Source organism: Paracoccus nototheniae (genome assembly GCF_004335005.1).
Lineage (GTDB): Bacteria > Pseudomonadota > Alphaproteobacteria > Rhodobacterales > Rhodobacteraceae > Paracoccus > Paracoccus nototheniae.
In genome coordinates this window covers 1-57316 of sequence record NZ_RQRT01000005.1, presented here as the reverse complement: position 1 = coordinate 57316, position 57316 = coordinate 1, and the positions used below count along the sequence as shown (strand labels likewise).

Genomic DNA, 57316 nt, shown 5'->3' with positions numbered 1-57316 from the left:
GCTGACGGTCGCCTATACGACGCTGGACGATCCCGATAACGGCCAGTCCATCCCGTCCGAGCTGCTGCGCCGCGCCGCCCAGCATGGCGCCACGCGGGTCATCGCGACCGAGCCCGGCGAATGGCGCCTGATCCGCGCCTTGGCCGATCTGCCGCTGCCCGTCACCCAGCTGCCCGACGACCGCTTTCTGGCCAGCCACGCGGAATTTCAGGACTGGGCCAAGGATCGCAAGGAATTGCGGATGGAATGGTTCTATCGCGACATGCGCCGCAAGACAGGGTTGCTGATGGAGGGCGATCAGCCTGCGGGCGGCCAATGGAACTTTGACCACGACAACCGCAAGCCCGCCCGCGCCGATCTGTTGCGCCAGGCCCCGCCACGCTTCGATCCCGACCCGGTGACGACCGAGGTTCTGGATCTGGTCGCGGCCCGCTTCCCCGACAATTTCGGACGCTTGCGCCCCTTTGCCTATGCCACCGACCGCGCGGGCGCGCTGCAGGTGCTGGACCATTTCATCGCCCATTCGCTGGACGATTTCGGCCCGACGCAGGATGCGATGCTGCAGGACGATCCGTTCCTGCATCATTCGGTCCTGTCGCCCTATCTCAATGCCGGCCTGCTGTCCCCGCGCGAGGTCTGCGATGCCGCCGCCAAGGCTTATGCGGCGGGCCAGGTTCGGCTCAACTCAGCCGAAGGGTTCATCCGCCAGATCATCGGCTGGCGCGAATTCATGCGCGGCATCTACTTCCTCGAAGGCCCCGAATATACCTCGCGCAACGCGCTGAACCATCACCGGAATTTGCCGCCGCTGTACTGGGGGGCGCCCACCGCGATGAACTGCCTGTCCCACGCGGTGGCCCAGACCCGCGACCACGCCTATGCCCATCATATCCAGCGCCTGATGGTGACCGGCAATTTCGCCCTGCTGGCCGGAATCGACCCCCATCAGGTCCATGAATGGTATCTCGAGGTCTATATCGACGCCTATGAATGGGTCGAGGCGCCCAATGTCATCGGGATGAGCCAGTTCGCCGATGGCGGTGTGGTGGGCAGCAAGCCTTATGTCAGTTCCGGCAATTACATCAACAAGATGTCCGATTACTGCAAGGGCTGCGCCTATAAGGTGGCCGACAAGACCGGCGACAAGGCCTGCCCGTTCAACCTGCTCTATTGGGATTTTCTGGCCCGCCACCGCGATCGCTTTGCCACGAACCCGCGGATCGGACGCATCTATGGGACATGGGACCGGATGGACCCCGACCGGCAGTCCCTGATCCGCGAACAGGCGGCGGCATTTCTGGCCCGGCTTGACGCAGGCGATCCGGTCTGAGGACGCGCGCCTTGACGCCGCGCTCGCCGCCCCCGATGCTGCCCCGAACATTGGGGGATCCGTCCATGAGCTGCGCCTGCGGTCACCACCACCCTGCCCCGGCCATCACCGGCGGCCAGCCCGCCCCCCTCTCGCGGCCGATGATCGCGCTGCAGGGCCGCCTGATCTGCCATGACATGGGCCAGATGATGACGGCGCTGGATCTGTTGCCCGATCATCAGGCCCTCAGCCGCGCCGAGCCGGGCTGCCTGCGCTTCGACATCGCGCAATCCGAAGACCCGCTGATCTGGACCCTGTCCGAGATCTTCACGGACGCCGATGCCTTCGCCGCCCATCAGACCCGCACCGCCGACAGCACATGGGGACAGGCCAGCACCGGCCTGACCCGCGATTTCCACCGCCATGACCTGCATCCCGCCATCCGCCCCGAGACCGCATCCGATCACGACGCCCTCGACCGGCTGCTGACCCTGACCTTCGGCACGCGGGCCGAGGCCGACCTCGTCCACAATCTGCGCCGCGCGGGCGATCTGGCGGTCTCGCTGATCGCGCATGCCGATGGCCTGCCGGTGGGTCATATCGCCCTGTCACCCTTGCAGGCCGATCGCCCCGCCTATGCGCTGGCGCCGCTGGCCGTCCATCCCGCGCTGCAGGGCCGGGGCCTTGGCCGCGCGCTGATCGCCTGCGCACTGCAAGCCGCAGGCGACCGCCCCGTGGTGGTCCTCGGCGATCCCGCCTATTACAGCCGCAGCGGCTTTACCCCGGCCAGCCTCACCTCGCCCCATCAAGGCCCCGCCCTGCAAATCCACGGCCAGCTGCCCCGCCACACGACCATCACCCACGCCCCCGCCTTCTCGCGCCTCCTAAGCCTTTCTTCTTCATAAAAATATCCCGGGGGAATCGCGGAACGCGATGGGGGCAGCGCCCCCCTTCCGCCCTCTCCACCAGGCCCGAACCTTGCACCCTACCCCGTCAGGCTCCACATCTGGGGCCAGACCACTGAAAAGGACCGATCATGGCAGGCCATATGGCATTCGACGCGACCGACCCCGCGGCAGCTCACGCGCAGGGTAATTTCGGAACCCTTCCCGAATGGGATCTAAGCGATCTTTATCCCGCACCCGACAGCCCCGAGCTTGCCGCCGATCTGGACCGGCTTGAGGTGCTGGTGCAGGGTTTCGCCTCGGATTATCAGGGCCGGCTGGCCGCCCTGACGCCCTCGCAGATGCTGGAGGCGATCGAAACCTATCAGCAGATCGACATTCTGGCCGGGCGCATCATGTCCTATGCGGGCCTGCGCTATTACCAGAACACTACCGATCCGGTCCGCGCCAAGCAGATGGGCGATCTGCAGGCAAAGATCACCGACATGACCACGCCGCTGGTCTTTTTCAGCCTCGAATTCAACCGCATCCCTGATGAGGGATATGCGACCGTCTTCACCGCACCCGACGGGCCCGCCCGTTACAAGCCCGTGTTCGACCGGATGCGCGCGATGCGCCCGCACCAGCTGTCGGACGAGCTGGAACAGTTCCTGCACGACAATTCCGTCGTCGGCGCCGCCGCCTGGAACCGCCTCTTCGACGAAACGACCGCCGCCATGACCTTCGAGGTCGAGGGCGAGACCATGGGGCTGGAGGCGACGCTGAACCTGCTCAGCGATCACGACCGCAGCCGCCGCGAGGCGGGCGCCCGCGCGCTGGCCAAGGTCTTTTCGGCGCAGGTCGGCCTGTTCGCGCGCATCCACAACACGCTGGCCAAGGAAAAGGCCATCGAGGACAAATGGCGCAAGATGCCGACCCCCCAGCATGGCCGCCATCTGTCCAACCATGTCGAACCCGAGGTGGTCGAGGCGCTGCGCAATGCCGTGACCGCCGCCTATCCCCGCCTGTCGCACCGCTATTATGCGCTGAAGGCGAAATGGCTGGGTCTGGACCGGCTGCAGGTCTGGGACCGCAACGCCCCCCTGCCGACCGAGACCCCGCGCACCATCGGCTGGCCCGAGGCCCGCGCCACCGTGACCGAGGCCTATGCCGGCTTCTCGCCCCGTCTGGCCCAACTGGCCGAGCCGTTCTTCGACAAGGGCTGGATCGATGCGGGCGTCAAGCCCGGCAAGGCGCCCGGCGCTTTCGCCCATCCGACGGTCACCACCGCGCATCCCTATATCCTGCTGAATTATCTGGGCAAACCGCGCGACGTGATGACGCTGGCACATGAGCTGGGCCACGGCGTCCATCAGCGTCTGGCCGCCGGACAGGGCGAGCTGCTGGCCTCCACCCCGCTGACGCTGGCCGAGACCGCCTCGGTCTTTGGCGAGATGCTGACCTTTCGCGCGCTGCTGGCCAGGACCACCGATCCGGCGCAGAAAAAGGCGCTGTTGGCCGGCAAGGTCGAGGATATGATCAACACCGTCGTCCGCCAGATCGCGTTCTATGACTTCGAATGCCGACTGCACGCCGCCCGCGCCGCCGGAGAGCTGACCCCCGACGACATCAACGCCCTGTGGATGTCCGTCCAGCATGAAAGTCTGGGGCCGGTCTTCGATTACCTGCCGGGATACGAGACCTTCTGGACCTATGTGCCCCATTTCGTGCATTCGCCCTTTTACGTCTATGCCTATGCCTTTGGCGACGGGCTGGTGAACGCGCTTTACGCGGCCTACGAGGACGGGCTGCCGGGGTTCGAGGACAAGTATTTCGACCTGCTGTCGGCGGGCGGTTCCAAGCATCACAGCGAGTTGCTGGCACCCTTCGGCCTCGACGCCTCGGACCCGGCCTTCTGGGACAAGGGCCTGTCGATGATCGAAGGCTTCATCGACCAACTGGAGGCGCTGGAGGCGTGATCGCTCTGGCCCCTCTGGGCCGGGACGCTTTCGGGCGCGTCAGCCATCTGGCCGTCGCGCCCGATCAGGAGCCGTTCTGTGGCAGCATCGCCAGCCATTTTGCCGCCGACGAGCCGTCCTGCGATTTCCATGTCGTCACGCGCGATGACCGGCCAGTGGGATTTTTCAAGATCGACCGCGACTACGCCGCCCGGATGGATCTGGCACCGCCGGACCATCTGGGCCTGCGGGGCATGATGATCGACCGGGCCGAACAGGGGCGCGGCACCGGTCGCGCGGCGATGTCCTTGCTGCGCGGCTATCTTTCGGCATATTATCCGGGCTGGGCGGGGTGCGCGCTGACGGTCAATGCGATCAACCCGGGCGCGCGGGCGATCTATCTGGCGGGCGGGTTTCGCGATGACGGGGTATGTTATCATGGCGGGCGTTTGGGGCCTCAGCATCTCTGGTACTGGATCTGATGGCCCACGGGGGCTGCCGCCCCCGTACCCCCGCGGATATTTGAGGACCAATGCAGAGGCGAGGCCCGTCTGCAAAACGGAGCGATCTGTTCGCAATGCGCGACTTTTCGGCGCCCCGGTGCGGAGGCGATTTTTGCGGGAACCGATGGCATTGGATTGCGTTGCGTCGTCAGATGGTTATCCAACAAGGAGACGTGACCGTGCAGAAGAAGCTTTTGGGCCTGAGCGCCGTTCTGGCAATGATGACTCTGGCCGCCTGCGAGACGGTGCAGGGTGCCGGACGCGATATTTCCACGGCCGGTGCCGTGGTTCAGCAGGAAAGCGCCGAGGTTCAGTCCGGGATGTGATCCCGATCTGACCGGTCTGGAAAAGCCCCTCTGCAGCGCGCTGCCGGGGGGCTTTTTCTTGGCCGACGGGCTGATAGGGCCACCGTGATTGCATCCCGGGCGTGGCGGTGAGATCATTCGGGCGCGGCGCGGGATGAGGGGAAGATGATGCGGTTCCTGGTGATGATCTTGCTGATGGTGCCGCTGCCGGCGGCGGCCTTCACGGCGCGAAACGGCATGGAGGTCGCGCAGGCGGGGCCGTCGGGCATGGCGGTGATGTTCCGCACTGCCCGCGAGGATACGGATTACTGGTGCGCGGCAGGCGATTATGCGCAACGGGCGCTAAACCAGCCGGTCGGCACCCGGCTGTGGCGCGCCAGTCCGAAGCCGCGCGGCAGCGGTCAGGGCCTTCTGTTCACCCTGGACCCTGCGCAGAAGGCCGAGGGTGCGGGACTGTCCCAGTTCGGCAAGGGCCCGCGGGATGGCAGCATGTCCATCGGGCAGGCTGTTTCGGCACATTGTCAGGTGATCGTGCCCTTGTGGCGGGACTGAACCGAAAAGACGGGTGACGGATTCTTAATCCGTCTGCGCCATGATGGCGTCATGTCACCCGAGATGCGCCCCGACCCAAGCCTTGCCGCCATTGCCCGGACGCCGCGCGATGTTTGCGGCAGGATGATGCGAGGCGACAGACGGCGCCCCCCATCCGTCCCGTCAGCTGTCCATCTTCAGCGCCTGAATAAAGGCCGTCTGTGGAATTTCCACCTTGCCGAACTGGCGCATCTTTTTCTTGCCGGCCTTTTGCTTTTCCAGCAGCTTTTTCTTGCGGGTCGCATCGCCGCCATAGCATTTGGCGGTCACGTCCTTGCGCATAGCCGACAGGGTTTCCCGCGCGATCACCCGGCTGCCGATGGCGGCCTGAATCGGGATCTTGAACATGTGCCGGGGGATCAGGTCTTTCAGCTTTTCGACCATCACCCGGCCCCGGTTCTCGGCCCGGTCGCGATGGACCATGATCGACAGCGCATCGACCGGCTCGTCATTCACAAGAATCGACATCTTAACCAGAAAATCCTCGCGGTATTCGCTGATCTGATAATCGAAACTGGCATAGCCCTTGGTGACCGATTTCAGACGGTCATAGAAATCGAACACCACCTCGGCCAGCGGCAGGTCATAGACGACCATCGCGCGCGCACCCGCATAGGTCAGGTCCATCTGAATGCCGCGGCGGTCCTGACACAGCTTCAGCACATCGCCCAGATACTCGTCCGGGACCATGATCGTGGCCTTGATCCGCGGCTCTTCGATATGATCGACCAGCGTCAGGTCTGGCATATCGGCGGGGTTGTGCAATTCGCGCACTTCGCCATCGCGCATGTGCAGACGGAAGACGACCGAGGGCGCGGTGGTGATCAGGTCCAGATCATATTCGCGTTCCAGCCGGTCGCGGATCACCTCGAGATGCAGCAGCCCCAGAAAGCCGCAGCGGAAGCCGAAGCCAAGCGCGGCCGAGGTCTCCATCTCGTAGCTGAAGCTGGCATCGTTCAGGGCCAGCTTCTCGATCGCGTCGCGCAATGGGTCGAAATCATTGGCATCGACCGGGAAGAGGCCGCAAAACACCACCGGCTGCGCAGGCTTGAAACCGGGCAGCGCCGTGGTACAGGGCTTGCGTTCATGGGTGATCGTATCACCCACGCGGGTGTCGCGGACCTGCTTGATCGAGCCGGTAAAGACCCCGATCTCGCCCGGGCCCATTTCGGCGATGTCGCGCATGGCGGGGGTCAGCACGGCCAGATTGTCGATGCGATGAGTGGCCCCGGTCTGCATCATCTTGATCTGATCGCCCTTGCGGATCACCCCGTCCATGACGCGGATCATCACGACGACGCCCAGATAGGCGTCATACCAGCTGTCGACCAGCATCGCCTTGAGCGGTGCGTCGCGGTCGCCCTTGGGGGCGGGAAGACGGGTGACGATGGCCTCCAGCACGTCGGGAATGCCCAGGCCCGTCTTGGCGCTGATCGGGATGGCGTCGGCGGCATCGATGCCGATCACATCCTCGATCTGGGCCTTGACGCGGTCGGGTTCGGCGGCGGGCAGGTCGATCTTGTTCAGGACCGGCACGATCTCGTGGCCCGCATCGATGGCCTGATAGACATTGGCCAGCGTCTGCGCCTCGACGCCTTGCGTCGCATCCACGACCAGCAACGAGCCTTCGACGGCGCGCATGCTGCGGCTGACCTCATAGGCGAAATCGACATGGCCGGGCGTGTCGATCAGGTTCAGGATATAGGTCTGACCATCCTTCGCCGGATAGGCGATCCGGACGGTGTTGGCCTTGATGGTGATCCCCCTCTCGCGCTCGATATCCATGCTGTCCAGCATCTGGGCCTTCATGTCGCGATCCGCGACAGTGCCCGTGGACTGGATCAGCCGGTCGGCCAAGGTGGATTTTCCGTGGTCGATATGCGCCACGATCGAGAAATTGCGGATGAGGGAAAGCTCGGTCATGGCCGGGCTATACAGGGGCGCAGGCGCCGCGAAAAGAGGGTTTCGCGGCGCCTGCGCGTTTCACCGCAGGATGGCGGTTCAGCTGGTGGCGGGCGCGCCTGCCGCCTGCAGCATCAGCCGCGCGACTTCCGCGGACGAGGCCGGGTTCTGGCCGGTGACCAGCTGGCCGTCGGCGATGGCAAAGGGCTGCCAGTCGGGGCCCTTTTCGTGGCGCCCGCCCTGCGCCTTCAGCTGATCCTCCAGCAGGAAGGGCACGGTGCTGGTCAGGCCCACGGCCTCTTCCTCGCTGTTGGTAAAGCCCGCGACGCGGTGGCCTTCGACCAGCGGCTTGCCCGAGGGCAGGCGCGCGGCCAGAAGACCCGCCGGGCCATGGCAGACCGCGCCGATGACGGCGCCTTTTTCCCAGGCCTTGGACAACAGATCGCCAAGCGGGGCCGATTGCGGCAGATCCCACATGGTGCCATGGCCACCGGGCAGGAAGACAATGTCGCAGCCCGACACATCCACATCCGCCACTTTCGAGGTATGGGCCAGACGGTTCATCGCAGGCTCGTCGGCCCAAAAGCGGCGGACCTCGTCGGTCATCGCGTCATCGGCCTCGGACGAGGGGTCGGCGGGGGGCTTGCCGCCTTCGATGCTGGCCAGTTCTATCTGCCAGCCCGCATCGGACAGGATCCAATAGGGGGCGGCCAGTTCTTCCCAGTAAAAGCCGGTGGGTTTGCCGGTCTCGCCCAGCTTGGCATGCGAGGTAAGAATGATCAGGGCCTTGGGCATGGAATGCCTCCTTGCGGTCGGGTGAATGCAAAACGCGCGCCCGGTGGGACGCGTGCCTGTTGCCGCTTAATGATCGCGGACCGCCCAAGGTTCCATCGCCGCGGGACGCAGGCCTTGCGCGGGGTGCTGGCCTTAGCGGGGCCCGGGCCGGATCAGCCCGTCCACCGGGGGGCGGGGTCGATGGCGACCGGCCTCTCGCCACATGGCATAGACGCCGGCCAGCGCGATCAGCCCCGACCCCGCCAGCATCGGCAGGTCGGGCCGTTCGCCAAAGACCACCGCCGCGACCAGCAGCGCAAAGCCAAGCCGCGCATAGCGGAAGGGCGCGACCACCGACGCCTCGCCCAAGCGCGAGGCCGCGACCAGCGCGGCATAGCCCAGCACCCCGAACAGGATCGTTCCAGCCAGCAGCATCAGCTGCGCCCCGTCGGGCAGGACCGCGCCCTGCCCCGTCGCGATCCCCAGACCCAGACCCGCCACCGCGATCGCCGCATAGGCCGAGGCCGACAGCTGATCCGAGGGCACGCCCGCCGGAATGCGCCGCGTCGCCAGATCGCGCAGGGTAAGCCCCGCCACGCCCAGCACCGCCCACAGCATCGCGGGCTGAAACGCCGCCGTGCCGGGCCGCAGGATCAGCAGCACCCCCGCAAACCCCACCGCGACCGAGGCCCATCGCCGCCAGCCGACCTGTTCGCCCAGAAACAGCGCGGCCCCCAACACCAGCGTCAGCGGCAGCACCTGCAGAATGGCAGAGGTCGTGGACAGATCCCCGGTCGCCAGCGCGGTCAGAAAGCTGAGCGCGCCGGTGACCTCGCCCAGATTGCGCAGCGCGACCATCGGATGGGCCAGCGACCGCGTCCACAGATGCTGACCGCGCAGCCGCAGCCGCGCCCAGAACACCAGTGCCGATACGACGCCGACGATCACCAGCATCTGCCAGACCGGCATGGTCCGGGTCAGGATCTTCAAAAACGCATCCTCGATCGCGAACAGCGCCATCGAGCCGGTCATGAACAGCGCGGCACGGCCATTGTCGGACAATCCTGAAAGGGTCATGGCACGGCTCCTTCGGCGATGATGGGGCGGCCTGCCCGATCGGGTTCTGTCAGACATCCCGCCGCCCGTGATCCCCTTGATCGCAGGCGCGGTCCGCCTCATGATGACGACCAGCAGTGCCAAGGAGGCCCGATGATCCTGAGCGTTCCCGACATGAGCTGCGCGCATTGCCAAAGCGCCATCCAGACTGCCATTGCCGGGGCCGGAGGTCGGGCGCAAGTGGATCTTGCCAACCGACAGGTCGCGGTGACGGGCCTGGACATCGCACAGGCACAGGCCGCACTGGCCGCCGTGGGTTTTGCGGCCCGACCCCTGCCCAAGGCGCCCGGTCCCCCGTGACCTGCGCAAATCTGAACTGAATCGTCTTGCGTGCCGCAAGCGTGATTGAGCGGTCGTCGCATTCCTGATATATCTGCGACGACCGGCCAAGGGCAGCGACAGACTGCCCGCACCGCCGTTCAGGCAATCGAGGAGACAGCCATGCTCAACCGTTTCGTGATCGCAGCCGCGGCGATCGTCATGACCACGCCGCTGGCGATGGCCGGGCCAGTCGACAGTGCCTGCGTGCGGTCGGACCGCGCGCGCGGCAATGCGCCGTTGTGTGGCTGCATTCAGCAGGTCGCCAATCAGACCCTGTCGCGGTCCGACCAGCGCCGCGCCGCACAGTTCTTCCGCGACCCGCATCGCGCGCAAGAGGTTCGCACCTCGAAAACCGATGCCGATAACGCCTTCTGGCGCCGGTACCGCAATTTCGCGGCGCAATCCGAACGGCTCTGCCGCTAAGCCTCAGCCAAGCCGCGCCAGAACCTCATCGGTCAGCGCGGCCATCTCGGCAGTGGCCGGGCCCTTGGGACGCTCGATCGCGCCAAGGCCCAGCCCCAGAGTCTCGGCATAGACGACGCGGTTCGATATTTGCGTGGCGGCGACCATGGCGCCCAGTTCGGCGGCTTTGTCGGCGACCTCGGCCGACAGCCGCGTGTGGGGGCGGGTGCGGTTCAGAACGACCAGCAGATCGGCCTTTTCGCGACGCGCCAGATCCAGCACGCCCTCGGTCGCCCACAGATCGACATGGCTGGCAGCCACCGGCACCAGCACCAGATCGGCCACCCGCAAGGCCGGACGCAGGTCGCTGTCGATCTTGGGCGGCGTGTCGATGATGACGTAATCGAACCGCTTTTTCAGCTTGTCCGATTCGTAGCTGGCCCCCCAGGCCGACGAGGTCGAGAAATCCAGCGCCTCATCCTCTCCGCGCAGGGCCATGCGTTCCATGAACCAGCGGCCCATGCTGCCCTGCGGATCGGTATCGACCAGCGCCACCGAAAAGCCCCGCGCCTGCAGGCAGACCGCAAGGTTCACCGCCAGCGTCGTCTTGCCCGAGCCGCCCTTTTGCTGCGCCACGGTGATGATCCGCCCTGCCATCCGGTCCTCCGTCCGTTTTGCCAAGCCTAGTCAGCCGCCGGAGCGAATGCACGGGGTTTCTGCAAGCGCAGCATGGCCGGGTCGGACGGTCAGGGATAGACCGACTGAACCTCGTACATCACCGGCTCAAAGCTGCGGCACATCTCGTGGATCTGACGGTTGCGGCGACGCATTTCGGGGTCGCGCAGCATCGCCTGATAGTCGCGGCGGTCGCGCCATTGCGAATAGGTGGCGATGCGGGTCTGCGCATCGTTCAGATGGATGGCGCCGCCCAGACAACCGGGGCGCGCGCTGATTACCTGCGCCCAGGCATCGGACAGCAGATCCAGCACGTCATGCGCGCTGCCGGGCGTGACCTCGAAGGTGGTAATGACGGTCTGGCCGTCGAAATCGGCAGTGATCCGGGGCATGGCGGGGCTCCTCCCAAAAGCGTGGCTGTGCGGGGTCAGTTTAGGGCGGTGGGGCTGTGGCGCAACGCATCAGATCCCATTGCGGCGCGATTGCAGAACGCGCAATGTGCGCGCAACCCGATGAAAGGCCCGATGAAAGGGCCCCGTGAAAGGATCGCCCATGATACCGGTTTTCGATGGCCATAACGATTTCCTGCAGCGTCTGGTGGCGGCGGGGCGTGACGCCGCGCAGCTGTGGCGGCAAGGCGACGGGACCGGCCATCTGGATCTGCCGCGCCTGCAGGCGGGGGGCATGGTGGGCGGGTTCTTCGCGATATGGATCCCCTCGCCCTCGGGGCTGAATGACGACGCGGCGGTTCACATGATGGAAAACCCGCCCTTTGCCCTGCCGCTGCCCGCCCAGATCACCTCGGACGCCGCCCTGCCGCATGCCTTCGCGCAAGCCTCGGCCCTGTTGGCGCTGCAGCGGACCGGCACGCTGCAGGTTGTGCGCGATGCCGAGCAACTGCGCACCTGTCTGGCCGAGGGCAAAATTGCCGCGATCCTGCATATGGAGGGGGCCGAGGCGATCCCCGACATGGACGCGCTGCACCTGTGGTACGGGGCCGGGCTGCGATCGCTTGGGCCGGTCTGGTCGCGGCCGACCCGCTATGGGCATGGGGTGCCCTTCGCCTATCCCGCAGGCCCCGATACCGGCGCGGGGCTGACCGAGGCGGGGCATGCGCTGGTGGCGGAATGCAATGCGCTTGGGATCATGCTGGACCTGTCGCATCTGAACGAGGCCGGGTTCAACGATGTCGCCCGCCTGTCGGACGCGCCGCTGGTCGCCAGCCACAGCGCGGTCCATGCGATATGTCCCAGCAGCCGCAACCTGACCGACCGGCAGCTGCGCCAGATTGCCGACAGCGGCGGGCTGGTGGGGCTGAACTTTGCCTCCAGCTTTCTGCGCCCGGATGGGCGGCGGCTGCCTTTGGATGATCTGGGGGTGATGATCCGGCATCTGGATCACCTGTTGGGCATTCTGGGCGAAGACGGCGTGGCGCTTGGGTCCGATTTCGACGGAGCGCTGATGCCGCGGGATCTGGCGGATGCCGCCGGTCTGCCGAACCTGATCGCGGCGATGCAGACGGCGGGCTATGGCCCCGATCTGATCCGCAAAATCGCCTGCGACAACTGGGTGAACGTGCTGGAGCGCAGCTGGAAAGGCTGACTGTCAGGCCGGGCGCCGGGACAACCCGGCGCCGTCGGCGTCACTCCGTCTCGTCTTCCCCGGCGGGGCTTGTACCCGTCTGCGCCATCGCGATCATCTGAGCCAGTTCCGGGTCCGAGTTCGGATCGGCCAGGGCAAATCGCTGCGTCAGGCTGTCGGTGGCCAGTTCCACCCCGCTGATCACCTGCGCGCCGGGCGCAGCGGGGCCATAGGTCTGGCCATTGACCGCGAAATAGACCGCACCGGAATTGCCGGTGCGCAGCAGCGGCGCCTGTTCCAGCGGCGGCAGGGCAAAGCGTTCGCCCGCATCCATGATCTTTTCCAACAGCACCGTTCCATCCGCCGAGGTGACCCGGACCCAGGCCGGACGCACCGACAACAGCTCCAGTGCCGGGGCATCGGGGGCCAGCGTGCGCACGCCCGCATCGGCCTGCGCGACGGGCTGTTCCGCCCCCGCGTCGGTGGCTGCCGGACCCTGCGCCTGTTGCGTCACGCCATTCTGCGGTTGCGGAACCTGCGTGACGCCACCGGCTGCGGCGATCACATCCTCGATCGTCGCGGCGCTGTCCAGAAGGCCGGGATCAATGGCGGCGATGGGGCCGTCGCGCGCGGTCAGGACCGGCGCCTCGAGGATCTGGGGCCGGTAAAGCCGGTCCAGCGCCTCGGGTTGCGGCAGGTTGCGGGCCATGTCGCTGTCCTGCGCACCCTCGATGGCGGGGCCGGACAGGCCTGCGCCCTGTGTGGGGTCCAGTTCGGCCACCACGGCGGGCACATCGTCGCCCGGGGTCAGCGTCACGCGCTGCACCTCTTGCAGCAGCGCCCAGCTGCCATAGCCCAGCCCCCCGATCAAGGCGATCAGCACGGCGATGGCGCCGATGGCGCGCGGCTCGATTTCGGACCAGAAACTGCGTTCCTGCGGAATGAACAGCGCGCGCGGATTGGCCAGCGCCTCGGCCGGGTCCGAGGGACGACGCCCGGGCTTGGGCCCCGCCGCCGAGGGCGCCATGCCATGGGTCGGCTGAAACCCCGATTCCTGACAAAAGCGGCGAAAAACCCAATCGGGATCCATGCCCAGATAACGCGCATAGGACCGCACATAGCCCGCAATGAAACTGGGCGTATCGAATGCGGAGATGTCGCAATTCTCGATTGCCGCGACATAAGAGGCACGAATGCGCAATTCGCGTTGAACGTCCAGAAGGGACTTGCCCAACGTGGCCCGTTCACCGCGCATCAGATCACCCAAACGGGTGTCATCATCGAGGAACTGAAGCGTATCCTCCACCTGCGCGGCCTCCTCTGCCGGGTCATGTGCCCGCAGCCTGCTCATTCCGTGTGCCTCACCGCCCGTTATATGATGCCCGCGAATCGCAGACTATCAATACTTCTTTAACGAGAGGTTATCACGCAGGCGAGAGCAGTTCACGGCCCGATTGGGCTATGCGCTCAATTCCGCGCGATTCAGCGCACAGTGCGACCACAACGCATCCATCGCCCGCACCAGATGATCAATCTGACGCGGATCATGCACCGGAGAGGGCGTAAAACGCAACCGTTCAGTTCCGCGCGGAACCGTCGGAAAGTTGATCGGCTGGACATAGATGCCATAGTCGCGCAGCAGCATGTCCGACAGCGCCTTGCAATGCACCGGGTGGCCGACATGGACCGGCACGATATGGCTGCCATGATCGATGATCGGCATGCCAAGCGATTTCAGCCGCATCTTCAGGATACGGGCATGCAGCTGCTGTTCATCGCGCAGTTTCTGGCCGTCCGCCGTCTTCAGCAGCGCGATCGACGCCGCCGCCCCTGCCGCCACCGCAGGCGGCAGCGAGGTGGTGAAGATGAAGCCCGGCGCATAGGACCGAATTGCGTCGCACATCCGTTCGCTGGCCGCGATATAGCCGCCGAACACGCCGAACGCCTTGCCAAGCGTGCCGTTGATGATGTCGATGCGGCCCGACAAACCGTCACGTTCGGCCACACCGCCCCCGCGCGGACCATACATGCCGACCGCGTGAACCTCGTCCAGATAGGTCAGCGCGCCGAATTCCTGCGCCAGATCGCAGAACGCCGCGATCGGCCCGAAATCGCCATCCATCGAATAGATCGATTCAAAGGCGATCAGCTTGGGCGCATCGGGATCGTCGGCCTCCAGCAGCGTGCGCAGATGGGCCAGATCATTGTGACGGAAGATGCGCTTGGCGCCGCCATTGCGCTTGATCCCCTCGATCATCGAGGCATGATTCAGCTCGTCCGAATAGATGATCAGGCCGGGAAACAGCTTGGGCAGCGTCGACAGGGTCGCGTCATTGGCGATATAGGCGCTGGAAAACACCAGTGCCGCCTGTTTGTCGTGCAGATCGGCCAGCTCGGATTCCAGCCGCTTGTGATAGACGGTGGTGCCGCTGATGTTGCGCGTGCCCCCCGATCCCGCGCCGGTGGCGTCCAACGCCTCGTGCATCGCGGCCAGGACCACAGGATGCTGGCCCATGCCCAAATAATCGTTGCCGCACCAGACGGTGATTTCTTGCCGTTCGCCGTCGGGACGGTTCCAGACGGCCTGCGGAAACTTGCCCTTCGACCGCTCGATATCGATGAAGGTGCGATAGCGCCCCTCATCGTGAAGGCGGGAAATGGCATGATCCAAGGCGACGTCATATTTCATTGCGGGCGATCCCTTGCGGAGCTGGCTGGGTGCGATCATTCTTCGACCGCGCGCTGTTTGCCTTGATAGAGATCAAAGCGCGAAGAAAACAGGTCGAAAACGTCGCAATTCGACGAAAGGCGCAGAGATGGACCCGAAATTCCTGACACAAAAGGTAGAAATCATGGGCGATGACGCAAGGCTTCAGGACATCCTGACGCATCTGGATCAGGGGCTGGAACCGGCGCTGGACCGGCTGTCGGTCTTTCTGGCGATCCCCTCGATCTCGACCGATCCGGCCCATGCGGGCGATGTGCGCACCGCCGCTAACTGGCTGGCGACCGAGCTGGAGGCTCTGGGCTTTACCGTCCAGATCCACGACACGCCCGGCCATCCGATGGTCACCGCGCGCAGCCAGCCGGGCGGGGCGCGGCCGCTGCTGTTCTATGGCCATTACGATGTGCAGCCCGTCGATCCGCTGGATCTGTGGGACCGCCCGCCCTTTGCCCCCGCGATCGAGGAAACGCCCACGGGCCGGGTCATCCGCGCCCGCGGCGCCTCGGATGACAAGGGCCAGCTGATGACCTTTGTCGAGGCGTTCCGCGCCTGGAAGGCGGTCCACGGCACCCTGCCCTCGGATCTGATCCTGCTGTTCGAAGGCGAAGAGGAATCCGGCTCGCCCTCGCTGCGGCCCTTCCTGCGCGCCCATGCGGATGACCTGCGCGCCTCGCTGGCGGTGATTTGCGATACCGGGCGCCATGCCGACGGGCGCCCGGCGATCACCACCCAGCTGCGCGGGCTGGTCGGGCAAGAGGTGGTGATCCATGCCGCCGACCGCGACCTGCATTCGGGCAGCTTCGGGGGAATGGCCGCCAATCCGATCATGGTGCTGGCGCAGGCCCTGGCCGCCCTCAAGGATGACAAGGGCCGCGTCACCCTGCCCGGCTTTTACGATGGCGTTCCCGATCTGGACCCGCAGCTGGCCGCCGACTGGCAGGCGCTGAACTTTGACGCCGCCGATTTTCTGGGCCGCGTCGGCCTGACCACCCCCATCGGAGAGGCTGGCCGCACGGCGCTGGAGATGATGTGGAACCGCCCCACCGCCGAAATCAACGGCATCGCCGGTGGCTATGCGGGCGACGGGTTCAAGACCGTGCTGCCGGCCGAGGCCCGCGCCAAGGTCAGCTTCCGCCTGACCGGCACGCAGGATCCCGCGCAGATCCGCGCCGCCTTTCAGGACCATGTCCGCCGCTTTCTGCCCGCCGATTGCACGGCCAGCTTCCATGACCACGGCGCCAGCCCCGCCAGCGTGATGGACATCTCGGACCCCGCCTTCGCGCAGGCCAAAGCCGCCCTGACCGAGGAATGGGGACAAGAGGCTGCCTATATCGGCGCCGGCGGCTCGATCCCCATCGCTGGCGATTTCAAGGACATCCTCGGCATGGATTCGATGCTGATCGGCTTTGCCCGCGACGACGACCGCATCCATTCCCCGAACGAGAAATACGATGTCGAAAGCTTTGCCAAGGGCGCCCGCTCCTGGGCCCGCATCCTGACCGCCCTGCGGTAACGAAACGGGGCGGCGCTCAAACGGCCCGCCCCTTCTTCTTCATAAAAATATCCCGGGGGTCCGGGGGCTGGCCCCCGGCTTTCTCAGCCCCCGGCGTCTTCAGCCCTCAGCCGTCTCCGTCGCCGCACAATAGCTCTGGCTCGACGTCCAGGCCGCGATATCGGCGCGCTTCTTGGCGCTGCGCATCGGTGCCCAATCGCGGGCCACGCCGCGCCATCCACCTTCGGCACGGGCGACGGCATTGTCGCGCCCGACCTGATGGGACATGATCTTGACCGAACAGGCCATATTGTCGGCGCCGTCACGAATATTGCCGGTGCAGCCGTAATGACGCCATGTCGCGGGGGCGATCTGCATCAGCCCGATCCAGCGCCCGCCACCGCCCGCCGCCTGCGGGTTGAAGGTGCTTTCATGCCGCGCGACGGATGACAGCAGCCCCGCCCAAAAGGCCTTGCGCCCGGTCTGGGTCAGGGCGCGATAATTGGGGCAGTATTCGTTGATGTCATGGGGCACGCGGGACATGATCGTCACGCCCTCGCGGTCCAGCGCGTCCAGCGTGGCGCGGGTCCATTCCTCGGATCCGCTGCGCTCTCCCCACCGCATCGGGGGCACCTGCGCCAGCGCCATCTCCTGCGCCTCGACTTCGGCCTTGGAGGGGCCGGCGGGCGTGGTGGAACAGGCGGCCAGCAGGGCCAACACGGTTAGGGACAGCGCTGCGCGCATCGGGACCTCATCAGGCGGTTTCGTCAACAACCGGCTTTAGCGGTTGCGCGGAATGCCACAAGGCGCGGGATTCCGCTCGGCGGGAACCTGCCGTGGCGTATCGCGCAAATGGTCGGAAATCCGCCGACGGGGCGCCCAGTCCCCTTGCCCGGGCTGCCACCAACCGCCTTCACCCCCTCGGCTGCCGATTCCGGCGCCAGCATGGGATGTCTGCGCGCCGACCCGTGACAATGCCCGGGCGTTGCCCTAAAACCGCCGCCAGACCGTTTTGCCGCCAAACGAGGCCCGCCATGCTTGACCTGACCCTGACCCCGCCCACCCCCAAGGTGATCCAAGGCGCCACCGGTGACTGGGAACTGGTGATCGGGCTGGAGGTTCACGCGCAGGTCGCCTCGAATGCCAAGCTGTTCTCCGGCGCCTCGACCCGGTTCGGATCAGAGCCGAACAGCAATGTGGCCTTCGTCGATGCCGCGATGCCGGGAATGCTGCCGGTGATCAACGAGTTCTGCGTCGCGCAGGCGGTGCGCACCGGGCTGGGGCTGAAGGCGGCGATCAACCTGCGCAGCGCCTTTGACCGCAAGAATTACTTCTATCCCGACCTGCCGCAGGGCTATCAGATCAGCCAGCTTTATCACCCCATCGTGGGCGAGGGCGAGGTGATCGTGGACATGGCCCCCGGCGTGGGCCGCCGCGTGCGGATCGAACGCATCCATCTGGAACAGGACGCGGGCAAGTCGATCCATGACATGGACCCGACCATGTCATTCGTGGACCTCAACCGCACCGGCGTCGCGCTGATGGAGATCGTCAGCCGCCCCGACATCCGCGGCCCCGAAGAGGCCGCCGCCTATGTCGTCAAGCTGCGCCAGATCCTGCGCTATCTGGGCACCTGCGACGGCAACATGCAGAACGGCAATCTGCGCGCCGATGTGAACGTGTCGGTCTGCAAGCCCGGCGATTACGAACGCTTTATCGAAACGGGCGATTTCGGCCATCTGGGCACGCGCTGCGAGATCAAGAACATGAACTCGATGCGCTTCATTCAGGCCGCGATCGATGTCGAGGCCCGGCGCCAGATCGCCATTCTGGAGGATGGCGGCCAGATCGTGCAGGAAACGCGTCTGTACGATCCCGACAAGGGCGAAACCCGGTCCATGCGCAGCAAGGAAGAGGCGCATGATTATCGCTACTTCCCCGATCCCGACCTGCTGCCGCTGGAGATCGAGCAGGCATGGGTGGACGATATCGCGGCCTCGATGCCCGAGCTGCCCGACACCAAAAAGGCCCGTTTCGTGCGCGATATGGGCCTGTCGGAATATGACGCGGGCGTGCTGACCGCCGAGGTCGAGAATGCCGATTACTTCGAGGCCGTCGCCGGTGGCCGCGAGGGCAAGACCGCCGCGAACTGGGTCATAAACGAGCTGTTCGGCCGCCTGAACAAGGAGGGGCTGACGATCGCGACCTCGCCCGTGTCGGCGGTGCAACTGGGGGGCGTGATCGACCTGATCGCCTCGGGCGCGATTTCGGGCAAGATCGCCAAGGATCTGTTCGAGATCCTCTGGGCCGAGGGCGGCGATCCGGCGGCCATCGTCGAGGCGCGCGGCATGAAGCAGGTCACCGATCTGGGCGCCATCGAGGCGGTCGTCGACAAGATCATCGCCGAAAACCCCGCACAGGTCGAAAAGGCCCGCGCCAATCCCAAACTGGCGGGCTGGTTCGTGGGCCAGGTGCTGAAAGCCACCGGCGGCAAGGCCAATCCGGCGGCAGTGAACGAACTGGTCGCCCGCAAGTTGGCGCCGTAATCCTGATCTGCGGCGGGCCTTTCGGTCCGCCCTGCCCCATCCCCCGTCATGCCCCCCGTTCAGGATAGCCCGATGCGCTTTGAATATACCGTGATCCCCGCGCCGAACCGGGGCGAGAAATCCCGCGATGCCAAGACCCCGACGGATCGCTTTGCGCTGACCCTGACGGCGGAACTGAACCGTATGGCCACCGAGGGCTGGGAATATCTGCGCGCCGATGTGCTGCCAAGCGAGGAACGCAGCGGCCTGACCGGGCGCACGACGCTGTATCACAACATGCTGGTCTTTCGGCGCCCCCTGGTCATCGATCCCGAGGTCAAGCGCCTGCCGCAGCCCGAGGCCGCATCGGACCAACCCCTCTCCGCGCCGACCGCGGCCGATCGGCCCTGATCAGGCCGCCACGCTCAACTGTTGGGGTGTAAAGGGCAGGATCTGCACCCGATCCTTGTCAAAGATGCAGAAGCTGCCGGGCGGAACCTCTTTCCAATCGGCCTGATCGGTCTCCAACGGCTCAGAGACCACGGCCCAGCCTTGCCGCGACACCGACCAGCGGTGATACAGCGAGGGCGCCTGATCGTCGCTGCTGTACCGCAGCGCATAAAGCCGCTGCCCGTCCGAAAGCGCACAGGCCGCCCGGACATGCGGTGCGCAGCCCCGTTGCCGCGCCAGCGCCCCCAGCTTGCCCAAGGCGCGTTCCATCGCGCCCTGCGGATCGCTGTCCAACCCCTCGCCCAGTGCGATCAGGAACAGCGCCTCGCTGTCGGTGGCGCCTTTGCGGTGCGGGTAATATTCGTCGGGGATCAGCACATCGGCATGGCGGCGAAAGCCGTCATAGCCGCCGAACTGACCGTTATGCATGAACGACCAGCGCCCGGCGGCAAAAGGATGACAATTGTTCCGGCTGGTCGCCGTCCCGGTCGAGGCGCGCACATGCGCCATGAACAGCCCCGAACGCACCTGCCCCACCAGCGACCGCAGATTGGGGTCCGACCAGGCGGGCATCACATCGCGATAAAGGCCCGGTTCAGGCCGCTCGCCGTACCAGGCGATGCCAAAACCGTCGGCATTCACCGGCGTATGACAACGCATCGCGCCCTGACTTTGCCGGATCAGCGAATGCGCCGGACGACTGACGATGTCTTCCAGATAGATCGGCTGGCCCAGATAGGCGGCCCAACGGCACATGCCCTGCCCCTTCACGACTGCTTCATGACAGCCCTAGCACGAAAGGATGAAGGCTTCATCTATTCCGTGGCAGGGGCTGCCTCTTCCACGATCACGAGGTCGCGTTCGCTGGCGCCCTTGGCATGGGCGAGCGCCGCCTGGTACTCGCTGCTGTGATAACAGGCAACCGCCGCATCAAGCGAGGGGAATCGCGCGACCACATGGCGGGCGCGATCCGCGCCTTCCAGCACATGATAGCGCCCGGCGCGGGCCAGAAACACCCCGCCATGCGCGGCGATGGCGGGCCCGGCGCCTTGGGCATAGCGCCCATAGGCTTCGGGGTCGGTGACGGTCACATGGGCAATCCAAAGGGCGGTCATGCGCTTTCCTCGATCAGTTTGCGGGCATCGGCAATGGCGGTGTCGGCGGCATCCAGGTTGGGCGCGCCACCCTGGGCGCGGTCGGGACGGCCCCCGCCGCCCTTGCCGCCCAATGCTGCGGTCGCGGCCTGCACCAGCGCCACGGCGCTGAGCCGGGCGGTCAGATCCGGGGTCACCCCCGCCGCGACGGTGGCCTTGCCATCCGCCTGCGCCAGCACCAGCACGACGCCGCTGCCCAGTTGGGCCTTCATCTCGTCGACCAGCGCGCCCAGTTCCTTGCCCCCGACGCCCTCGACGGTGCGGCTGAGGAATTTGATGCCCGCGATCTCCTCAGCGGCATCGCCGCCGCCCATCGCCATCTGACGTTTCAGCTGCGCGACCTCATTGGCCAGCGCCTTGCGTTCGTCGGCCAGCGCACGGACGCGATTGACCACGTCGGCGGCCTGCGATTTCAGGATGCCCGCGATCTCGGTCAGGCGCCGGTCGGCGTCGCGCAGATGATCCAGCGCTGCCTGACCGGTCAGCGCCTCGATCCGCCGCACCCCGGCGCTGGAGGCGCTGTCGCCCAAAAGCGCAAAGGCCCCCATATCGCCGGTCCGCGCCACATGCGTGCCGCCGCACAGCTCCAGCGAATAGGTCGCGCCATCCGCGCCCTTGCCGCTGCCCGGCAGGCCACCCATCGACACGACGCGCACCTCGTCGCCGTATTTCTCGCCAAACAGCGCCTGAGCGCCAAGCGCGCGGGCATCGTCGGGCGTCATGATCCGAGTCTCGACCGGCGTGTTCTGACGAATAAAGCCGTTCACCTCGGCCTCGACCTGCGCCAGCTGGTCCGCCGAGACGGCGTGATTGTGGCTGAAATCGAACCGCAGCCTGTCGGGCGCGTTCAGGCTGCCGCGCTGTGCGACATGATCGCCAAGCGCGCGCCGCAGCGCCTCGTGCAGAAGATGCGTGGCCGAATGATTGGCCCGGATCGCACCCCGGCGGTCGTGATCGACCGTCAAGGTCGCGCCTTGCCCGCGCTGGATCAGGCCCATCGTGACCTCGGCCTGATGGATGAACACCCCGGCGACCTTTTTCGTGTCGGTCACCCGTGCTGCGCCGGTTTCGGTGCGGATCAGCCCGGTATCGCCCACCTGCCCGCCGCTTTCGGCGTAAAAGGGCGACTGGTTGACCACGATGGCCAGCGTCGAACCCTCGCCCGCCTCGGGTGCGTCAGCGCCGTCGATGACCAGCGCCAGCACCTGCCCCTCGGCCTCTTCGGTGTCATAGCCCAGAAATTCGGTGACCCCGTGCTGTTCGGCCAGCTCGTACCAGATCGTCGCATCCGCCGCCTCGCCCGAGCCCGACCACGCCGCCCGCGCCATCCGCTTTTGTTCGGCCATGGCGGTGTCAAAGCCCGCGACCTCGACCGCGCGCCCCTTTTCGCGCAGCGCATCCTGCGTCAGGTCCAGCGGAAAACCAAAGGTGTCATACAGCTTGAAGGCCGCCTCGCCGGGCAGATCCGCCCCCTCGGGCAGGCGCGCCAGTTCGTCGTCCAGCAGCCGCAGCCCCCGGTCCAGCGTCTGGCGGAACCGCGTCTCCTCGGAGCGCAACGTCTCTTCGATCATCGCCTGCGCGCGGGACAGCTCGGGATAGGCGGCGCCCATCTGGCGCACCAGAGCGGGCACCAGCTTGTGCATGACCGGATCGGCGGCGCCCAGCATATGCACATGGCGCATCGCGCGGCGCATGATCCGGCGCAGAACATAGCCGCGCCCCTCATTGCTGGGCATCACCCCGTCGGCGATCAGAAAGCTGGTGGATCGCAGATGGTCGGCGATCACCCGATGATGCACCTTACCCGGCCCGTCGGGATCGACACTGGTCGCATGGGCGCTGGCCTCGATCAGGCTGCGCATCAGGTCGGTGTCGTAATTGTCGTGCTTGCCCTGCAGCAGCGCGCCGATCCGCTCCAACCCCATGCCGGTGTCGATGGACTGCATGTCCAGCGCCCGCATCGACCCGTCTTCAAACTGCTGGTTCTGCATGAACACCAAATTCCAGATCTCGATGAAGCGGTCGCCATCCTCATCGGCCGAACCCGGAGGCCCGCCCCAGATCTTGTCGCCATGATCGAAAAAGATCTCGGTGCAGGGGCCGCAGGGTCCGGTCGGACCCATCTGCCAGAAATTGTCCGCGGTCGGAATGCGGATGATCCGGTCATCGGTCAGACCCGCGACCTTCTTCCAGATATTCGCGGCCTCGTCATCGGTGTGATAGACGGTGACCAGCAGCCGGTCCTTGGGAATCCCGAACTCTTTGGTCAGCAGCTCCCACGCCAAGGGAATGGCGCCTTCCTTGAAGTAATCGCCGAAGCTGAAATTCCCCAGCATTTCAAAAAAGGTGTGATGCCGGGCGGTATAGCCCACATTGTCCAGATCATTGTGCTTGCCGCCGGCCCGCACGCATTTCTGCGCGGTCGTGGCCCGCTGGTAATCGCGCGTCTCGACCCCGGTGAACAGGTTCTTGAACTGGACCATGCCGGAATTGGCGAACATCAACGTCGGATCGTTGCGCGGCACAAGCGGACTGCTGTCGACGACCCGGTGGCCGTTCTTTTCGAAATACCCAAGGAAAGTCGATCGGACGTCATTCAGACTGGGCATGGCGGGCCTTCATCACAAGATATGTCTATCCGGCCAGGCCGGGCTGGCCCATGGTCTAACCGCGCCCCGCAGCCCTGTCCAGCAATCGCCCGGGCCGCAGCTTCTTCTTCACGAAAATATCCTGGGGAGTCCGGCTTGCCGGACGGGGCAGAGCCCCCAAAAAAATGCGGGGCACAATGCCCCGCGTTCTTCAGAACCCGCCCGCGTCGCCGATCACTCCTCGGTCACGGCCTCATCGTCGGATCCGCTGACAAGACCGAATTCCAATCCGTGGCTGGCCCTGATCTTGTCCTCGATTGCCATGGCCATCTCGGGCCGGTCGCGCAGGAACTGCTTGGCATTTTCACGGCCCTGTCCGATCCGTTCATCACCGCAGGAATACCAGGCTCCGGATTTCTCGACGACGCCCGCCTTGACGCCCAGATCGATCAATTCGCCGACCTTGCTGATCCCTTCGCCATACATGATGTCGAATTCGACCTGGCGGAAGGGCGGCGCCACCTTGTTCTTGACCACCTTGACGCGGGTCGCGTTGCCCACGACCTCGTCACGATCCTTGACCGCGCCGATGCGCCGGATATCCAGCCGCACCGAGGCATAGAATTTCAGCGCATTGCCGCCCGTCGTCGTCTCGGGGTTGCCGAACATGACGCCGATCTTCATGCGGATCTGGTTGATGAAGATGACCATGCAGTTCGACCGCCCGATGCTGGCGGTCAGCTTGCGCATCGCCTGGCTCATCAGGCGGGCCTGGCTGCCCATCTGCATGTCGCCCATATCGCCCTCGATCTCGGATTTCGGCGTCAGTGCCGCAACCGAATCGATGACCACCAGACTGACCGCACCCGAGCGGACCAGCGTGTCCACGATCTCCAGCGCCTGTTCGCCGGTATCGGGCTGGCTGATCAGCAGTTCATCCAGATTGACGCCCAGCTTGCGCGCATAAAGCGGGTCCAGCGCATGTTCGGCATCGACAAAGGCGCAGACGCCACCCTTTTTCTGCTCTTCGGCCACGACATGCAGCGTCAGCGTCGTCTTGCCCGAGCTTTCCGGCCCGAAAATCTCGATGATCCGACCCTTGGGCAGGCCGCCAATCCCCAGGGCAATGTCCAGCCCCAGTGACCCGGTCGAGGTCGACTCGATTTCGGCCACCGGATTGTCCTTACCCAGCTTCATGATCGAGCCCTTGCCGAACTGCCGTTCGATCTGGGCCAAAGCACTGTCCAGTGCCTTCTGCTTGTCCGCCGCGCGTTTGTCCGTCATGTCGAAGATGCTCGCCTGTGCCATGTATTCCACCTTGTTATTTCACAGCCCTCCGGGCGGGGCAATCGGTTCGACCTTCCGGATGTTCATGCCTTGTTCACAATTAGATGCGCCATTGCCCTGCAGATTTCAAGGATCATCTGCACAGTTTTCGATTCGCCCGACCCCACTCTGCCCTCAAAGCCATTAACAAAGCGTTTACAGGCTTCGGCGGGGCCGCTATCCACCGACCCTGCACCCGCGACAACAGGATCGGGATCGGACATATGCTGATTTTCTGGGACCAGAGGATGGTCTTTCTGGCGACGCCCAAGACAGGATCCACGGCGGTCGAGATGGCGCTTGAATCGCTGGCATCGGCCTCGTTGCAGCGCCCGGCGGCCTTGAAGCACACCGATATCGGCAGCTATCGCCGCTATCTGGGGCCATGGCTGCAGGCGCAGACCGGATCGCCTTTCACCACCGTGGCCCTGATGCGCGAGCCGGTGGACTGGCTGCGCAGCTGGTATCGTTTCAAGCTGCGCGATGATCACGACGATCCGGTCCATCCGATGGAAGGAATCGGTTTTGCCGATTTCTCAGCCGAATATGCGCACCCTGACGGCCCTGACCGTTTGGGCATCGGCAGTCAGTCCGGATTTCTGACCGATGGACCCGACCGCGTGGACAGGATCTTTCGCTATGACCGGATCGAGGCCTTTGTCGATTTTCTCGAAGGCCGTCTGGATTGCGCGATCGAGCTGCCCCGGATCAACGTCCCCCCCAGTGTCGATGTGAACCTGCCCCCCGATGCCGAGACCGCCCTGCGCCGGGCCATGGCGGGGGATCTTGCGATCTACGATCAGCTTTGACGGGATGCCGGCCTGCTTTGGCCGGCACCGCCGTTGGTGCAAAATCGATGATGTCAGTGAAGCGAACCATCGCCCTCGGGGCGGGCCAACTGGCTGCCGACAAGGGTCGTCAGCTCGGTCAGGGTGAACGGTTTGGCCAGAAACGCCGCCCCGGGGATGGGAACCTTGCCATCGACGAAGATATCCTCGGTATAGCCTGACATGAAGATCACCCGCGCCTCGGGCAGCAGCCTCAGCCCCTCGCGGACCCAGCTGGGACCGTCCATGCCGGGCATCACGACATCGGTGACGAAAATATCGACCAGGGTTTCCTCGGCCCGCAACAACTCCAGCGCCGCCTCGCCGGAGCTGGCCTCCAGCACCTCGTAGCCTTTCAGTTTCAGCGCCCGCGTCGCAAAGGCACGGACCGGGGCCTCGTCCTCGACCAGCAGCACGGTGGCGCGGGGGCCGACCTGCACATGCGATGCGGCGCGCAGGACCGGGCGTGGCAGTGGCGTCACCGTGGCCACGGCCAGCGACCGCGCATGGGCGGGAAAATACAGCGAGAAGGTCGTTCCCTTGCCCGGCTCGCTGTCGCAAAAAATGAACCCGCCTGTCTGCTTGACGATGCCATAGGCGGTGGACAGGCCAAGCCCCGTGCCCTCGCCGGGGCGCTTGGTGGTGAAGAACGGCTCAAAGATCTTGGCCAGGTGGTCGGGCAGGATGCCCGTGCCCTGATCGGCGACCGAAATGCGCAGATAATCGCCCTTGGGCAAGGTCACCCGATCGCGGGTCATCGTGGCGGACAGGCGCAGATTTTCGGTCCGCACGGTGATCTCTCCGCCATCGGGCATGGCGTCGCGGGCGTTGACGACCAGATTCATGATCACCTGTTCCAGTTGCCGCTTGTCGGCCCTGATGGCGCGCAATGCGGGATCATGGATGATGGTCAGGCCCACCCGCTCGCCGACCAGACGGTTCAGAAGATGGGTCAGATCGGCGAGCGTGTCGCGCAGGTCCAGAATTTCCAGTTGCAGGGTCTGCTTGCGCGAAAAGGCCAGCAGCTGGCCGACCAGCGCGGCGGCCCGGTTGGCGTTCTGGCCGATCTGGTCCAGATCGGCATAATCCGGATCGCCCTTGTCGCGCTTGAGCATCAACAGATCGCAATGCCCCATGATCGCGGTCAGCAGATTGTTGAAATCATGCGCGATCCCCCCGGCCAGCTGACCGATGGCCTGCATCTTCTGGCTTTGGACGAATTGCGCCTCCAGCGTCTTGAGGGCGCTGGCATCGGTCAGCACGGCGATCAGATGGCCCGGGGCCGACGGATCACGGGCCAGCGACAGCTGCAGGTGCCGGTCGCGCTGGTCGCCCTGACGACCCTCGGGATGGCGCAGCCGCAGCATCTCGGTTCCGTTCGTGGCGCGTCCGGCGCACAGATCGGCCAGCCAGTCGACCATCGGGCGCCCCGGCCCTTCGAGCAGTTCGGCCAGATTGCGGCTGTCCGTGCCCGGGGACAGCAGCCCGTCCAGCAAATGACGCGCCGAGGCATTGGCCCGGCAGATGCGGCCATCGGGCGCAAGGCCCAGCAGGGCCACGGGGATCGCGTCGAAATCTTCGGACAGATCATCGTCATGCAGCATCGGACCGGGGTCCATGGCGGCTGCCATGGCAGCCGACGGGTTGATCGTCCAGACCTGCAGCGGCGCATCGGGGCGGCAGTCAAGGGACAGCGTCCGCATGTCGTCCAGATCCAGATCCGCATGGCCCAAGCGCATCGCGCGGGCCTGCAGCTGGGCCAGCTGGCCTTCGGGATCGGCCCGCAGACGGGTCATCAGCGACAGGACAGGGCTGCCGGTCAGATCGCCATGGGCTTGCCGGGCGGCGGTATTCTGATAGAGAACCTGCCCCTCGGCGTCGCACAGCCAGACCGGTTCGGGGGTCGCCGCCACCTCTCCCTTGATGGCATTCAGGGCGCGGCGGGCGGCCAGACCGCGCGACAGGTGGCCAAGCGCGATCGCTCCGCCCAGCAGATACCACGCCACCGCGATGGTCGCGGCGATCACCGCCGCCACGCCCATGCCCGCGCCGGGCCGCAGGATCAGCACCATCGCGCCAAGCGCCATGGGCGCCATCAAAAACGGCAATGCGGCCAATGCACCGCGCGGAAATCCGGTTTGTTCGTCCCAATGTGCCATGCGAATCGTCCTTGTTGCGTCCGATTGCGTCAGCGATAGCGCCATATGGCTTAAGATTGGGTTAAACCCGCCTCAGCAGCCCCAGAAAGAACCCGTCACCCTCGTCGAGAGGCGTCCACAGCTGCCGATCAACGCTTTGAAACCCCAGGTTCCGGGCCAAAAACCCGTCGATCTGCGCGTCGTTTTCCACGGTCAGGACCGAACAGGTCATATAGGCCAGATGCCCCCCCGGCCCGACCAGCGGCGCCACCTGATCCAGGATCTGGGCTTGTGTTGCGCGCAGACGGTCCAGCTGCGCCGCGTCCAGCCGCCATTTGGCATCGGGGGCGCGGCGCCAGGTTCCCGACCCCGAACAGGGCACATCGGCCACGACCAGATCGAAGGGGCCGCGCGGGCGGGTCGCGACATCGATCCGCAGCCCGGCGCGGGCGGCGCGGGCAGGCAGATCGGCCATGCGGGCGGGCTGGGCGTCATGGGCGGTGATCGTCAGGCCCTGCTGACGGCTGCCAAGGGCCAGCGCCTTGCCGCCACCGCCCGCGCAATAATCCAGCACCCGCATTCCCGGTGCCAGCGGCAGCCGCGCGCAGGCCTGTTGGGGGGACAGATCCTGCAGCTCGACCAGACCGTCGCGATAGGCCTGGGATCGTGCCACGGCCCGGTCATTGCCGGTGACGCGCAGGGCGGTTGGGAAACCGGGGGCGGGTTCGGTGGCGATCCCGTCGGCCTGCAACGCCGCGGCGGCGCGGGCGGGGTCGGTGCGGGCAAGGTTCACCCGCAGCCAGACCGGCGCGCGCTCGGTCATCGCAAGGGCCACGGCCCCGGACCGATCGCCCAAGGCCGCCGTCCAATCGGCGCGCAGCCAGTCGGGCAGATCGTCGGGCAGGGTCACGGGCGGGGTATGGGCGGCCTTGGAGGGGCTTAGCGGGGCGGGGTCGTGGCCGATGCCGGTGAAGATCGCGTCCAGCGACAGGCCCGCCTGACGGGCATGGCCGATCATCAGCCCGCGCCCGCTGAGCGCGCCGCCAAGCGCCGCCAGACTGTCGCGCCGACGCAGCGCGCCGAAGACCAGATCGCGCAGCGCCGCACGGTCGCCCGATCCGGCAAAGCGACTGGCCCGCGACCAGCGCAGCAGCGCCTGTTCCGCCGGGCTGCCCGACAGGATCTGATCCAGCACCGTGATCGCGGCCGAGATGCGGGCGGCGGGCGTCACGCGGGACGGCCAAGCGGACGGACAGGTCGGGGCATCGGCGGGCCTTTCGGGGTCAGAGCCATGGCCTGCGGCCTAGCATGCCCACCGGCCCGGCCTCAATCACCCGAACGATCGCGGCGTCAGAAACAGGTCGAGAGCACCAGCACCGGAGCCAGCGTGAAAAGGCTGGAGACCAGCCCGATCCATGTGCCCGCCACGATGATCCACCGCGCCCTGCCCCCGCCCGTGGGCATGGTCGCGATCAGCACCGCATGCAGCGCCAGACCGGCGATCCACACGCCCCACATCGCCAGATGGTGCAGGTCGGTAAAGCCCACCGCGCGATCCGTCCAGCCCAGATGGCAGCCCGCCCCATGCAGCGCATAAACCGCCGAGAACAGCACCGCCCACAGGACCGGACCGGCCAGCACCCGCGCCATCCAGATCATGCGAAGACCTCCTGCGCCACGATCAGCGCCACCGACAGGGCCGAGGTGCCCAGCCAGAACCGCTGGAACAGCTGCCAGACCGGAATAGCGCCGCGCCGGTCGCCGCCGATCCGCCCCTGCCGCGCATCGACATGGGCACGCAGCGCCAGCATCACCGCGATCACCCCATGCACGGCGGCAAAGCCCAGGACGGCACCGCGCAGCGCGTCGCGGGCATGGCGCGTCGGATCATCCAGACCCATCGCCAGCGGCACCATCAGCGCCAAAGCCAGCAGCGCGGCCAGCAGCCCGGTCAGGGTCACGACCGGCAGCACCGGGCGGTCGCGCCGCGCCTCGGCAAGATGCGCGGCAAGGGTGGATACAACGATCGCCGCCAGCGCGGTCAGCGCCAGCGGCAGCATCGCGGACCCAACCCCGCTGACGGGCGCGGGCCATCCCGGCGCCACGACCGCCAGAAACCCGACCCCGAACAGCAACGAGGCATACAGCGTCGCATCGCCCACCAGCAGCGCCACCGCACCGCTATGGGCCAGCGTGTTGCGCGCCTGCCAATGCACCGGCAGGGACAGGCCCGGCGCGACCTCGACCAGCGGATGATCGCGGGTGGTGCCCATCGCGGCGCCCCACCGCCATGCCATCACCAGCGTCGCCACGATCCCCAGAGGTGCCAGCCAGTACAGCCCCGCCAGCATCATCGCAAAGAAGCTGCCGATCGCCGCCGAGGTCGCCACCGGCAAGGCGGTGTTCGTCGCCAGAACGGCGATGTGCTGGGGACGGCCGCTGCCGGCCTCGACCACCAGCGTCTCGCGCCAGCCGCGCGGAGCGCCGGGCAGCAGCCCCTCGCCCCGGGCCAGCGGCAGGATGGCATGGGCGTCGGGCTGACGCGGACCGGGCAGGGATGCAAAGTTATAGGACGGCGCGGGCAAGGGCATCGCCCAGTCCAGCGTCGGCGCCTTCCACGGATTGCGCCAGCTGCGCCGCCCGAACAGCCATTGCATGATGATGTCAAAGGCGAACAGCGCAAAGCCCGCCGATTGCACCATCCCGAAAAAGGACGAGATCAGGTTCAGCCATTCCCATTCCGGATTGCCGGGATAGGTGTCGATCCGGCGCGGCATGCCCAGCAGCCCGGTCAGGTGCATCAGGAAGAAGGTGCCGTGAAAACCGATCAGGATCAGCCAGAACGCCGCCTCGCCCAGTCCCCGCACGCGCCAGCGTCCGCAGATCAGCGGCATCCAATAGGTCACCGCAGCCAGCATGGGAAAGACGAAACCGCCGACCAGCACGTAATGCAGATGGGCTGTGACAAAGGCCGTGTCATGGGCCTGCCAGTTGAAGGGCACCATGGCCAGCATGACGCCCGTCAACCCGCCCATCACGAAGGTCGCAAAGAACCCCATGACATACAGCATGGGCAGCCGCAGCCGCACCTGCCCGTCCCACATCGTGCCGATCCAGGCAAAGACCTGCACCGCCGTCGGCACGGCGACCAGCGCCGATGCGGCACTGAAAAACGCCAGCGCCATATGCGGGATGCCCACGGTGAACATGTGATGCACCCACAGGCCAAAGGACAGAAACACCAGCCCGATGATCGCCGCCACGATGGCGCCATAGCCCAGGATCGTGGTCCGCGACAGGATCGGGATGATCGTGGACAGGGCCCCTGCAGCGGGCAGGAAGATGATATAGACCTCGGGGTGGCCGAACAGCCAGAACAGGTGCTGCCACAGCAGCGGGTCGCCGCCCCGCATCACGTCGAAGAACGGCCAGTCGAAGGCGCGCTGCACCTCCAGCAGGATGGACCCAAGGATCAGCGGCGGAAAGCCCAGCAGCATCATCACCGACGTGCCCAGAAGATACCAACCCATCAGCGGCATTCGGGTCAGCGGCATATGGGCGGCGCGGCAGCGCAGGATGGTGACGGTGATCTCGACCGCTGCGGCCATGGCGCTGATTTCCACGAAGGTCACGCCCAGCAGCCAGACATCGGCATTGATGCCTGGGGTATAGGTCGCATCGGACAGCGGCGTATACATGAACCAGCCGCCGTCCGGCGCCACGCCGAACAGCAGCGACAGCACGATCACCGTGCCCCCGAACAGATAGCAGAAATAGCCCAGGGCCGACAGGCGCGGAAAGGCCATGTCGCGGGCGCCCAGGATCTTGGGCAACAGCCACAGCGCCAACCCCTCCAGCATGGGGATGGCGAACAGGAACATCATGATGCTGCCATGCATCGTGAAGATCTGGTTATACAGATCGGTGTCCAGAAACGCCCCGTCCCGGGTTGCCAGCTGGGCGCGGATCATCATCGCCAGCACGCCGCCGATGGCGAAGAACACGAACGAGGTCGCCATGAAGCGCAGCCCGATCGTGCCATGATTGACCGAGGTGAAGAACCCCCGCCAGCCCGGCAGGTCCGACCAGACGCGGTCCAGTTCGCGGTGCAGGATCAGGGCGCGCTGCGGCGGATTGGCGGCGATGTCGGCGGCCTCGATGGCGGTGCCGTCGGCAAGGCTGCGGTCCTGCCCCGCGAAGATATCGGTCATGGGCGGGGTTCCTCGGGGGTGGTCGTCGGATCGGTGGTCGGGGTGGCGGGATCAGGCGTGGCGCCTGCCGGATCGGCGGCGTCAAGGTCCGTGCCTGCGGGGTCTGTGTCTGCGGGGGCGGCGCCTGCGGGATCGGCATCCAAGGTCCGGGCGGGGGCCAGATCTTCGGCGATGGCATCCTCGAAGGCGGGCAGCGGCAGGGCGGGGTCATAGGCGACCACGGTGAACCGCATGGCGCTGTGGCCCAGACCGCAGAATTCGGCGCACAGTCCCTCATAGATGCCGGGGCGGTCGGCGGTCAGGCGGTGCAGGTTGCGATGGCCGGGTATGGCATCCATCTTGCCGCCCAGCTGCGGCACCCAGAAACTGTGGATGACGTCCTGCGCGGTGATCGCCACGTCAAAGGGCTGACCGGCGGGCACATACAGCACCCCTTCCGTCTCGACCGGCGCACCGTCCGGTCCGGGCTGCACGAAGCGCCAGCCCCATTGCTGCGCCTCGGCCTGAACCAGCGGGGTGCCGTCGTCGCGGGCCAGCATCCGTTCGCCGGTCCACAGCGCAAAGACCAGCAGCGCCGTCAGCACCGTCAGCGAAAAGCCAAGGCCCCAGCCCATGATCCAGCGGCGTTCGCGGCCCGGGCTTGCTGCATCCCCATTTCCCTTGCGGCGCAGGGCCATCCAGATCATCACGCCGACCAGCAGGGTGATCAGCGCGCTGCCCCCCAGCATCACCCACCACAGGCGGGCGATCTGTTGGGCGGCGGGGCCTGCGGGGGCCAGCGTGCTCAGCGGGCCATCGCAGGCCGCCAGCAGCGGAACCGCCAGCAAAGCGGCGGACTTGTGACAGGGAATGCGGAACAGAAGGGAACTCCGATGCGTCAGAAATATTCGTGGAAGCAGCGTCGTCGGCTGGCCGACCCGATCGAGGAGCATGTCGCCTTCAGCGATATCGAAAGCAAGATCGCCCTGTCGGGGCATCCCCTGCATGCGATGATGGTGGCCTTTCCCATCGCTCTGGCCTTCTCGGTCTTCGGGGCGGATGGCATGTACTGGCTGACGGGCGATGAATTCTGGCCCCGCGTCGCGATGTGGGCGGCGGGCGTGGCCTTCGGGATGGGCGTGCTGGCCGGGGTCACCGGCACGATCGAGCTGTTGATGGTGCCCGGCATCCGCATCCGCAGCGCCAGCTGGACGCATTTCATTCTGGCCGTGATGCTGCTGTCGGTTCTGGGCCTGAACTGGGGGTTCCGCCTGAACGATCCGGTGGGCGCGGTGCTGCCTTGGGGCATCATGATCTCGGCGCTGGCCTCGGGCATGACGGGCATCACCGGCTGGCACGGCGGCAAGCTGGTCTTCGACTATAATATCGGCACCAAGCAGGAAACCGGCCCCAAGGCCTGACCGGTCAGCTGTCGCACCGGCCCTCATGCCTGCCCCCGGGGGGCCAGCATGAAGCCGGGCATCCAGTCGGTCAGCCAGGCCAGATCGGGCTTGGCCAGCACCAGCCACAGCACGCCCATCATCAGCGGCACCGCCAGCGCCAGCGCGATCAGCGGCGAGGGCATCCGCCCCGTGCTGCGGTTTTCGGCCGAGATCAGGATCACATGCCCGATCCATGCATGAACCAGCGTCATCCCCGCCACCAGCGCCAGCTTGGCCGCGAACCACAGATCGAACACCTGCGCCGCAAAGATCAGCCCCGTCCCCGCCGCAATGGCGATGACGGCGGCGGGCGTGGCAAAGGCGACATAGCCGTAATGGGTGATCAGGCGAAACTCGGCATAGCGGGCCTGACGTTCTTCCCCGCCGTCATTGTGGCGCCATGTGCTGCCATAAAGGCTCAGCAGCAAGGGCAGCGCGATCAGCGCCGCGCACCAGCACAGCATCGCGGCCAGATGCAGGTATTTCAGCCCGGCGATCAGCGCGATCATCATGCCCGGAACCCCGCCATCCAGCCCCGGCGCAGCATCAGCCCGGCCAGCAGCGCCAGGGGCACGAAGCCCGGTACCCACATGATCAGCCCGGCCAGTTGCTGGTCGGCCAGCGCGGGCAGGCCCCAGGGTGCGGCTCCGGTGACGTGCTGGATATAGAGGATGCCCGGCGCAAAGGTCAGGCCCGCCCCGATCAGCCCCATGACGCCTGCCAGCCCGCCGATCAGCAAGGCGCGGGCAAAGGCATCCTCGGCACTCATGCCGGGGGCCAGAACGGCGGACCAGAAGGCCCAGGCCGGCAGCAGCATCGCCGCCTGCAGGCTCCAATACAGCGCATCCGACCACCAGATCATCGCATAGACCGCCGGCAGGTGCCACGCCACCATCGCCGCCGACAGCGCCACCAGCGACAGGCTGGCGGGCAGCCGCGCCGCCAGCGGCATGGCAAGCGCCAGCGCGGGCGCGGCAATCGTGATCAGGGCCAGATGGTGGACCGCGCGGGCAGAAAACAACGCGACAGTCAGCGCGCAGAGCGGCGAGACAAAGGCCACCACCAGCACCGCCAGCACGATCAGCGCCGGAGCCCGGCCCTGCCGGTCCGTCCGCCACAACAACAGCCCTCCCGCCAAAGCCAGTGCCGTCAGCAACAGCGGATCAAGGTTCCACGCCGCCCAGATCTGATCGGGGACGGGCGCGGGGCCGCAATAGGTCATGGCAGGCTGGTTCATTCTGGTGTCCCTGTGGGTCCGGGGTCGTGGGTCGGTCGTCGTGCAAACATGGGGTCATCGGATCGTGGGGTCCGGGGCGGGCGACGGGTCGTAACACGCCTGAACCGCAAGGGTAACCGCCTGTTCCCGGACCGGTTCCGCCGATTTCCGCCTTGCCGCCTCTTGAAAGCGCGGGTGCCGATCGTTAGCTGGCTAACCGATAAAACAATTAGCCAGCTAACGATCATGCCCGACGACCTGAACACCCCGCCCTTTGCCCCGGATACGGCCATCATCGATGCGCTGCTGAACACGATGCGTGTGCTGCGGCGTCACTATGACGATGTGGCGCGGGGGATGGGGCTGACCATGGCGCGCGCGCAGGTCATCACCGTTCTCAGCCGGAACGAGGGGATCAGCCAGACCCAGCTGGCCGCCCTGTTGGGGATCGAGACGCCCACCCTCAAACGTCAGCTGGACGCGCTGGAGACCGACGGTTTTCTGCAACGCCGTCCCCTTCAGGGCGATGCGCGCAAGAACGCCCTGTTTCTGACCGAGCGGGGGCGCGACAGCCAGATCACCCGCTTTGGCCGCAAGCTGCGATCCGACGCGCTGGAGGGCATCGCCCCGCAGGATCTGCAGGCCGCCCGCGCCGTGCTGGACCGCATCGCCGCCAATATCGACCGGATGGGCGGGTCATGAGCGGCCCCACCCCCGCAGACGCCGCGGTCGGTTCATCCGCTCTGGCAGGCGCAGGGCCTGCGCGCCCCGAGGCCCATCGATCCGCGCCTGCCCAAGCCACGCCTCCCAAAGCCATCTCCACCCAAGCCAGCTCCGCGCAGGCGACCTCGGCACAGAGAACGGACCAACAGCCCGCCACGCCGGCAGCGCAAAACTCTGCCCTGCCCTTGCCCCGCGCGCTGGCCTATCTGGCAGCGGCGACCGCGCTGGCGGTGACGCAGGGGCTGGGACAGGGCTTCGTCTCGGCCAACCTGCCCGCCTATGCGGCAGAGCTGGGGGTGACCACGACACAGGCCGCATGGCTGGTCGTGGCCTATACGATCCCGCGCACCGCCCTGCCGCTGATGCTGATCAAGCTGCGCACCCAGTTCGGGCTGCGCCGGTTCGCGCTGTGGGGCATCACCGCGCAGGTGCTGGTCGCCATCGCGGCGCTGTCGATCACCGATCTGCGCTCGGCCATCATCGTTCAGCTTCTGGCGGGATCGGCGGCGGCCACGCTGTCCACGCTGGCGTTTCTTTACACGCTGGAGCCTTTGTCCCCCGCCTGGAAGATGCGGCTTGGCCTGCCCTTTGCGCTGGCCCTGATGATGTCGGGGCCGTCTCTGGCACGGGTCGTCTCGCCCGCGCTGATCGGTGACGGGGGCTTGGGCTGGCTGCATCTGACCTCTCTGGCGCTGGCGATGGTGTCGATGGCGCTGGTCTGGCTGCTGCCCCTGCGGCCCGTGCCGCATCAGAAGGTCATCCAGCCGCTGGACCTGCTCAGCTTTGGGCTGATCGGGCTGGGCTTTGGCGGGCTGATCGCGGCTTTCGTCATGGGGCCGCTGCATGACTGGACCGACGCCCCATGGATCGGTGCGCTGCTGGTCGTGGCCGTTGCCGCGCTGGCCTTGGCCGTCGCGATCGAGCTGAACCGCCGCATGCCCATTCTGGACATCCGCTGGCTGGTCAGCCCGGCCATGCTGCATCTGACGGCGACGCTGCTGCTGTTCCGGCTGATCCTGTCGGAACAAAGCGCGGGCGCGCCGCGCATGTTTCAGGCGCTTGGCGTGGCGCCCGAACAGATGACCGGGCTGTTCGCGGTGATCGTCGCGGCCAGCCTGCTGGGCGGGCTGGCCTGCGTGGGGTGGATGCGCCCCGACCGGATCGCGGCGTTTCACCTGACCGCGCTGGCCCTGATCATGGCGGGCGCCTGGATGGACAGCCATGCCAGTCCCGATACGCGGCCCATGCAAATGCTGGTCAGTCAGGCGATGATCGCCTTTGCCGGCATGCTGTTCATGGTGCCCGCGATGATGACCGGGCTGATGGCCGCGCTGGCGCGGGGGCCGCAATACCTGCTGTCCTTCGTGATCGTGTTCATCTCGACCCAAAGTCTGGGGGGCGTGATCGGGGCGGGCTTGTTCAGCACGCTGGTCACCCACCGGCAGGCCGTCCATCTGCAGGATCTGACCGCCCAGATGCAACCGACCGATCCCGCCACCGTCGCGGCCATTGCCGCCCGCGCGGGGGCTTTGGCCCAGCAAATGCCCGATGCCGCGATGCGACAGGCGCAGGCCGTCACCGGCCTTGTGTCCGAGGCCAGCCGTCAGGCGATGGTGATGGCCTATGACGATGCCTATCGCCTGACTTTCCTTCTGGCCGCCATGGCCGCCGGGGCGCTGCTGCTGCATGTCCTGCGCGACCGGCTGGCCCCCTTGCCCAACCCGAGTACGCAATCATGACCAAGACCCGACTGCTTCCCACCGCCATCGCCCTGATCATAGGCGCCGCAGGCGTCCTGCTGCTGCTGTTCGCATGGCATCTGCCGCCTTTTTCCGCGTCCGATCCCCGGACCGAGAACGCCTATCTGCGCGGCCATATCACCACGCTGGCGCCGCAGGTCGCGGGCTATGTCAGCGCGGTCGAGGCGCGCGATTTCCAGACCGTCCGCAAGGGCGATGTGATCGCGCGGATCGACAACCGCATCGCGCGCCAGAAGCTGGCGCAGGCCGAGGCCGGGCTGGCCGCCGCCCGCGCCGCGCTGGATGTCGGGCGTCAAAGCGTGACCTCGGCCGATGCGGCGCTGCGGGCCAGCGCGGCTGCCGTCCAATCGGCCCGGTCGGCTTTGGAAACCGCGCAGGCGGGCTGGAACCGCACCGGGGCGCTGCAGGACCGGGGCGTGGCCTCGGCCTCGGCGGCCGATCAGTCGCAGCTGGCACTGGAACAGGCCCGCGCCGCCGTGGCCCAGTCCGAGGCGCAGCGCGATGTCCAGACCGAGGCCGCAGCATCCGCCCGCGTGTCCCTGTCCGCCTTCGAGGCCGAGATCGCGGGGGCCGAGGCCACGGTCGAACTGGCCCGGATCGATCTGGACAACACCGTCATCCGCGCCCGGCAGGACGGGCGGCTTGGCGCCGTATCGGTCCAGCCGGGGCAATATGTGACGCCGGGAACCGCGCTGGTCAGCGAAGTCGGCGCCGATCTCTGGGTGATCGCCAATTTCCGCGAAACCGCGCTGGCCGGGATGCAGAGCGGCGATAAGGCGCAATTCACCGTGGATGCGGTGCCGGGGCGGGTCTTTACAGGACGGATCGAGGCGTTCTCTCCGGCGACGGCCTCCGAATTCGGGCTGCTGTCAGGCACGAATGCGACCGGCAATTTCACCAAGATCGCACAGCGCCTGCCCGTCCGCATCGCCATTGATCCGGGTCAGCCCGGGTCCGAGGCGCTGGTGCCCGGCCTGTCGGTGGTGGTCGAGGTCATGCCAGAGGAGTCAGCCCCGGCATGACCGCTGCCCCGCATCAGCCCAAGCGATAGTTGGGCGATTCGCGGGTGATCTGCACGTCATGGACGTGGCTTTCCTTCAGCCCGGCCCCGGTGATGCGGACGAACTGACAGTCCTTGCGCATCTCGGCCACGGTGGCGCAGCCGGTATAGCCCATCGCCGCGCGCAAGCCGCCGACCAGCTGATGGATCACCGCACCGGCAGAACCCTTGTAGGGCACCTGCCCCTCGATCCCTTCGGGGACCAGCTTGTCCGAGGCGGCATCCTTCTGGAAATACCGGTCGGCCGAGCCGCGCGCCATGGCGCCAAGGCTGCCCATGCCGCGATAGGATTTGAAGCTGCGGCCCTGATACAGGATCACCTCTCCGGGGCTTTCATCGGTGCCCGCGATGGCGCTGCCGACCATGGCGCAGCTGGCGCCCGCCGCGATCGCCTTGGCGAAATCGCCCGAGAACTTGATGCCGCCATCGGCGATGATCGGAATGTCGCCCGCAGCCCCTGCCGCATCCATGATGGCGGTCAGCTGGGGCACGCCCACGCCCGCCACGATCCGGGTGGTGCAGATGCTGCCCGGCCCGATGCCCACCTTGACGGCGTCCGCCCCCGCGCCGATCAGCGCGCGCGTGGCCTCGGCGGTGGCCACATTGCCCGCGACGACCTGAATATGGCTGGCAAAGGCCTTGACCCGTTCGACCGCGCGGGCGACGCCCGCCGAATGGCCATGCGCGGTGTCGATCACCACCATGTCCACCCCGGCCTCGATCAGCGCGCAGCTGCGCTCGAACCCTTCGTCACCCACGGTCGAGGCGGCGGCGACCCGCAAGCGGCCCAGATCGTCCTTGCAGGCCTGCGGGTTCAGCACGGCCTTTTCGGTATCCTTCAGCGTCAAGAGGCCGGTCAGCTTGCCGCTGGCATCGGTGACCAGCAATTTCTCGATCCGGCGAGCCTTCATCAGGCTGATCGCCTCGGCCCGGTCGGCAGGCTCGCGCAGGATGGCCAGATTGTCGCTGGACATCATCGCGCGGACCGGGGTGCGGTCGTCATCGGCGAAACGCATGTCGCGATTGGTCACGATCCCCAGAACCCGGCCCTGTTCGTCGACGACCGGAAAGCCGGTGACGTTGTAGCGGTCCTGAAACGCCTTGGCATCGGCCAGCGTCTGATCGGGCGTCAGGGTGATCGGATTATAGACGATGCCGCTTTCGAACCGCTTGACGCGGCGGACCTCGTCGGCCTGCTGCGCGGTGGTCAGGTTGCGGTGGATGACGCCCATCCCCCCCGCCTGCGCCAGCGCGATCGCCATGCGGCTTTCGGTCACCGTGTCCATGGCCGAGGACAAGAGCGGGATGTTCATCCGGATCGAGCGGGTGACGAATGTGGTCACGTCAGCGGTCGATGGAAGCACCGTCGATGCCGCCGGAACCAGAAGAACGTCGTCGAATGTGAGAGCCTCACGAATCTGCATGGGGGTGTCCTTGCGGCAATTTCGTTTGGCAGTTTCCCCTTTCACGGGTTGGCGGGATTGTCCAGCCCGCACATCGCCGTCGCAGGCCCGCTTTCGTTGCAGGGATGTCACGCAATGCGCCCCCAAGTGACGCGGACGTCACGTCAGGCTGGCTGGGCAATTGATCGGTCCCATTCCGGCGCTAGGGTGATCGCAAGGGGAGGCGGTTGGCCTGACCGAGGGAGGATGACATGAAATTCGCAATCACGGGCATGGCTGCGTTGCTGGCGGGGACGACCCCGCTGCTGGCCGGGGGGATCGAGCGGGCGCCGCAGTCTTTGGGCATCCTGTTCGAAGAGGGCAATTACGCCGAGCTGAGCTTTGGCGCGGTCGACCCGACGGTCGAGGGCACCGATGTCGCCGGATTTGATCTGGGCGACGTGGCACAGGGCTATGGCTTTGCCGGGTTGGGCTATAAGCACCAGTTCACGCCAAGCCTTTCGGGCGCGATCATCGTCGAGCAGCCGTTCGGCGCCGATATCCGCTATCCGCTGCCGCCGGAAGGATCGCCGGTTCTTGGCGGAACGAAAGTCGTGGTCAATTCCGTCACCTATACGGCGCTGGCGCGCTATAAGTTCATGAACAATTTCTCGGTTCATGGCGGTATTCGCGCCTCGCGTGCCGATGGCGGCCTGACTTTGGAGGGGGCCGGTTATCAGGCGACCAGAGGCTACAATCTGGATATCGATGACGAATGGGGGGCGGGCTATGTGATCGGCGCGGCCTATGAGATTCCCGACATCGCGGGCCGCATCTCGTTGACGTATAATTCGCCCATCGAGCATGATTTTCAGATGACCGAAAGCGGCGGCCCGCTGCCGATCGCCTTCACCGGCGATTACACGGTGAAGACGCCGCGCAGCTGGACGCTGGAAGGGCAGACCGGGATCGCCGCAGACACCTTGCTGTTCGGTTCGGTCCGTTGGGTGAAATGGTCCGAGTTCGTGGTGGACAACTTCCTGTTCCCGATCGTCTCGCCCATCGGAGACATTCCTTTGGTCGAGGTCGAGGACACGACCACCTATACCCTGGGCGTGGGTCGGAATTTCAACGACAACTGGGCTGGTTCCGTCTCGTTCCTCTATGAGCCGAGCGAAGGCGACACCGTCTCGCCGCTGGCGCCGACCAATGGCCGCAAGGCGATCACGCTGGCCGCCATCTATACGATGGACAAGTTCAAGATCACGACAGGCATCAACTATACCAAGCTGGGCGGGTCGGATCTTGGGATCGGCGCGACCGGGGCCAAGACCGAGGTCGCCACGGTTGATGACAGCCATGCCTGGGGCGTGGGTGTGCGGATCGGGTACAGCTTCTGATCGCCCGCGGCGGATGACGATGATCTGAGCAAGCGGCCCCGTCCTTGTGACGGGGCCGTTTCGCGTTCGGGATGGGCGGTTGCAGGGGGGCCAGCCCCCCTGACCCCCCGGGATATTTCCGCCAAGATGAAAGGGTAAGGCAGGGATCGGGCGGCGCGGTCGGAGGCGCGCGGGTGCGGCAGGTCTTTCCAAGGGCGGGCGGGGCGATTACCTAGGGGCGCGGGTCAGGGAAGGAATGTCGATGATCTATCGCAGCGCAGAGGAATGGCGGGCGGCGGCCTCTCACCGGGTCGTGCTGTTCGGCATGTCGGGTCTGGGCAAGACTTATCTGGCATCCTTGCTGCGCGGCACCGGGGACTGGTTTCATTACAGCGTCGATTACCGGATCGGCACCCGCTATATGGGCGAGTACATCGCCGACAACTTCAAGCGCGAGGCGATGAAGGTGCCGTTTCTGCGCGAATTGCTGATGTCGGACAGCGTCTATATCGCCAGCAACATCACCTTTGACAATCTGGCGCCCCTATCGACCTATCTGGGCAAGCCGGGCAGCGAGAGCCGCGGCGGGCTGCCCTTTGACGACTACTGCCTGCGTCAGGATCAGCACCGGCGGGCCGAGATCGCGTCGCTGCTGGACACGCGCCATTTCATGGAGCGGTCGCGCGCCATCTATGCCCTGCCCCATTTCGTCTGCGACAGTGGCGGATCGATCTGCGAGGTGGTCGATCCGCATGACCCCGAGGATCCGGTTCTGGCAGCGCTGGAGCGCGATCTGCTGCTGGTCTGGATCAAGGGCAGCGACGCCCATACCGCCGAACTGGTCCGCCGCTTTGACCGAGCGCCGAAGCCGATGTATTACCAGCCGCAGTTCCTGGAGGCCGCCTGGATCGCCTATCGCGTCGAGAAGGGACTGGAGGGCACGCAGGTCAATCCCGATGATTTCATCCGCTGGACCTATGCCCGGGCGCTGGCGCACCGCCAGCCCCGCTATGAGGCCATGGCCCGGCGTGGCGTCACCGTGCTGGCCGAAGAGGTGGCCGAGGTGCGAAGCCCTGCCGATTTCACCGATCTGATCGCCCGCGCCATCGCGCGCAAGGATGTCTGAGCCATGCCCATCACGCTGAACGAAAGCCTGCCCGCCTATCGCATCCTGTCGGATGAAGGCGTCATGGTCATGTCGCCGGGCCGGGCCGCGACGCAGGACATCCGCCCCTTGCGGATCGCGCTGCTGAACCTGATGCCCAAGAAGATCCAGACCGAGAACCAGTTCGCCCGGCTGATCGGCGCCACCCCGTTGCAGATCGATTTTCAGCTGATCCGCATGTCGGATCACGAAAGCCGCAACACCGCCGCCGACCATCTGGAGAGTTTCTATCGCCCGTTTCGCGAGGTCGAGGCCTCGGGCGAGAAATTCGATGGGCTGATCATCACCGGCGCGCCGATCGAGCATCTGTCCTTCGAAGAGGTGACCTATTGGGATGAATTGCAGCGCGTCTTTGCCTGGACGCAGACCCATGTGCATTCGACCTTCGGCGTCTGCTGGGGCGGCATGGCGATGGCCTGGCATTTCCACGGCCTGCCCAAGCACCCGCTGCCCGCCAAGGCCTTTGGCTGTTTCCGGCATCGCAATCTGGCCCCGGCCTCGCCCTATCTGCGGGGCTTCTCGGACGAGGTGCTGGTGCCGGTCAGTCGCTGGACCGAGGTGCGCGCCACAGATATCGACGCCCGCCCGGCGCTGACCACGCTTTTGGCCAGCCCCGAGGTCGGCCCCTGCCTGCTGGCCGATCCGGGCCATCGGGCGATCTATGTGTTCAACCATTTCGAATATGACAGCACGACGCTGAAAGAGGAATATGACCGCGATGTGGCGGCGGGCAAGCCCGTCCGCGTGCCCGTGAACTATTATCCCGGCGACGATCCGGGGCAGATGCCCTCGAACCGGTGGCGCAGCCATGCCCATCTGCTGGTCGGCAACTGGATCAACGACATCTATCAGACGACATGGTATGACATGTCGCGTATCGGAGAGGGGTAAGCCATGAGCAGCGCATTGCCGGATCTGCCGTTGGTCGGAAAGATCGGCGACTATCTGAAATCGGGGGCGCCCGGCGCCATCCGCAAGGCGCTGGACAAGGCCGGGTCCAAGGACATTCTGGACGCCGATTTCCCCTATGACGCGGAAATGGCCAAGGACGATTACACAGCGCAGATGGACGCGCTGCAGGTCCAGCTGGTGCGGATGATGCATGACGTCATCGCCACCGGCAAGCGCTTGGTCGTGCTGTTCGAGGGGCGCGACGCCGCCGGCAAGGGCGGCACGATCGAGCGCGTGCGCGAGAATCTGAACCCCCGGTCGGCCAGCATCGTGGCCCTGCCCAAGCCCAATGAGCGCGAGATGGGGCAATGGTATTTCCAACGCTATGTGGACTGGCTGCCCGGCGCCGGGGAAATCGCGCTGTTCGACCGCAGCTGGTACAATCGCGGCGTGGTGGAACGGGTCTTCGGCTTTTCGTCGGACCTGCAGCGGGCGGCGTTCTTCCGGCAGCTTCCGGGATTCGAACAGCTGCTGGTCGATGACGGGGTGATCCTGGTCAAGCTGTGGCTGAATGTGGGTCGCGCCGAACAGTTGCGCCGCTTTCTGGACCGCGAACAGGATCCGCTGAAGCAATGGAAGCTGAGCCCCATCGACGTGGACGGGCTGGCGCGGTGGGACGATTACACCGCCGCCATCCGCGACACGATGGAACGGTCGCATTCGCCCATCGTGCCCTGGACGGTCATCCGGTCGGATGACAAGCGACGGGCGCGGATCGCGGCGATCCAGACCATTCTGGGCGCGATCGATTATGCGGGCAAGGACATGGCCGCCATCGGAACGCGCGATCCGCTGATCGCGGGCGGGCCGGATCTGTTGCGCGACTGATCCCGGGGGGCTGATCGAGGGGCCGATCTTGGGGGGGGCCCTGGCAAGCGCGATCTTGGCGGCGGCAGCGGCCCGTGGCAGAACCGACCCATGACGATCAACGGGAGGGGATCATGGAGCTGCAGACAAGTCGGGTCATCGTGACCGGAGGCGCCTCGGGGTTGGGGGCGGCGACGGCGGCGCATTTCCGCAGCAGGGGGGCACAGGTGGTGGTTCTGGACCGCGATGCGGGCGGTGCAGATGCGGCAGCGGCCATCGGCGCGGGCTTTGCGCAGACCGATGTGACGGACGAGGCCAGCGTGACGGCGGCGCTGGATCATGCGGTGGCCATCATGGGCGGCATCAATGTCTGCGTGAACTGCGCGGGCATCGTCACCGGCGCGCGGGTGCTGGGCCGCGACGGGCCGCATCCGCTGGACAGTTTCCGCCGCACGATCGAGGTGAACCTGATCGGCAGCTTCAATGTCCTGCGGCTGGCCTGCGAACGGATGGCCGCGAACGGGCGCGATCAGAACGGGGTGATCGTGAACACGGCCTCGATCGCGGCCTTTGACGGGCAGAAGGGTCAGGCGGCCTATGCGGCCTCGAAGGCGGGGATCGCGGGGATGACCCTGCCTCTGGCCCGCGATCTGGCGGGCATGGGCATCCGCGTCTGCGCCATCGCGCCGGGGATCTTTGCCACGCCCATGCTGGCGGGGCTGCCATCCGAGGTTCAGGACAGCCTGTCCGCCGAGGTGACCTTTCCCAAGCGGCTTGGCGATCCGTCGGAATATGCCCGGCTGGCGGCCTTCATCGTCGAAAACGACTATCTGAACGGCGAAACGATCCGTCTGGACGGCGCATTGCGGATGCGCTGAGCAGGCGGGCGGGGCGATGGCGTGAAACGCTTGCGCGGGGCGGATGGCGCCGCTAGCGTCAGGAAAAATCCGACCACAGAGAGGCCCGATTTCATGCGCTTGCTGAGCACCACCATCCTCGCCGCCGCCGCCCTGCCCGTCGCGGTCCTGCCCGCCCTGGCCGCCGATCCCGAGCTGACCGTGTTCGATTGGGCGGGGTTCGAGGAGCCGTCGATCTTTCAGTCCTATGTGGACACGCATGGCGACAGCCCGACCTATGCCTTTTACGGCGATGACGACGAGGCCTTCCAGAAAGTCGCATCGGGGTTCCGGGCCGATGTCATCCATCCCTGCAGCCAGATGGTCGGCAAATACCGCGATGCAGGGTTGATCGAGCCCTGGGACACCGACCGCATCCCGAATTTCGACAAGATCGACGAACGCTTTCTGGACAGCGAAGTGTTTCGCGACGACGCGGGCGTCTGGTTCATCCCGACCGATTGGGGCGCGACCGCCATCGCCTATAACAGCGAGACGGTGCCGGCCGAGGATGTGGCCAGTCTGGGCGTCTTTACCGATCCCAAATATCAGGGCCGCACCTCGCTGCCCGACAGTTCGGACGATGTCTGGGCGCTGGCCTATCTGGCGACCGGCGTGACCGATTGGGACGGCGTGACGGACGAGCAGTTCGCCGCCGCCGCCGCATGGCTGCGCGAGGCGCATATGAATGTCGCGGCCTATTGGGCCGATCCGTCGGAACAGGCGCAGCTGATGGCCTCGGGTGCAGTGGATATCGCCTGGTCGTGGAACGACGGCGTCGTCTATCTGCAGGCCGACAACTATCCCGTCGGTTTCCAGCGCGAGGCGGTCGAGGGGTCGTCGACTTTCTTCTGCGGCTATGTGAACGTCAAGGACGGCCCGGGCAGCGAAGACAAGGCCTATGATTTCATCAATGCCTGGCTCGAGCCGTCGGCCGGCAAGGCGCTGCTGGACACGATTGGCTATGGCCATACCTCGACCGAGGCGATGGCCACCATCGCGGATGAGCCCGCCGTGGCCGAGGGGCTGGCCGATATCGATGTGCCGGTTCTGGCGCAGACGCCCAACGACCCTGAACAACGCCAGCGGCAGCTGGAAGAGTTCGAGAAGATCAAGGCGGGGTTCTGAGGGCTATCTGTTGAAGCGGGGGGCCAGCCCCCCGCGCGCCCCGGGATATTTTTGCCAAGATGAAAACGCGCCTCGAGTTGCGCCAGATTCATAAACTTGTCGAGAAGGATGAATTTGCCGATGGGGCGCGCAGGGGCTATATGAGGTGTTCCCTTTGAAAGGTCCTGTCTCATGTCCCTGCCCCTCTCGCCTGCCTTTGCGGCGCTGAATGCGGCCGCCGCCGAGCGCATCCTGATTCTGGACGGCGCGATGGGGACGCAGATTCAGGCCCTGGGTCTGGTCGAAGAGGATTATACCGGGCAGGGATCTGGCCATGTCTGCCGCCACCACACCGACCATCCCCAGCAGGGCAACAACGATCTGCTGATCCTGACCCAGCCCGAGGCGGTCGAGGAGATTCATTTCCGCTATGCCTTGTCCGGCGCCGATATTGTCGAGACGAACACCTTTTCCGCCACCACCATCGCGCAGGCCGATTACGGGCTGCAGAACGCCGTCCATGATCTGAATGTCGAAGGCGCGCGCGTGGTCCGGCGGGCGTTGGACCGGGCGACGGCCAAGGACGGGCGGGCGCGGTTTGTCGCGGGGGCGATTGGCCCCACGAACCGCACCGCCTCGATGAGCCCGGATGTGAACGATCCGGGCTATCGGGCGGTCAGTTTCGACGATCTGCGTACAGCCTATCTGCAGCAGGCCACCGGGCTGATTGCCGGGGGCGCCGATATCCTGCTGATCGAGACGATCTTTGACACGCTGAATGCCAAGGCCGCAATCTTTGCCTGTATCGAGGCGATGGAGGCGCATGGCGCGCGCCTGCCGGTGATGATCTCGGGGACGATCACGGATGCCTCGGGGCGGACGCTGTCGGGGCAGACGCCCACGGCCTTCTGGCATTCGGTGCGCCATGCGAACCCCTGGACCATCGGGTTGAACTGCGCGCTTGGCGCATCGGCGATGCGTCCGCATCTGGTGGAACTGTCGGGCGTGGCCGATACGCTGATCTGTGCCTATCCCAATGCCGGTCTGCCCAATGCCTTTGGTCAATATGACGAGGGCCCCGAGGATACCGCCCCTCAGGTGGCCGAATTCGCGCGCGCCGGGCTGGTCAATGTCGTCGGCGGCTGCTGCGGCACCACGCCCGATCATATCCGCGCCATTGCCGATGCCGTGGCCGGTTTCGCCCCCAGAAAGGTGCCCGCCTATGCCTGATCGTTATCTGCGCCTGTCGGGGCTGGAGCCGTTCGTGCTGACCCCCGACATTCCCTTCGTCAATATCGGCGAACGCACCAATGTCACGGGCAGCGCCCGGTTCCGCAAGCTGGTGAAGAACCGCGACTATGCCGCGGCGCTGGAGGTGGCACGCGATCAGGTCGAGAATGGCGCCCAGATCATCGACATCAACATGGATGAGGGTCTGATCGACAGCAAGGCCGCCATGGTCGAATACCTGAACCTGTTGGCGGCCGAACCCGACATCGCCCGCGTGCCGATCATGATCGACAGCTCCAAATGGGAGGTGATCGAGGCGGGGCTGAAATGCGTGCAGGGCAAGCCGGTCGTGAACTCGATCAGCATGAAAGAGGGCGAGGATCAGTTCCGCCAACAGGCCCGGTTGTGTCTGGCCTATGGTGCGGCGGTCGTGGTCATGGCTTTCGACGAGGATGGTCAGGCCGATACGGCGGCGCGCAAGATCCAGATCTGCGAACGCGCCTATCGCATTCTGGTCGATGAGGTGGGCTTTCCGCCCGAGGACATCATTTTTGACCCCAACATCTTCGCCGTGGCGACGGGCATCGAGGAACACAACAATTACGGCGTCGATTTCATCGAGGCCACGTCTTGGATCCGGGCGAACCTGCCCCATGCGCATGTGTCGGGCGGGGTGTCGAACCTGTCCTTCAGCTTTCGCGGCAACGAGCCGGTGCGCGAGGCGATGCATGCGGTGTTTCTGTATCACGCCATTCAGGCGGGCATGGATATGGGCATCGTCAATGCGGGGCAACTGGCAGTCTATGACCAGATTGACCCCGATCTGCGCGAGGCCTGCGAAGATGTGGTCCTGAACCGTCGCGATGACGGGACCGAACGCCTGCTGGAAATCGCCGAGCGGTTCCGGGGCGACGGACAGGGGGCCAAGCGCGAAAAGGATCTGAGCTGGCGCGAATGGCCGCTGGACAAGCGGTTGGAACATGCGCTGGTCAACGGCATCACCGAATATATCGAGGCCGATACCGAAGAGGCGCGGCAGGCTGCGACCCGCCCGCTGCATGTGATCGAAGGTCCGCTGATGGCGGGGATGAACGTGGTCGGCGATCTGTTCGGCGCAGGCAAGATGTTCCTGCCGCAGGTGGTGAAATCGGCCCGGGTGATGAAACAGGCCGTGGCCGTCTTGCTGCCCTATATGGAAGAGGAAAAGCGCCTGTCGGGTGGGACCGAACGCGAGACGGCGGGCAAGATCCTGATGGCCACCGTCAAGGGCGACGTGCATGACATCGGCAAGAACATCGTCGGCGTCGTGCTGGCATGTAATAATTTCGAGGTGATCGATCTGGGCGTCATGGTGCCCGCGCAAAAGATCCTGCAGGTCGCCCGCGACGAGAATGTCGACATCATCGGCCTGTCCGGCCTGATCACCCCGTCGCTGGACGAAATGGCCCATATGGCCAGCGAGATGGAGCGCGAGGGGTTCGACATTCCGCTGCTGATCGGCGGGGCGACCACGTCGAAAATCCACACGGCGGTCAAGATCTCGCCGCGCTACACCCGCGGTCAGGCGGTGTATGTGACCGATGCCAGCCGGGCGGTGGGCGTGGCCTCGGCGCTGTTGTCGAAAGACCGGCAGGCGGCTTATATCGACGATATCCGCGCCGAATATACTCAGGTGGCCGACCGCCACGAACGATCCGAGGCCTCGAAAAGCCGCCTGCCGCTGGCGGCGGCGCGGGCCAATCCGGTGGAGATCGACTGGTCTGCCTATGTGCCGGTGGCGCCGTCCTTTACCGGCCCCCGGGTGATCGATGACTGGGATCTGGCCGAAATCGCCCGCTATATCGACTGGACGCCGTTCTTCCAGACATGGGAGCTGAAGGGCGTCTATCCCCGCATTCTGGAGGATGAAAAGCAGGGCGAGGCCGCGCGCCAGCTGTTCGCCGAGGCGCAAGAGATGCTGGCCCGGATCATCGACGGCCAATGGTTCAAGCCGCGCGCGGTGGTGGGGTTCTGGCCCGCCAATGCGACCGGCGACGACATCCAGCTGTTCACCGGCGATGACCGAACACAGGTTCTGGAAACCCTGCACATGCTGCGCCAGCAGGTGACCAAGCGCAACGGGCGCCCGAATGTGGCGCTGTCCGATTTCGTCGCGCCTTCGGGCATTCCCGATCATGTCGGCGGCTTCGTGGTCACTGCAGGCCCAGAAGAGGCCGAGATTTCGGCCCGCTATGAACGCGCCAATGACGATTATGGCGCGATCATGGTCAAGGCACTGGCCGACCGCTTTGCCGAGGCCATGGCCGAGATGCTGCATGAACGGGTGCGCCGCGAATACTGGGGCTATGCCCCGGACGAAGGCTTTGCGCCGACCGAACTGGTCGCGGAACCCTATCAGGGCATCCGCCCGGCGCCGGGCTATCCGGCCCAGCCCGATCACACCGAAAAGCTGACCCTGTTCCGGCTGCTGGATGCCGAGGCCGCGACCGGCGTGACCTTGACGGAAAGCATGGCAATGTGGCCGGGGTCGTCGGTCTCGGGCCTCTATCTGGCGCATCCCGACAGCTATTATTTCGGCGTCGCCAAGATCGAAGAGGATCAGGCCCGCGATTATGCCGCCCGCAAGGGATGGACCCTGGACGAGGCCGAACGGTGGCTGGCCCCGGTCCTGAACTATACCAAGCGTCAGGCAGCAGCCGACGCGGCGTGACGAAAAGGCCCGCAGCGATGCGGGCCTTTTGCGGTCAAACCTCTTCGCGCAGCATCTGGCGGCCCAGGATGTGATCGGCGGCCTTTTCGCCGGTCATGATCGATGGGCCGTTCAGATTGCCATTGGTGATGCGCGGAAAGATGGAACTGTCGGCGACCCGCAGCCCCTCGACCCCGATCACCCGCAATTCGGGATCGACCACCGCCATCGGATCGTCCGCCGCCCCCATCCGGGCCGAGCCGCAGGGATGATAGGCCGATTCCGCATGTTCACGAATGAAATCGTCGATCTGCGCGTCGGTCTGAACGGCGTCGCCCGGCTGGATCTCGGCGCCACGGAATTCGGCAAAGGCGGGGGCGTCGAAGATGCGCCGCGTGTGGCGCACGCAGGCGCGGAACTCGGCCCAGTCACTGGGCTGCGACATATAGTTGAAGCGGATCTCGGGCGCAGCCGACGGATCGCCCGATGCCAGCCGGATCGTGCCGCGCGATTGCGACCGCATCGGTCCGACATGAGCCTGAAACCCATGCCCCTTGGCCGCCGTCTTGCCGTCATAGCGGACCGCCAGCGGCAGGAAATGATACTGGATGTCGGGATAATCCACCGCATCGGACGACCGGATAAAGCCGCAGCTTTCGAACTGGTTCGACGCGCCAAGCCCGGTCTTTTGCAGCAGCCATTCGACCCCCACCCGACCTTTGCCCAGCAGGTTGTAATAGGTGTAAAGCGTGATCGGCTTCAGCGAGGTGTATTGCATGTACACCTCCAGATGGTCCTGAAGGTTCGCACCGACGCCGGGCCGGTCGGCCAATGGCGTGATGCCATGGTCGCGCAGATGGTCGGCTGGCCCGATCCCCGACAGCATCAGCAGCTTGGGGCTGTTGATCGAGCTGGCCGAGATGATGACCTCGTGCCGCGCCTCGATCGTCACGATGCGCCCCTTCGTCTCGATCTCGACGCCGTAAGCGCGCTTGCCCCGGAACACCACACGGCGCGCAAAGCCGCGCAGGACCGTCAGCAGCCCGGTCTTTTTCGCGGGCCGCAGATAGGCATTGGCGGCGGACCAGCGGCGGCCTTTCCAGATGGTCGCCTCCATCGGGCCGAAACCCTCTTGCTGCGCGCCGTTGTAATCGTCGGTGCGCGGCCAGCCCGCCTGCTGGCCGGCCTTGATGAAGGTGTTGAACAGGGGATTTTTGCGCTTGCCCCTGGTGATGTGCAGCGGGCCGTCGCTGCCCCGCAGGGCCGAGGTCTGCGCCCCGTCCGGATCGCCGTGCCACGTCTCCATCCGCTTGAAATAGGGCAGAACGCCGGCGTAATCCCAGCCCGTGGCGCCGCTGTCATGCCAATGCTGGAAATCCTGCGGGTTGCCGCGCACGAACACCATGCCGTTGATCGACGACGATCCGCCGATCACCTTGCCGCGCGGGGTGGCCAGACTGCGCCCCCCCAGATGCGGTTCGGGCTGGCTGGCGAATCCCCAGTCATATCGCGCCATGTTCATCGGATAGGACAGCGCGCCGGGCATCTGGATGAAGGGGCCGACATCGCTGCCGCCGAATTCGATGATGGTGACGGTCTTGCCCGCCTCGGTCAGTCGATAGGCCAGCGCGCAACCGGCGCTGCCCGCGCCGATGATGACGTAATCCGACGCTTTCTCAGTAGGGCGCATCGACGCCTCCCATGCCGACATAGACGGATTTCAGCTGCGAATAATGCTCGATCGCGGCGGCCGAGTTCTCGCGCCCCAGCCCCGACAGCTTGACGCCGCCAAAGGGCATCTCGACCGGGGTCAGGTTATAGGTGTTGATCCAGCAGGTTCCGGCCTCAAGCCGCCCGATGACGCGATGCGCGCGGGTCAGATCCTGCGTGAAGACCCCCGCCGCCAGACCAAAGCCCGTGGCATTGGCGCGCAGCACGGCCTCGTTTTCGTCGACAAAGCTCAGCGCGGTCATGACCGGGCCAAAGATCTCGTCGGTGGCGATGCTCATGTCGTCGGTGGCGTCGGCCAGCACGGTGGGGGGGATGAAGGCGCCCTCGCCCGGGCCCCCGCAAACCAGCCGCGCGCCTGCCGCCTGCCCCGCCGCGATGGCGTCGCGGATCTTGGCGGCCTGCGCGGGATTGATGATCGGGCCGTGGGTCGTCGCCGGGTCCAGCGGATCGCCCATGCGGACGGCTTGCACGCGTTCGGCCAGTCGGGCCAGGAAATCGTCCTTGATCCCCTCTTGCAAAAACACCCGCGTGCCGTTGGAACAGATCTGCCCGGCGCTGTAGAAGTTCGCCAGAATGGCGGCGCTGACGGCATCTTCCAGATTGGCGTCGTCAAAGACGATCAGGGGCGATTTGCCACCCAGCTCCATCGTGACATGGCGCATCTCTTGCGCGGCGGCTGCATAGACGCGCCGCCCGGTGGGCACCGATCCGGTCAGCGAGACCTTGGCCACATCGGGATTGGTGACCAGCGCGGCGCCGACCTCGCCCCGGCCCTGCACGACGTTGAAGACGCCCGGCGGCATTCCGGCCTGAATGAAGATCTCTGCCAGCTTCAGGGCGCCAAGCGGGGTTTCCTCGGACGGCTTGAAGACCATCGTATTGCCCATGACCAGCGCGGGCGCGGCCTTCCAGCAGGCGATCTGGCTGGGATAGTTCCAGGCCCCGATCCCCGCGCAGACGCCCAGAGGTTCGCGGCGGGTATAGGCCCAATCCGCCCCAAGCGGGATCATCTGCCCGGTCAGCGTCGCGGCCAGCCCCGCAAAATATTCCAGCGCCGCCGCCCCCGAGGGCCAGTCGGCGACCAGCGTTTCGGAAATCGGCTTGCCGGTGTCCAGCGTTTCCAGCCGGGCCAGGTCATCGTTGCGATCCAGGATGATCGCGGCGGCACGGCCCAGAATGCGACCGCGTTCGACCGGGGCAACGGCTGCCCATGCCGGGCCTGCGGCTTTGGCTGCGGCGCAGGCCTCGGCGACCTGATCGGTCGTGGCCTCGTGCAGGGTGGCGATCACCTCGCCGGTATAGGCGTAGCGGACGTGCAGCGCGGCACCCTGCCCCTCGACGGGTTGGCCGTTGATGAACAGGCTGGCGGTGGGCTGGGCGTTCAGATCGGTGGGCAGCCTCATGCAAGGGCCTCCTCAAGATAGGTCGTGACAGTGTGCAGCGCCGCATCGGCATCGGTCGGTCCGGGCGTCAGGACCGCGCGCAGATAGACGCCGTCGATCAGCGCGCCAAGCGTTTCGGCGGTGCGTTCGGGATGAGCAGTCAGGCCGCGCAAGGCGACGATCAGGTTCGATTGCAGACGGCGGTGATAGACGCGCAGCAGGCGCCCCGCCTCGGCCGAATTCAAAGCCAGCGCATAGAAATTCAGCCAGGCGCTGACGGTTTCGCGGTGAAAGTTCTGCGGTGCGAAACTGGCCTGCACGATGGCATCCAGTCGCCCCCGCGGCCCCGTCCCCGGCAGGCGGTCATGGACCGACTGGCCATAGCTGCGCAGGATGAACCGCATCGCGGCCAGAAACATCTGATCCTTGGATCCGAAATAGTGATGCGCCAGCGCCGGCGACATGCCGGCCCGCCGCGCGATCTGCGCCACGGTGACGTCCAGCGACCCCGCGCGCCCGACCTCGACGATCGCGGCGTTGATTAACGCTGCTTTTCGGATAGGCTCGGCCCCGAGTTTCGGCATGTTCGCACCTGTGACGACAATATTTCTGTTGCTTTGCCGCTTCTGTCTAACGTTAATTGACTGACCAATCAAGAACAGGGATGCCCCAATGACCCTTTACCGGCCCAAGGCCCTTTCGCAGATTGCCGCCACGCTTGCGATCGGCACCGCCATGGCGCTGCCCGCAGCCGCCGCTGAGCCCGACCAGTGCCGAGAGGTGGTGTTTTCCGATGTCGGCTGGTCGGACATCACCGCGACGACGGCGCTGGCCTCGACCGTGCTGCAGGCACTGGGGTATGAGACCGAGACGCGGATCCTGTCGGTGCCGGTGACCTATACGGCGCTGTCCACCGATGATGTGGATATCTTCCTGGGCAACTGGATGCCCACGATGGAGGCCGATATCGCCCCCTATCGCGACGCGGGAACCGTGGACACCGTGCGCACCAACCTGACCGGCGCCAAATACACGCTGGCCACCAATCAGGCCGGGGCCGATCTGGGCATCACCGATTTCGCCGCCATCGCCGAACACAAGGACGCGCTGGACGGCAAGATCTATGGGATCGAGCCCGGCAATGACGGCAACCGCCTGCTGCTGGAGATGGTGGCGATGGACCAGTTCGATCTGGGCACATTCGAGGTCGTCGAATCCAGCGAACAGGGGATGCTGGCGCAGGTGCAGCGCGCCTCGGACCGCGACACCCCGGTGGTGTTTCTGGGATGGGAGCCGCATCCGATGAACGCACAGTTCGACATGACCTATCTGACCGGTGGCGACGATGTCTTCGGCCCCGATCTGGGCGGGGCCGAGGTGCGCACCAACACCCGCGCGGGCTTTGTCGCAGAATGTCCTAATATCGGCAAGCTGCTGGAAAACCTCGAATTCTCTCTGATGATGGAGAATGAGGTGATGGGCGCGATCCTGAACGACGGCGAAGACCCGATGCAGGCCGCGCGCGCCTGGCTGGCCGCAAACCCCGATGCCGCGACGCCGTGGCTGGACGGCGTGACGACCGTGGACGGCAACGATCCGCATTCGGCGCTGACGACCGCTTTGGCGGAATGATCCCTTCGGGGTCCGGCGCACCGCCCGCGCCGGACCCCGCCCCACCGCGAAGGCAGGAGCGCGCATGGAACAGCTGACCGCATGGGTCACCGACAACAAAATCCCCGTGGGCCGGACGGCCAAGACCGTCTTCGACTGGCTGAACGCCAATGCCTCGGGGCTGTTCGACGCGATCTCGACCGGGATGGAGGCGCTGATCGATGCCATTCTGACCGGGCTGCAGGCGCCCCATCCGTTCCTGTTCATCGCGCTGGCGATGGCGCTGACATGGGCGCTGCAGCGGCGGGCGGGCCCCTGCCTGCTGATGGCTGCGGGGCTGCTGTTCATCCTCAATCAGGGCTACTGGACCGAGATGATGCAGTCGCTGACGCTGGTCCTGTCGGCCTGTCTGGTCTGCATGGGGTTGGGCGTTCCCATCGGCATCGCTGCCGCGCATCGCCCGCGCCTTTACGGCTGGATGCGCCCGGTGCTGGACCTGATGCAGACGCTGCCGACCTTTGTCTATCTGATCCCGGCGATCGTGTTTTTCGGCATCGGCATGGTGCCGGGCCTTCTGGCCACGGTGATCTTCGTGCTGCCCGCGCCGATCCGGCTGACGCAGCTGGGCATCGCATCCACCCCGCCGACCCTGACCGAGGCCGCGACCGCCTTTGGCGCCACCCCCCGACAGCTGTTGTGGAAGGTCGAACTGCCAAGCGCCCTGCCCCAGATCATGGCGGGCCTGAACCAGACGATCATGCTGTCGCTGTCGATGGTGGTGATCGCGGCGCTGGTCGGTGCATCGGGTCTGGGCGTGCCGGTGGTGCGGGCGCTGAACAGCGTGAACACCGCTCTTGGGTTCGAATCGGGCATCGTCATCGTCGTCGTGGCGATCCTGCTGGACCGGATGCTGCGCATGGAGGGCCGCCAATGAACGCCGTCGAATTCGACCGGGTCTGCATCGTCTTTGGCGATCATCCCGAACGCGCCCTGCCCCTGATGGACGAAGGGCTGGATCGCGGCCCGATCAAGACCGAGACCGGTCAGGTTCTGGGCGTCCATGATTGCAGCCTGTCCGTCGCAGAGGGTGAAATTCTGGTCCTGATGGGCCTGTCGGGATCGGGCAAATCGACCCTGCTGCGCGGGGTCAATGCGCTGAACCATGTCTGCCGGGGCGAGGTACGCATCCGGCGGGGCGGCCAGATGGTCAGCGTGACCGGCGCGGGCGCCAAGGCGCTGCGCGATATCCGGCTGCGCGATGTGGCGATGGTCTTTCAGGCATTCGGCCTGCTGCCTTGGCGCAGCGTGCGCGAAAATGTCGGGCTGGGGCTGGAACTGGCGGGCATGTCCGCCCCCGACCGCCGCGCCAAGGTCGATCAGCATCTGGACACGGTCGGCCTGTCGGAATGGGCCGACCGCAAGGTCGGAGAGCTGTCGGGCGGCATGCAGCAGCGCGTGGGCCTGGCCCGCGCCTTCGCGACCGAGGCGCCGATCCTGCTGATGGACGAACCCTTCAGCGCGCTGGACCCGCTGATCCGCGCCCGCCTGCAGGACGAGCTGTTGGAACTGCAATCAAAGACCGGCCGCACGATCATCTTCGTCAGCCATGATCTGGACGAGGCTTTCAAGCTGGGCAACCGCATCGCCTTGATGGAGGGCGGGCGGATCGTCCAGATCGGCACCGCGCGCCAGATCATCGCCAATCCGGTCAATGATTATGTGGCCGATTTCGTGGCCCATATGAACCCGCTTGGGGTGCTGACCGCCGAGGATGTGGCCGAACCCGGCGAGGCCGAGGGACCGCCCGTGGCCCGCGACATGCCGGTGCGCGCGGTCATGGACCTGCTGGCCGGGCGCGCCGCCCTGCCCGTCGAAGGCGGCGGGCGCATCACCCGAGAGGCCGTGCTGGCCCGCCTGATCGACCCGCGCGGCTGATCGCCGCGCAAGGGGGGGCTAGCTGTTCTGCAGGTCGCGGTGATACCGGACCAGCAGAGCCAGCCCCAAGGCAAACAGCCCGAAGCCCAGCCCGAAAACATAGAGATAGCTGACGTAGTCACCTGCATAACTTGGATAAAAAGCCCGCCGCATCTGCCCGATGACATGGATCAGCGGGTTCCACCACAGCCAGTCCTGATAGGGCTGCGGCACGTCGTCGAAGATGAAGAAGATGCAGGACAGCAGAAAGAACGGCCGCATCAGCATCGACCACAGCGGCTGCCACCAGCTGAAAGCCTCGAACAAGAAACAGTTCATCATCCCCACGGCCGACCCCATCAGCAGCATCATCGCCATGGCAATGGCGATCTGATCGATCTGCGGATCGGTGCGGGTTTCGTTGAAGGTCGCGATGGCGGTGAAGATCAGCGTCGCCACCATGATCTGGGTCATGCTGTTGAAGATGATCCGTGCCAGCAGCGCATCCACGAAGGTCACCGCCGGATAGGCCAGCAGCGCCATCGAATAGCGTACCGCACCCGCGACCTTGCCCGACATGTCCAGATAGCCCATGAACGGCACCATGCCGGTCGCATAGAACATCGCGAAACTGGACCCGATGGGCGGCAGGGCAAAGGTGACGGAGAAGATCAGCGTCAGCAGCACGATCCCGCCCGCAGGCTCGGCGATCGACCAGAAATAGCCGCCCGAGGCCCGCCCGTGACTGGTCTGCACCTCGCGCAGGATCAGCGCGCCGATGGCCCTCAGGCTGGCAAAGCGGCGATGCTTGCGGACTTCTTTCAGCACCCTCGGGCCCGGGGCGGTCCGGGCCTGCGGCAGCGGGGGTGCGGCCCGGCCAGAGACGGGGCCAGAGACTGGGGCAGAGACTGGGGGCTGGGACATGTCGGGGATCCGATTGTGCCGGGACGTCGGGACGCTCACGATCCTGGCAACGGATCGGTGCTGGAACTGTACAGCGCGCTTATGTATGACTGCCGCGACAAGTTCAACATGACAGGCGGGGGGTAACACATGTCCGCCCAAGGACCAGACACAGCCAAGCCGACGGGCCAGACCGCCGACAAGACGCCCCCCGCAACCCCCCGGCCCGAGG

53 protein-coding genes (1 of these 53 cut by a window edge) are annotated in these 57316 nt (G+C 65.9%); 28 read left to right on the top strand and 25 right to left on the bottom strand.

The window, feature by feature from the left end; genetic code table 11:
- The 6 genes from EG885_RS04150 to EG885_RS04125 form a co-directional block, all read left to right on the top strand.
- Nucleotides 1–1330 carry the 3' portion of a cryptochrome/photolyase family protein gene (locus EG885_RS04150; protein ID WP_207392197.1) on the top strand. 194 nt of this gene lie to the left of the window's left edge, so the window shows 1330 of its 1524 coding nt (coding positions 195–1524); the start codon falls outside the window, past its left edge; it ends in the stop codon at nt 1328–1330.
- Nucleotides 1331–1395: 65 nt separating this feature from the next.
- A complete protein-coding gene (locus EG885_RS04145; RefSeq protein ID WP_131573216.1) occupies nt 1396–2214 on the top strand; it encodes a GNAT family N-acetyltransferase in 819 nt (272 codons plus the stop codon).
- Between the two features lie 131 nt (nt 2215–2345).
- Complete coding sequence (locus tag EG885_RS04140; RefSeq protein ID WP_379107038.1) at nt 2346–4172, top strand: M3 family oligoendopeptidase; 1827 nt, start codon at nt 2346–2348, stop codon at nt 4170–4172.
- Nucleotides 4169–4633, top strand: coding sequence for a GNAT family N-acetyltransferase (locus EG885_RS04135; RefSeq protein ID WP_131573215.1), 465 nt, complete (start codon nt 4169–4171; stop codon nt 4631–4633). The genes EG885_RS04140 and EG885_RS04135 overlap by 4 nt, the downstream gene beginning before the upstream one ends.
- Before the next feature lie 239 nt (nt 4634–4872).
- Nucleotides 4873–4980, top strand: a complete 108-nt coding sequence (locus EG885_RS23040) for an entericidin A/B family lipoprotein (RefSeq protein WP_136884414.1) — start codon at nt 4873–4875, stop codon at nt 4978–4980.
- Nucleotides 4981–5124: 144 nt separating this feature from the next.
- Nucleotides 5125–5511 carry a hypothetical protein gene (locus EG885_RS04125; protein WP_131573213.1) on the top strand — a complete coding sequence of 129 codons (387 nt, stop codon included), beginning with the start codon at nt 5125–5127 and terminating at the stop codon, nt 5509–5511.
- Nucleotides 5512–5673: 162 nt separating this feature from the next.
- On the opposite strand, the gene lepA is transcribed toward EG885_RS04125, so the two are convergent.
- The 3 genes from lepA to EG885_RS04110 form a co-directional block, all read right to left on the bottom strand.
- Nucleotides 5674–7473: a translation elongation factor 4 gene (lepA, locus tag EG885_RS04120; RefSeq protein WP_131573212.1), complete on the bottom strand. Its 1800-nt coding sequence runs from the start codon at nt 7471–7473 to the stop codon at nt 5674–5676.
- Between the two features lie 78 nt (nt 7474–7551).
- Nucleotides 7552–8247, bottom strand: coding sequence for a type 1 glutamine amidotransferase domain-containing protein (locus tag EG885_RS04115; protein WP_131573211.1), 696 nt, complete (start codon nt 8245–8247; stop codon nt 7552–7554).
- A gap of 132 nt (nt 8248–8379) precedes the next feature.
- Nucleotides 8380–9303 carry a DMT family transporter gene (locus EG885_RS04110; RefSeq protein WP_131573210.1) on the bottom strand — a complete coding sequence of 308 codons (924 nt, stop codon included), beginning with the start codon at nt 9301–9303 and terminating at the stop codon, nt 8380–8382.
- A gap of 132 nt (nt 9304–9435) precedes the next feature.
- On the opposite strand from EG885_RS04110, the gene EG885_RS04105 reads away from it, so the two are divergent.
- Nucleotides 9436–9642 carry a heavy-metal-associated domain-containing protein gene (locus EG885_RS04105; RefSeq protein ID WP_131573209.1) on the top strand — a complete coding sequence of 69 codons (207 nt, stop codon included), beginning with the start codon at nt 9436–9438 and terminating at the stop codon, nt 9640–9642.
- A gap of 141 nt (nt 9643–9783) precedes the next feature.
- Nucleotides 9784–10086, top strand: coding sequence for a hypothetical protein (locus EG885_RS04100; protein ID WP_131573208.1), 303 nt, complete (start codon nt 9784–9786; stop codon nt 10084–10086).
- Between the two features lie 3 nt (nt 10087–10089).
- Here EG885_RS04100 and parA read toward each other — a convergent pair whose 3' ends face one another.
- A complete protein-coding gene (gene parA, locus EG885_RS04095; protein ID WP_131573207.1) occupies nt 10090–10722 on the bottom strand; it encodes a ParA family partition ATPase in 633 nt (210 codons plus the stop codon).
- A gap of 89 nt (nt 10723–10811) precedes the next feature.
- On the bottom strand, nt 10812–11132 hold the full coding sequence (locus EG885_RS04090) for an antibiotic biosynthesis monooxygenase family protein (protein ID WP_131573206.1): 321 nt from the start codon (nt 11130–11132) through the stop codon (nt 10812–10814).
- A gap of 160 nt (nt 11133–11292) precedes the next feature.
- Between EG885_RS04090 and EG885_RS04085 the strand changes: the two genes are divergently transcribed.
- Nucleotides 11293–12342, top strand: a complete 1050-nt coding sequence (locus EG885_RS04085) for a dipeptidase (RefSeq protein WP_131573205.1) — start codon at nt 11293–11295, stop codon at nt 12340–12342.
- 40 nt (nt 12343–12382) lie between these two features.
- Here EG885_RS04085 and EG885_RS04080 read toward each other — a convergent pair whose 3' ends face one another.
- Nucleotides 12383–13672 (bottom strand): helix-turn-helix domain-containing protein, encoded by a 1290-nt coding sequence (locus EG885_RS04080; protein WP_131573204.1) that lies wholly within the window; start codon nt 13670–13672, stop codon nt 12383–12385.
- 108 nt (nt 13673–13780) lie between these two features.
- Nucleotides 13781–15010: a 5-aminolevulinate synthase gene (hemA, locus tag EG885_RS04075; RefSeq protein ID WP_131573203.1), complete on the bottom strand. Its 1230-nt coding sequence runs from the start codon at nt 15008–15010 to the stop codon at nt 13781–13783.
- Nucleotides 15011–15173: 163 nt separating this feature from the next.
- Between hemA and EG885_RS04070 the strand changes: the two genes are divergently transcribed.
- Complete coding sequence (locus EG885_RS04070; RefSeq protein WP_131573309.1) at nt 15174–16559, top strand: M20/M25/M40 family metallo-hydrolase; 1386 nt, start codon at nt 15174–15176, stop codon at nt 16557–16559.
- A gap of 99 nt (nt 16560–16658) precedes the next feature.
- Here the strand turns inward: EG885_RS04070 and EG885_RS04065 are convergent, their stop codons facing one another.
- Nucleotides 16659–17282, bottom strand: coding sequence for a lytic transglycosylase domain-containing protein (locus EG885_RS04065; RefSeq protein ID WP_131573202.1), 624 nt, complete (start codon nt 17280–17282; stop codon nt 16659–16661).
- 290 nt (nt 17283–17572) lie between these two features.
- On the opposite strand from EG885_RS04065, the gene gatB reads away from it, so the two are divergent.
- Together gatB and EG885_RS04055 are read left to right on the top strand one after the other, a co-directional pair.
- Complete coding sequence (gatB, locus tag EG885_RS04060) at nt 17573–19084, top strand: Asp-tRNA(Asn)/Glu-tRNA(Gln) amidotransferase subunit GatB (RefSeq protein ID WP_131573201.1); 1512 nt, start codon at nt 17573–17575, stop codon at nt 19082–19084.
- A gap of 72 nt (nt 19085–19156) precedes the next feature.
- On the top strand, nt 19157–19474 hold the full coding sequence (locus EG885_RS04055) for a DUF4177 domain-containing protein (RefSeq protein ID WP_131573200.1): 318 nt from the start codon (nt 19157–19159) through the stop codon (nt 19472–19474).
- On the opposite strand, the gene EG885_RS04050 is transcribed toward EG885_RS04055, so the two are convergent.
- From EG885_RS04050 to EG885_RS04030, 5 genes are all read right to left on the bottom strand, one after another.
- Nucleotides 19475–20269 (bottom strand): class II glutamine amidotransferase, encoded by a 795-nt coding sequence (locus EG885_RS04050; protein ID WP_131573199.1) that lies wholly within the window; start codon nt 20267–20269, stop codon nt 19475–19477.
- Between the two features lie 59 nt (nt 20270–20328).
- A complete protein-coding gene (locus EG885_RS04045) occupies nt 20329–20628 on the bottom strand; it encodes a DUF1330 domain-containing protein (RefSeq protein ID WP_131573198.1) in 300 nt (99 codons plus the stop codon).
- A complete protein-coding gene (alaS, locus tag EG885_RS04040) occupies nt 20625–23276 on the bottom strand; it encodes an alanine--tRNA ligase (protein WP_131573197.1) in 2652 nt (883 codons plus the stop codon). The genes EG885_RS04045 and alaS overlap by 4 nt, the downstream gene beginning before the upstream one ends.
- Nucleotides 23277–23489: 213 nt before the next feature.
- A complete protein-coding gene (gene recA / locus EG885_RS04035; RefSeq protein ID WP_131573196.1) occupies nt 23490–24563 on the bottom strand; it encodes a recombinase RecA in 1074 nt (357 codons plus the stop codon).
- Between the two features lie 62 nt (nt 24564–24625).
- Complete coding sequence (locus EG885_RS04030; RefSeq protein WP_131573195.1) at nt 24626–24805, bottom strand: hypothetical protein; 180 nt, start codon at nt 24803–24805, stop codon at nt 24626–24628.
- Here EG885_RS04030 and EG885_RS04025 point away from each other — a divergent pair, their 5' ends adjacent.
- Nucleotides 24806–25390, top strand: coding sequence for a hypothetical protein (locus EG885_RS04025; protein WP_131573194.1), 585 nt, complete (start codon nt 24806–24808; stop codon nt 25388–25390).
- 53 nt (nt 25391–25443) lie between these two features.
- Here the strand turns inward: EG885_RS04025 and EG885_RS04020 are convergent, their stop codons facing one another.
- The 5 genes from EG885_RS04020 to coxB all read right to left on the bottom strand — a co-directional run bounded on the left by EG885_RS04020 (nt 25444) and on the right by coxB (nt 32584).
- A complete protein-coding gene (locus tag EG885_RS04020) occupies nt 25444–27567 on the bottom strand; it encodes an ATP-binding protein (protein WP_242679490.1) in 2124 nt (707 codons plus the stop codon).
- Nucleotides 27568–27628: 61 nt separating this feature from the next.
- On the bottom strand, nt 27629–28777 hold the full coding sequence (locus tag EG885_RS04015; protein WP_131573192.1) for an RsmB/NOP family class I SAM-dependent RNA methyltransferase: 1149 nt from the start codon (nt 28775–28777) through the stop codon (nt 27629–27631).
- Nucleotides 28778–28896: 119 nt separating this feature from the next.
- Nucleotides 28897–29205, bottom strand: coding sequence for a hypothetical protein (locus tag EG885_RS04010; protein ID WP_131573191.1), 309 nt, complete (start codon nt 29203–29205; stop codon nt 28897–28899).
- Nucleotides 29202–31757, bottom strand: a complete 2556-nt coding sequence (locus tag EG885_RS04005; RefSeq protein ID WP_131573190.1) for a cytochrome c oxidase subunit I — start codon at nt 31755–31757, stop codon at nt 29202–29204. Before EG885_RS04005 ends, EG885_RS04010 begins: the two co-directional genes overlap by 4 nt.
- Nucleotides 31754–32584: a cytochrome c oxidase subunit II gene (coxB, locus tag EG885_RS04000; RefSeq protein ID WP_242679489.1), complete on the bottom strand. Its 831-nt coding sequence runs from the start codon at nt 32582–32584 to the stop codon at nt 31754–31756. The genes EG885_RS04005 and coxB overlap by 4 nt, the downstream gene beginning before the upstream one ends.
- Before the next feature lie 45 nt (nt 32585–32629).
- Between coxB and EG885_RS03995 the strand changes: the two genes are divergently transcribed.
- Nucleotides 32630–33157: a DUF2231 domain-containing protein gene (locus EG885_RS03995; protein ID WP_131573188.1), complete on the top strand. Its 528-nt coding sequence runs from the start codon at nt 32630–32632 to the stop codon at nt 33155–33157.
- 23 nt (nt 33158–33180) lie between these two features.
- Here EG885_RS03995 and EG885_RS03990 read toward each other — a convergent pair whose 3' ends face one another.
- Together EG885_RS03990 and EG885_RS03985 are read right to left on the bottom strand one after the other, a co-directional pair.
- A complete protein-coding gene (locus EG885_RS03990; protein ID WP_242679488.1) occupies nt 33181–33690 on the bottom strand; it encodes a CopD family protein in 510 nt (169 codons plus the stop codon).
- Nucleotides 33687–34415: a cytochrome c oxidase assembly protein gene (locus EG885_RS03985; RefSeq protein ID WP_131573187.1), complete on the bottom strand. Its 729-nt coding sequence runs from the start codon at nt 34413–34415 to the stop codon at nt 33687–33689. Before EG885_RS03985 ends, EG885_RS03990 begins: the two co-directional genes overlap by 4 nt.
- A 225-nt stretch (nt 34416–34640) precedes the next feature.
- Here EG885_RS03985 and EG885_RS03980 point away from each other — a divergent pair, with 225 nt between their 5' ends.
- From EG885_RS03980 to EG885_RS03970, 3 genes are read left to right on the top strand one after another with little or no spacing between them, the layout of a single operon-like run.
- Nucleotides 34641–35096 carry a MarR family winged helix-turn-helix transcriptional regulator gene (locus EG885_RS03980; RefSeq protein WP_131573186.1) on the top strand — a complete coding sequence of 152 codons (456 nt, stop codon included), beginning with the start codon at nt 34641–34643 and terminating at the stop codon, nt 35094–35096.
- Nucleotides 35093–36856 carry an MFS transporter gene (locus tag EG885_RS03975; RefSeq protein WP_242679487.1) on the top strand — a complete coding sequence of 588 codons (1764 nt, stop codon included), beginning with the start codon at nt 35093–35095 and terminating at the stop codon, nt 36854–36856. Before EG885_RS03980 ends, EG885_RS03975 begins: the two co-directional genes overlap by 4 nt.
- Entirely contained in the window at nt 36853–37899 is a 1047-nt protein-coding gene (locus EG885_RS03970; protein WP_131573185.1) for an HlyD family secretion protein, read from the top strand. The genes EG885_RS03975 and EG885_RS03970 overlap by 4 nt, the downstream gene beginning before the upstream one ends.
- A 13-nt stretch (nt 37900–37912) precedes the next feature.
- Here the strand turns inward: EG885_RS03970 and guaB are convergent, their stop codons facing one another.
- A complete protein-coding gene (guaB, locus tag EG885_RS03965; protein ID WP_131573184.1) occupies nt 37913–39361 on the bottom strand; it encodes an IMP dehydrogenase in 1449 nt (482 codons plus the stop codon).
- Nucleotides 39362–39591: 230 nt separating this feature from the next.
- On the opposite strand from guaB, the gene EG885_RS03960 reads away from it, so the two are divergent.
- The 8 genes from EG885_RS03960 (at nt 39592) to metH (ending at nt 49564) form a co-directional block, all read left to right on the top strand.
- Nucleotides 39592–40719, top strand: a complete 1128-nt coding sequence (locus EG885_RS03960) for an OmpP1/FadL family transporter (protein ID WP_131573183.1) — start codon at nt 39592–39594, stop codon at nt 40717–40719.
- A gap of 241 nt (nt 40720–40960) precedes the next feature.
- A complete protein-coding gene (locus EG885_RS03955) occupies nt 40961–41824 on the top strand; it encodes an ATPase (RefSeq protein WP_131573182.1) in 864 nt (287 codons plus the stop codon).
- 3 nt (nt 41825–41827) lie between these two features.
- Nucleotides 41828–42754, top strand: coding sequence for a homoserine O-succinyltransferase (locus tag EG885_RS03950; RefSeq protein WP_131573181.1), 927 nt, complete (start codon nt 41828–41830; stop codon nt 42752–42754).
- 3 nt (nt 42755–42757) lie between these two features.
- The gene (ppk2, locus tag EG885_RS03945) at nt 42758–43642 is read left to right on the top strand and encodes a polyphosphate kinase 2 (protein WP_131573180.1); all 885 of its coding nucleotides are present in this window, start codon (nt 42758–42760) and stop codon (nt 43640–43642) included.
- A gap of 113 nt (nt 43643–43755) precedes the next feature.
- Nucleotides 43756–44499: an SDR family NAD(P)-dependent oxidoreductase gene (locus EG885_RS03940; protein ID WP_131573179.1), complete on the top strand. Its 744-nt coding sequence runs from the start codon at nt 43756–43758 to the stop codon at nt 44497–44499.
- A 93-nt stretch (nt 44500–44592) separates the two neighbouring features.
- A complete protein-coding gene (locus EG885_RS03935) occupies nt 44593–45645 on the top strand; it encodes an ABC transporter substrate-binding protein (RefSeq protein ID WP_131573178.1) in 1053 nt (350 codons plus the stop codon).
- Nucleotides 45646–45816: 171 nt separating this feature from the next.
- Nucleotides 45817–46854, top strand: a complete 1038-nt coding sequence (locus EG885_RS03930; RefSeq protein ID WP_131573177.1) for a homocysteine S-methyltransferase family protein — start codon at nt 45817–45819, stop codon at nt 46852–46854.
- Complete coding sequence (gene metH / locus EG885_RS03925) at nt 46847–49564, top strand: methionine synthase (protein WP_131573176.1); 2718 nt, start codon at nt 46847–46849, stop codon at nt 49562–49564. The genes EG885_RS03930 and metH overlap by 8 nt, the downstream gene beginning before the upstream one ends.
- Nucleotides 49565–49598: 34 nt before the next feature.
- Here the strand turns inward: metH and betA are convergent, their stop codons facing one another.
- From betA to betI, 3 genes are read right to left on the bottom strand one after another with little or no spacing between them, the layout of a single operon-like run.
- Nucleotides 49599–51233: a choline dehydrogenase gene (betA, locus tag EG885_RS03920; RefSeq protein WP_131573175.1), complete on the bottom strand. Its 1635-nt coding sequence runs from the start codon at nt 51231–51233 to the stop codon at nt 49599–49601.
- Nucleotides 51220–52659 (bottom strand): betaine-aldehyde dehydrogenase, encoded by a 1440-nt coding sequence (betB, locus tag EG885_RS03915; protein ID WP_207392199.1) that lies wholly within the window; start codon nt 52657–52659, stop codon nt 51220–51222. The genes betA and betB overlap by 14 nt, the downstream gene beginning before the upstream one ends.
- Before the next feature lie 14 nt (nt 52660–52673).
- Nucleotides 52674–53240 carry a choline-binding transcriptional repressor BetI gene (betI, locus tag EG885_RS03910; RefSeq protein WP_131573173.1) on the bottom strand — a complete coding sequence of 189 codons (567 nt, stop codon included), beginning with the start codon at nt 53238–53240 and terminating at the stop codon, nt 52674–52676.
- Between the two features lie 88 nt (nt 53241–53328).
- Between betI and choX the strand changes: the two genes are divergently transcribed.
- The 3 genes from choX (at nt 53329) to choV (ending at nt 56202) form a co-directional block, all read left to right on the top strand.
- Entirely contained in the window at nt 53329–54288 is a 960-nt protein-coding gene (choX, locus tag EG885_RS03905) for a choline ABC transporter substrate-binding protein (RefSeq protein ID WP_131573172.1), read from the top strand.
- A gap of 64 nt (nt 54289–54352) precedes the next feature.
- Entirely contained in the window at nt 54353–55201 is an 849-nt protein-coding gene (gene choW, locus EG885_RS03900; RefSeq protein WP_131573171.1) for a choline ABC transporter permease subunit, read from the top strand.
- Nucleotides 55198–56202: a choline ABC transporter ATP-binding protein gene (gene choV / locus EG885_RS03895; RefSeq protein WP_131573170.1), complete on the top strand. Its 1005-nt coding sequence runs from the start codon at nt 55198–55200 to the stop codon at nt 56200–56202. The genes choW and choV overlap by 4 nt, the downstream gene beginning before the upstream one ends.
- An 18-nt stretch (nt 56203–56220) precedes the next feature.
- Here choV and EG885_RS03890 read toward each other — a convergent pair whose 3' ends face one another.
- Complete coding sequence (locus EG885_RS03890) at nt 56221–57009, bottom strand: ABC transporter permease (protein ID WP_165571030.1); 789 nt, start codon at nt 57007–57009, stop codon at nt 56221–56223.
- Between the last annotated feature and the right edge of the window lie 307 nt (nt 57010–57316).

Coding starts and splice junctions, on each gene's coding strand:
- EG885_RS03935 (WP_131573178.1), top strand. CDS start 44,593: ATGCGCTTGCTGAGCACCACCATCCTCGCCGCCGCCGCCCTGCCCGTC.
- EG885_RS03970 (WP_131573185.1), top strand. CDS start 36,853: ATGACCAAGACCCGACTGCTTCCCACCGCCATCGCCCTGATCATAGGC.
- lepA (WP_131573212.1), bottom strand. CDS start 7,473: ATGACCGAGCTTTCCCTCATCCGCAATTTCTCGATCGTGGCGCATATC.
- EG885_RS04025 (WP_131573194.1), top strand. CDS start 24,806: ATGCTGATTTTCTGGGACCAGAGGATGGTCTTTCTGGCGACGCCCAAG.
- EG885_RS03990 (WP_242679488.1), bottom strand. CDS start 33,690: ATGATGATCGCGCTGATCGCCGGGCTGAAATACCTGCATCTGGCCGCG.
- EG885_RS03955 (WP_131573182.1), top strand. CDS start 40,961: ATGATCTATCGCAGCGCAGAGGAATGGCGGGCGGCGGCCTCTCACCGG.
- alaS (WP_131573197.1), bottom strand. CDS start 23,276: ATGCCCAGTCTGAATGACGTCCGATCGACTTTCCTTGGGTATTTCGAA.
- EG885_RS04055 (WP_131573200.1), top strand. CDS start 19,157: ATGCGCTTTGAATATACCGTGATCCCCGCGCCGAACCGGGGCGAGAAA.
- EG885_RS04115 (WP_131573211.1), bottom strand. CDS start 8,247: ATGCCCAAGGCCCTGATCATTCTTACCTCGCATGCCAAGCTGGGCGAG.
- EG885_RS03960 (WP_131573183.1), top strand. CDS start 39,592: ATGAAATTCGCAATCACGGGCATGGCTGCGTTGCTGGCGGGGACGACC.
- guaB (WP_131573184.1), bottom strand. CDS start 39,361: ATGCAGATTCGTGAGGCTCTCACATTCGACGACGTTCTTCTGGTTCCG.
- EG885_RS04140 (WP_379107038.1), top strand. CDS start 2,346: ATGGCAGGCCATATGGCATTCGACGCGACCGACCCCGCGGCAGCTCAC.
- EG885_RS04100 (WP_131573208.1), top strand. CDS start 9,784: ATGCTCAACCGTTTCGTGATCGCAGCCGCGGCGATCGTCATGACCACG.
- betA (WP_131573175.1), bottom strand. CDS start 51,233: ATGCGCCCTACTGAGAAAGCGTCGGATTACGTCATCATCGGCGCGGGC.
- EG885_RS23040 (WP_136884414.1), top strand. CDS start 4,873: ATGATGACTCTGGCCGCCTGCGAGACGGTGCAGGGTGCCGGACGCGAT.
- EG885_RS04020 (WP_242679490.1), bottom strand. CDS start 27,567: ATGGCACATTGGGACGAACAAACCGGATTTCCGCGCGGTGCATTGGCC.
- choW (WP_131573171.1), top strand. CDS start 54,353: ATGGAACAGCTGACCGCATGGGTCACCGACAACAAAATCCCCGTGGGC.
- EG885_RS03995 (WP_131573188.1), top strand. CDS start 32,630: ATGCGTCAGAAATATTCGTGGAAGCAGCGTCGTCGGCTGGCCGACCCG.
- hemA (WP_131573203.1), bottom strand. CDS start 15,010: ATGAAATATGACGTCGCCTTGGATCATGCCATTTCCCGCCTTCACGAT.
- EG885_RS04005 (WP_131573190.1), bottom strand. CDS start 31,757: ATGACCGATATCTTCGCGGGGCAGGACCGCAGCCTTGCCGACGGCACC.
- EG885_RS03930 (WP_131573177.1), top strand. CDS start 45,817: ATGTCCCTGCCCCTCTCGCCTGCCTTTGCGGCGCTGAATGCGGCCGCC.
- EG885_RS04085 (WP_131573205.1), top strand. CDS start 11,293: ATGATACCGGTTTTCGATGGCCATAACGATTTCCTGCAGCGTCTGGTG.
- EG885_RS04050 (WP_131573199.1), bottom strand. CDS start 20,269: ATGTGCCGTTGGGCCGCCTATCTGGGCCAGCCGATCTATCTGGAAGAC.
- EG885_RS03940 (WP_131573179.1), top strand. CDS start 43,756: ATGGAGCTGCAGACAAGTCGGGTCATCGTGACCGGAGGCGCCTCGGGG.
- EG885_RS04045 (WP_131573198.1), bottom strand. CDS start 20,628: ATGACCGCCCTTTGGATTGCCCATGTGACCGTCACCGACCCCGAAGCC.
- choX (WP_131573172.1), top strand. CDS start 53,329: ATGACCCTTTACCGGCCCAAGGCCCTTTCGCAGATTGCCGCCACGCTT.
- EG885_RS04065 (WP_131573202.1), bottom strand. CDS start 17,282: ATGCGCGCAGCGCTGTCCCTAACCGTGTTGGCCCTGCTGGCCGCCTGT.
- EG885_RS03975 (WP_242679487.1), top strand. CDS start 35,093: ATGAGCGGCCCCACCCCCGCAGACGCCGCGGTCGGTTCATCCGCTCTG.
- parA (WP_131573207.1), bottom strand. CDS start 10,722: ATGGCAGGGCGGATCATCACCGTGGCGCAGCAAAAGGGCGGCTCGGGC.
- metH (WP_131573176.1), top strand. CDS start 46,847: ATGCCTGATCGTTATCTGCGCCTGTCGGGGCTGGAGCCGTTCGTGCTG.
- recA (WP_131573196.1), bottom strand. CDS start 24,563: ATGGCACAGGCGAGCATCTTCGACATGACGGACAAACGCGCGGCGGAC.
- EG885_RS04090 (WP_131573206.1), bottom strand. CDS start 11,132: ATGCCCCGGATCACTGCCGATTTCGACGGCCAGACCGTCATTACCACC.
- EG885_RS03985 (WP_131573187.1), bottom strand. CDS start 34,415: ATGAACCAGCCTGCCATGACCTATTGCGGCCCCGCGCCCGTCCCCGAT.
- EG885_RS04110 (WP_131573210.1), bottom strand. CDS start 9,303: ATGACCCTTTCAGGATTGTCCGACAATGGCCGTGCCGCGCTGTTCATG.
- gatB (WP_131573201.1), top strand. CDS start 17,573: ATGCTTGACCTGACCCTGACCCCGCCCACCCCCAAGGTGATCCAAGGC.
- EG885_RS04145 (WP_131573216.1), top strand. CDS start 1,396: ATGAGCTGCGCCTGCGGTCACCACCACCCTGCCCCGGCCATCACCGGC.
- EG885_RS04125 (WP_131573213.1), top strand. CDS start 5,125: ATGATGCGGTTCCTGGTGATGATCTTGCTGATGGTGCCGCTGCCGGCG.
- EG885_RS04080 (WP_131573204.1), bottom strand. CDS start 13,672: ATGAGCAGGCTGCGGGCACATGACCCGGCAGAGGAGGCCGCGCAGGTG.
- choV (WP_131573170.1), top strand. CDS start 55,198: ATGAACGCCGTCGAATTCGACCGGGTCTGCATCGTCTTTGGCGATCAT.
- ppk2 (WP_131573180.1), top strand. CDS start 42,758: ATGAGCAGCGCATTGCCGGATCTGCCGTTGGTCGGAAAGATCGGCGAC.
- EG885_RS04010 (WP_131573191.1), bottom strand. CDS start 29,205: ATGATCTGGATGGCGCGGGTGCTGGCCGGTCCGGTCCTGTGGGCGGTG.
- betI (WP_131573173.1), bottom strand. CDS start 53,240: ATGCCGAAACTCGGGGCCGAGCCTATCCGAAAAGCAGCGTTAATCAAC.
- EG885_RS03980 (WP_131573186.1), top strand. CDS start 34,641: ATGCCCGACGACCTGAACACCCCGCCCTTTGCCCCGGATACGGCCATC.
- EG885_RS03950 (WP_131573181.1), top strand. CDS start 41,828: ATGCCCATCACGCTGAACGAAAGCCTGCCCGCCTATCGCATCCTGTCG.
- EG885_RS04030 (WP_131573195.1), bottom strand. CDS start 24,805: ATGTCCGATCCCGATCCTGTTGTCGCGGGTGCAGGGTCGGTGGATAGC.
- EG885_RS04105 (WP_131573209.1), top strand. CDS start 9,436: ATGATCCTGAGCGTTCCCGACATGAGCTGCGCGCATTGCCAAAGCGCC.
- EG885_RS04070 (WP_131573309.1), top strand. CDS start 15,174: ATGGGCGATGACGCAAGGCTTCAGGACATCCTGACGCATCTGGATCAG.